Origin of the sequence: Streptomyces sp. NBRC 110611, assembly GCF_001590865.1 — a bacterium.
GTDB lineage: Bacteria > Actinomycetota > Actinomycetes > Streptomycetales > Streptomycetaceae > Streptomyces.
In genome coordinates, this window is the sequence record NZ_BBUY01000001.1 from 374,076 (window position 1) to 431,348 (window position 57,273).

Annotated in this window: 50 protein-coding genes (2 of these 50 running past the window's edge); 30 read left to right on the forward strand and 20 right to left on the reverse strand. The window is 70.0% G+C overall.

The annotated features are described in order from the left end of the window. A protein-coding gene (locus AZE13_RS01630) for an SMI1/KNR4 family protein (protein WP_066925881.1) crosses the window boundary here: on the forward strand, positions 1–678 show its 3' portion. The gene continues 192 nt to the left of window position 1, outside the view; only the last 678 of its 870 coding nucleotides appear in the window; its start codon lies off the left edge, out of view; its stop codon occupies positions 676–678. Here AZE13_RS01630 and AZE13_RS01635 read toward each other — a convergent pair. Further along, on the reverse strand, positions 675–1,625 hold the full coding sequence (locus tag AZE13_RS01635; protein ID WP_066925883.1) for a hypothetical protein: 951 nt from the start codon (positions 1,623–1,625) through the stop codon (positions 675–677). The two genes, AZE13_RS01630 and AZE13_RS01635, sit on opposite strands and share 4 nt — an antisense overlap. 79 nt (positions 1,626–1,704) lie before the next feature. Further along, entirely contained in the window at positions 1,705–2,136 is a 432-nt protein-coding gene (locus AZE13_RS01640; RefSeq protein ID WP_066925886.1) for a hypothetical protein, read from the reverse strand. 431 nt (positions 2,137–2,567) lie between these two features. On the opposite strand from AZE13_RS01640, the gene AZE13_RS01645 reads away from it, so the two are divergent. Next, complete coding sequence (locus AZE13_RS01645) at positions 2,568–4,157, forward strand: S1 family peptidase (RefSeq protein WP_107288216.1); 1,590 nt, start codon at positions 2,568–2,570, stop codon at positions 4,155–4,157. Between the two features lie 126 nt (positions 4,158–4,283). Here AZE13_RS01645 and AZE13_RS01650 read toward each other — a convergent pair whose 3' ends face one another. The 3 genes from AZE13_RS01650 to AZE13_RS01660 form a co-directional block, all read right to left on the reverse strand. Then, the gene (locus AZE13_RS01650; protein WP_066925888.1) at positions 4,284–4,943 is read right to left on the reverse strand and encodes a LysE family translocator; all 660 of its coding nucleotides are present in this window, start codon (positions 4,941–4,943) and stop codon (positions 4,284–4,286) included. 109 nt (positions 4,944–5,052) lie between these two features. Continuing rightward, complete coding sequence (locus tag AZE13_RS01655) at positions 5,053–5,658, reverse strand: DUF4232 domain-containing protein (protein ID WP_066925892.1); 606 nt, start codon at positions 5,656–5,658, stop codon at positions 5,053–5,055. 127 nt (positions 5,659–5,785) lie between these two features. Next, positions 5,786–6,544, reverse strand: coding sequence for a DUF6796 family protein (locus tag AZE13_RS01660; RefSeq protein ID WP_066925896.1), 759 nt, complete (start codon positions 6,542–6,544; stop codon positions 5,786–5,788). A gap of 231 nt (positions 6,545–6,775) precedes the next feature. Here AZE13_RS01660 and AZE13_RS01665 point away from each other — a divergent pair, with 231 nt between their 5' ends. Together AZE13_RS01665 and AZE13_RS01670 are read left to right on the forward strand one after the other, a co-directional pair. After that, positions 6,776–7,207, forward strand: coding sequence for a hypothetical protein (locus AZE13_RS01665; protein WP_066925898.1), 432 nt, complete (start codon positions 6,776–6,778; stop codon positions 7,205–7,207). Between the two features lie 100 nt (positions 7,208–7,307). Further along, positions 7,308–8,498, forward strand: a complete 1,191-nt coding sequence (locus tag AZE13_RS01670; protein ID WP_066925901.1) for a glutathionylspermidine synthase family protein — start codon at positions 7,308–7,310, stop codon at positions 8,496–8,498. 198 nt (positions 8,499–8,696) lie between these two features. On the opposite strand, the gene rocD is transcribed toward AZE13_RS01670, so the two are convergent. Next, complete coding sequence (gene rocD, locus AZE13_RS01675; RefSeq protein ID WP_398780073.1) at positions 8,697–9,995, reverse strand: ornithine--oxo-acid transaminase; 1,299 nt, start codon at positions 9,993–9,995, stop codon at positions 8,697–8,699. Between the two features lie 217 nt (positions 9,996–10,212). Here rocD and trpS point away from each other — a divergent pair, with 217 nt between their 5' ends. Beyond that, the gene (trpS, locus tag AZE13_RS01680) at positions 10,213–11,223 is read left to right on the forward strand and encodes a tryptophan--tRNA ligase (protein ID WP_079123678.1); all 1,011 of its coding nucleotides are present in this window, start codon (positions 10,213–10,215) and stop codon (positions 11,221–11,223) included. Positions 11,224–11,475: 252 nt separating this feature from the next. Next, positions 11,476–12,063 (forward strand): 2'-5' RNA ligase family protein, encoded by a 588-nt coding sequence (locus AZE13_RS01685; RefSeq protein ID WP_066925908.1) that lies wholly within the window; start codon positions 11,476–11,478, stop codon positions 12,061–12,063. Positions 12,064–12,235: 172 nt separating this feature from the next. Here AZE13_RS01685 and AZE13_RS01690 read toward each other — a convergent pair whose 3' ends face one another. Next, positions 12,236–13,108: an oxaloacetate decarboxylase gene (locus AZE13_RS01690; protein ID WP_066925911.1), complete on the reverse strand. Its 873-nt coding sequence runs from the start codon at positions 13,106–13,108 to the stop codon at positions 12,236–12,238. Positions 13,109–13,636: 528 nt separating this feature from the next. On the opposite strand from AZE13_RS01690, the gene AZE13_RS01695 reads away from it, so the two are divergent. Continuing rightward, the gene (locus tag AZE13_RS01695) at positions 13,637–14,605 is read left to right on the forward strand and encodes a YihY/virulence factor BrkB family protein (RefSeq protein ID WP_066925914.1); all 969 of its coding nucleotides are present in this window, start codon (positions 13,637–13,639) and stop codon (positions 14,603–14,605) included. 49 nt (positions 14,606–14,654) lie between these two features. On the opposite strand, the gene AZE13_RS01700 is transcribed toward AZE13_RS01695, so the two are convergent. Together AZE13_RS01700 and AZE13_RS01705 are read right to left on the reverse strand one after the other, a co-directional pair. Continuing rightward, a complete protein-coding gene (locus AZE13_RS01700) occupies positions 14,655–15,956 on the reverse strand; it encodes a D-alanyl-D-alanine carboxypeptidase family protein (protein ID WP_066927091.1) in 1,302 nt (433 codons plus the stop codon). 805 nt (positions 15,957–16,761) lie between these two features. Beyond that, complete coding sequence (locus AZE13_RS01705) at positions 16,762–17,004, reverse strand: SCO4848 family membrane protein (RefSeq protein ID WP_066925916.1); 243 nt, start codon at positions 17,002–17,004, stop codon at positions 16,762–16,764. Between the two features lie 313 nt (positions 17,005–17,317). On the opposite strand from AZE13_RS01705, the gene AZE13_RS01710 reads away from it, so the two are divergent. Both AZE13_RS01710 and AZE13_RS01715 read left to right on the forward strand, forming a co-directional pair. After that, complete coding sequence (locus AZE13_RS01710) at positions 17,318–18,199, forward strand: DNA polymerase subunit beta (protein ID WP_079123593.1); 882 nt, start codon at positions 17,318–17,320, stop codon at positions 18,197–18,199. A gap of 118 nt (positions 18,200–18,317) precedes the next feature. Beyond that, positions 18,318–18,827: an FBP domain-containing protein gene (locus AZE13_RS01715; protein WP_066925919.1), complete on the forward strand. Its 510-nt coding sequence runs from the start codon at positions 18,318–18,320 to the stop codon at positions 18,825–18,827. Positions 18,828–18,971: 144 nt separating this feature from the next. On the opposite strand, the gene AZE13_RS01720 is transcribed toward AZE13_RS01715, so the two are convergent. From AZE13_RS01720 to AZE13_RS01740, 5 genes are all read right to left on the reverse strand, one after another. Then, positions 18,972–19,748 (reverse strand): succinate dehydrogenase iron-sulfur subunit, encoded by a 777-nt coding sequence (locus AZE13_RS01720; protein WP_066925923.1) that lies wholly within the window; start codon positions 19,746–19,748, stop codon positions 18,972–18,974. Next, a complete protein-coding gene (gene sdhA / locus AZE13_RS01725) occupies positions 19,748–21,502 on the reverse strand; it encodes a succinate dehydrogenase flavoprotein subunit (protein WP_066925926.1) in 1,755 nt (584 codons plus the stop codon). The genes AZE13_RS01720 and sdhA overlap by 1 nt, the downstream gene beginning before the upstream one ends. Positions 21,503–21,522: 20 nt before the next feature. After that, on the reverse strand, positions 21,523–22,002 hold the full coding sequence (locus AZE13_RS01730; RefSeq protein ID WP_066925929.1) for a succinate dehydrogenase hydrophobic membrane anchor subunit: 480 nt from the start codon (positions 22,000–22,002) through the stop codon (positions 21,523–21,525). 6 nt (positions 22,003–22,008) lie between these two features. Then, entirely contained in the window at positions 22,009–22,389 is a 381-nt protein-coding gene (gene sdhC, locus AZE13_RS01735) for a succinate dehydrogenase, cytochrome b556 subunit (RefSeq protein WP_079123594.1), read from the reverse strand. A 265-nt stretch (positions 22,390–22,654) separates the two neighbouring features. Further along, complete coding sequence (locus AZE13_RS01740; RefSeq protein ID WP_398780075.1) at positions 22,655–23,095, reverse strand: 2-oxo-4-hydroxy-4-carboxy-5-ureidoimidazoline decarboxylase; 441 nt, start codon at positions 23,093–23,095, stop codon at positions 22,655–22,657. 648 nt (positions 23,096–23,743) lie between these two features. Between AZE13_RS01740 and AZE13_RS01745 the strand changes: the two genes are divergently transcribed. The 3 genes from AZE13_RS01745 to AZE13_RS01755 all read left to right on the forward strand — a co-directional run bounded on the left by AZE13_RS01745 (position 23,744) and on the right by AZE13_RS01755 (position 28,115). Next, entirely contained in the window at positions 23,744–25,426 is a 1,683-nt protein-coding gene (locus AZE13_RS01745) for a beta-N-acetylhexosaminidase (protein WP_066925939.1), read from the forward strand. Positions 25,427–26,013: 587 nt separating this feature from the next. Then, entirely contained in the window at positions 26,014–26,934 is a 921-nt protein-coding gene (locus tag AZE13_RS01750; RefSeq protein ID WP_066925942.1) for an RNA polymerase sigma factor, read from the forward strand. Further along, positions 26,934–28,115, forward strand: coding sequence for a hypothetical protein (locus tag AZE13_RS01755; protein WP_066925945.1), 1,182 nt, complete (start codon positions 26,934–26,936; stop codon positions 28,113–28,115). The genes AZE13_RS01750 and AZE13_RS01755 overlap by 1 nt, the downstream gene beginning before the upstream one ends. Before the next feature lie 219 nt (positions 28,116–28,334). Here the strand turns inward: AZE13_RS01755 and AZE13_RS01760 are convergent, their stop codons facing one another. Then, positions 28,335–29,198, reverse strand: coding sequence for a L,D-transpeptidase family protein (locus tag AZE13_RS01760; RefSeq protein WP_066925948.1), 864 nt, complete (start codon positions 29,196–29,198; stop codon positions 28,335–28,337). 244 nt (positions 29,199–29,442) lie between these two features. Between AZE13_RS01760 and AZE13_RS01765 the strand changes: the two genes are divergently transcribed. After that, the gene (locus tag AZE13_RS01765; protein WP_066925951.1) at positions 29,443–31,044 is read left to right on the forward strand and encodes a methylmalonyl-CoA mutase; all 1,602 of its coding nucleotides are present in this window, start codon (positions 29,443–29,445) and stop codon (positions 31,042–31,044) included. A gap of 29 nt (positions 31,045–31,073) precedes the next feature. Here the strand turns inward: AZE13_RS01765 and AZE13_RS01770 are convergent, their stop codons facing one another. After that, positions 31,074–31,775, reverse strand: coding sequence for a FadR/GntR family transcriptional regulator (locus tag AZE13_RS01770; RefSeq protein WP_066925954.1), 702 nt, complete (start codon positions 31,773–31,775; stop codon positions 31,074–31,076). Positions 31,776–32,006: 231 nt separating this feature from the next. Here AZE13_RS01770 and AZE13_RS01775 point away from each other — a divergent pair, with 231 nt between their 5' ends. Further along, on the forward strand, positions 32,007–32,561 hold the full coding sequence (locus AZE13_RS01775; protein ID WP_066927093.1) for a gluconokinase: 555 nt from the start codon (positions 32,007–32,009) through the stop codon (positions 32,559–32,561). Positions 32,562–32,643: 82 nt separating this feature from the next. Beyond that, positions 32,644–34,041, forward strand: coding sequence for a gluconate:H+ symporter (locus tag AZE13_RS01780; protein WP_066925958.1), 1,398 nt, complete (start codon positions 32,644–32,646; stop codon positions 34,039–34,041). Here AZE13_RS01780 and AZE13_RS01785 read toward each other — a convergent pair. Then, positions 34,038–35,741: an FAD-dependent monooxygenase gene (locus tag AZE13_RS01785; RefSeq protein ID WP_079123597.1), complete on the reverse strand. Its 1,704-nt coding sequence runs from the start codon at positions 35,739–35,741 to the stop codon at positions 34,038–34,040. The two genes, AZE13_RS01780 and AZE13_RS01785, sit on opposite strands and share 4 nt — an antisense overlap. A gap of 37 nt (positions 35,742–35,778) precedes the next feature. On the opposite strand from AZE13_RS01785, the gene AZE13_RS01790 reads away from it, so the two are divergent. Continuing rightward, entirely contained in the window at positions 35,779–36,462 is a 684-nt protein-coding gene (locus tag AZE13_RS01790; RefSeq protein WP_066925962.1) for a TetR/AcrR family transcriptional regulator C-terminal domain-containing protein, read from the forward strand. Between the two features lie 27 nt (positions 36,463–36,489). On the opposite strand, the gene AZE13_RS01795 is transcribed toward AZE13_RS01790, so the two are convergent. The 3 genes from AZE13_RS01795 to AZE13_RS01805 are packed head-to-tail and all read right to left on the reverse strand — an operon-like array spanning position 36,490 to position 40,168. Further along, positions 36,490–37,719, reverse strand: a complete 1,230-nt coding sequence (locus AZE13_RS01795; RefSeq protein WP_066925965.1) for an acyltransferase family protein — start codon at positions 37,717–37,719, stop codon at positions 36,490–36,492. Positions 37,720–37,769: 50 nt separating this feature from the next. Continuing rightward, a complete protein-coding gene (locus tag AZE13_RS01800; RefSeq protein ID WP_066925968.1) occupies positions 37,770–39,191 on the reverse strand; it encodes a polysialyltransferase family glycosyltransferase in 1,422 nt (473 codons plus the stop codon). Continuing rightward, positions 39,191–40,168, reverse strand: a complete 978-nt coding sequence (locus AZE13_RS01805; RefSeq protein ID WP_066925971.1) for a glycosyltransferase family 2 protein — start codon at positions 40,166–40,168, stop codon at positions 39,191–39,193. The genes AZE13_RS01800 and AZE13_RS01805 overlap by 1 nt, the downstream gene beginning before the upstream one ends. A gap of 223 nt (positions 40,169–40,391) precedes the next feature. Here AZE13_RS01805 and AZE13_RS01810 point away from each other — a divergent pair, with 223 nt between their 5' ends. The 14 genes from AZE13_RS01810 to AZE13_RS01875 all read left to right on the forward strand — a co-directional run. After that, positions 40,392–41,723, forward strand: coding sequence for a DUF6716 putative glycosyltransferase (locus AZE13_RS01810; protein WP_181690248.1), 1,332 nt, complete (start codon positions 40,392–40,394; stop codon positions 41,721–41,723). A gap of 47 nt (positions 41,724–41,770) precedes the next feature. Next, the gene (locus AZE13_RS01815; RefSeq protein WP_066925974.1) at positions 41,771–42,991 is read left to right on the forward strand and encodes an acylneuraminate cytidylyltransferase; all 1,221 of its coding nucleotides are present in this window, start codon (positions 41,771–41,773) and stop codon (positions 42,989–42,991) included. A 108-nt stretch (positions 42,992–43,099) separates the two neighbouring features. Further along, entirely contained in the window at positions 43,100–44,101 is a 1,002-nt protein-coding gene (locus AZE13_RS01820) for an N-acetylneuraminate synthase family protein (protein WP_079123599.1), read from the forward strand. Between the two features lie 142 nt (positions 44,102–44,243). Beyond that, positions 44,244–45,371: a hypothetical protein gene (locus AZE13_RS01825; protein WP_398780100.1), complete on the forward strand. Its 1,128-nt coding sequence runs from the start codon at positions 44,244–44,246 to the stop codon at positions 45,369–45,371. A gap of 162 nt (positions 45,372–45,533) precedes the next feature. Continuing rightward, positions 45,534–46,775, forward strand: a complete 1,242-nt coding sequence (locus AZE13_RS01830; RefSeq protein ID WP_066925982.1) for an amidohydrolase — start codon at positions 45,534–45,536, stop codon at positions 46,773–46,775. Between the two features lie 193 nt (positions 46,776–46,968). Then, positions 46,969–48,000: a BMP family protein gene (locus AZE13_RS01835; protein ID WP_066925985.1), complete on the forward strand. Its 1,032-nt coding sequence runs from the start codon at positions 46,969–46,971 to the stop codon at positions 47,998–48,000. A 239-nt stretch (positions 48,001–48,239) separates the two neighbouring features. After that, a complete protein-coding gene (locus tag AZE13_RS01840; protein ID WP_181690221.1) occupies positions 48,240–49,733 on the forward strand; it encodes an ABC transporter ATP-binding protein in 1,494 nt (497 codons plus the stop codon). Between the two features lie 20 nt (positions 49,734–49,753). Next, positions 49,754–50,893 carry an ABC transporter permease gene (locus AZE13_RS01845; protein WP_079123679.1) on the forward strand — a complete coding sequence of 380 codons (1,140 nt, stop codon included), beginning with the start codon at positions 49,754–49,756 and terminating at the stop codon, positions 50,891–50,893. Continuing rightward, entirely contained in the window at positions 50,890–52,170 is a 1,281-nt protein-coding gene (locus tag AZE13_RS01850) for an ABC transporter permease (protein WP_066925991.1), read from the forward strand. Before AZE13_RS01845 ends, AZE13_RS01850 begins: the two co-directional genes overlap by 4 nt. Positions 52,171–52,195: 25 nt before the next feature. Next, complete coding sequence (locus AZE13_RS01855) at positions 52,196–52,618, forward strand: cytidine deaminase (RefSeq protein WP_066925994.1); 423 nt, start codon at positions 52,196–52,198, stop codon at positions 52,616–52,618. Positions 52,619–52,785: 167 nt separating this feature from the next. Next, complete coding sequence (locus AZE13_RS01860; protein WP_066925997.1) at positions 52,786–53,958, forward strand: helix-turn-helix domain-containing protein; 1,173 nt, start codon at positions 52,786–52,788, stop codon at positions 53,956–53,958. Between the two features lie 616 nt (positions 53,959–54,574). Further along, positions 54,575–55,036, forward strand: coding sequence for a hypothetical protein (locus AZE13_RS01865; RefSeq protein WP_066926000.1), 462 nt, complete (start codon positions 54,575–54,577; stop codon positions 55,034–55,036). A 492-nt stretch (positions 55,037–55,528) separates the two neighbouring features. Then, positions 55,529–56,812, forward strand: coding sequence for a thymidine phosphorylase (locus AZE13_RS01870; RefSeq protein ID WP_066926003.1), 1,284 nt, complete (start codon positions 55,529–55,531; stop codon positions 56,810–56,812). Positions 56,813–57,092: 280 nt separating this feature from the next. After that, positions 57,093–57,273 carry the start of a TetR/AcrR family transcriptional regulator gene (locus AZE13_RS01875; protein WP_066926005.1) on the forward strand. It continues 470 nt past the right edge of the window, so only the first 181 of its 651 coding nucleotides appear in the window; its start codon is at positions 57,093–57,095; its stop codon lies beyond the right edge, outside the window.

Here is a 57,273-nt window from a genome sequence, read left to right on the forward strand (position 1 = left end):
TTCGGTGAGGACAACCCGGTCCGGCTCGACGCGAACCTCTTGGAAGATTTCGGTCCCCTGCGTGAGAGCTGGCCCGAGGAGTACCCATTCCCCTTCTTCCCGGAACCGGGCGGGCTGCTTACCTGGGCGGTGACCGACACCTCAACGCAGTTGTGCTGGCTGACCAAGGGGACACCCGAGTCCTGGCCCGTGGTGATCTGGTCACGCGACAACGAGTACGAACGATTCGACTACGGGGCTGCCGCGTTTCTCGACGGATGGACCAGCGGCCGCATCGCCTCCGAACTCCTGTGCCGCCAGTCGGACCTCACGCCCTGGTTCGATGCGGCGATCGAACGCGACCACATCTACGTCCGGCTGGATGAGGGAATCCTCCCCTACTCCGAGCGTCTACGGATCCTGCGCAGCGCACTCGCCCCGACCGCAGACCGTGGCGCTTACGAATACAACGGCAGCCGACAAGACCACTTCATCGTCACCGAAACGGGCTGGCAGCTGACGTATGAGACGGCCTGCGGGCACCAGCTCCGCGTCGCCTTCCCGCCCTCCGACAGCGAAGCGGCCCGTTGCGCAATCCTCGCCGCCATCGACCTCATGGGGTGTGGCGTACAGTCCATCGATACCATCCACGGCACCTCGTCCTGGAACCCCGCCCCGGACCCGTCAGACACGCCCTAGGGACGAAGAGGGGTGACAGGGAGGTGTGGCCGCGAGCCGACGAGTGATCTCAGCATGCCGATTCCCGCCACGACCGCGGCGAGGTGCAGCACCGCAGCGACGGTGAGGTCTTCCGGCAAGGTGACGTTGCTGGGGCGGGCCAGTGCCACGAAGAGGGTGAGGGGCAGCTTCCAGCCGCTCCACGCGAAGAGCGAACCCGACCCGAGCCAGCCGAGCGTGAGCAGGAGCCGGTGGGGCACTCGGGTGGGGCGTTGCCGGGCGAGCGTCCAGACGGCGGCGGATCCGGCAAGAGCCCAGAGGGCACCCACGCCCGTCAGCAGATGCCCGTGGATGTCCCGTTGCGCCGGGTGTGCCACGCCCAGGGTGCCGCCCATCGCCCAATAGGCCCAGGCAAGACCGACGACGGCTGCGATGGCGGAGGGCCATGGCCAGGGCACAGCGGTACGGATGCCGTCCACGGCTCGTGCGGTGAAGGCTTCCGGCCAGCGGCGCCGCAGGTAGGCCGGGAGTGCGAGGGCGAGCCCCAGCCCCATCCCGACGAAGCTGAACTGGATCAGTGCGCCTTCCCAGCCGGGCATGGCGGAGTCGTCGGCCCCGCTGTTCTTCGCAGTGCCGCGCGCAGCATCCAGGATCGTACTGAGCACGGAGTACGGCAGGATCGACACGAGGAACCCGGCTCCCGTCCAGGCGCAGAAGGCCACCAGCCACCCCGGTATCCGCATGCCCCAGCTCCGTACCAGGGCGAGCGAAAGGACGACACCGGTCCCCGCCATGCCGATGGTGACGGTATTGAGGAGGACCCAGCTGCCCAGCTCGAAGCCCTCTCCGATCGGTGTCAGGCCCACCAGCGAGCCGATGACCCACGACACCTTGATCAGCAAATAAGGCGACAACGCCAGCGCCGCCCCGTAGCCCGCACACCGTCCCACCCGGTCCCAGCGTTCCACCCGGATCCCCCTTCCTCGGCAGGTCAGGAACGCCAGCCTCGAGCATCACCTGCTCGGGTACGTCCGCCACGGGGAGCATTCACCTCCGCCGGACGGCGGAGCGCCGCCTTTGACGAGGCGAGCGCGGCCAAGGTGATTGATGACGCCGTGTCAGGGCGGCGGCAATCGCCATCGCCAAGGTGGTGCCGACGGCGGTCCAGAACACGAGCTTGGCGTTCGGCCCATTGACCGTCCGCAACTCCCCGTCTGCGTGCAGGCAGAACGAGTCCGGCGGGAAATACTGCGACACAGGAGCGCTGCGCGTGCCGTGGCAGGGCGACGTTTCGGGGAACAGGCTCAGCTGCGCGCGCTGCGAGAGGCCCCCGCCGACGAACACGGTCAGCCACCCGGCCAGCAGGAACACGATCAGCACCCAGTGAGGGACCCTCGCTCGCCGTCCCAGCAGCCAGACCAGGGAGGTTGGCATGACGAAGACGACAAACACAGCGAGCAGCAAGATCAGAGCCTTCATGATTCTTTGACCATACCGATCAAAGATCTGCCGGACAGGCCATCGGTTCTCTCTGTGGCTGCTCGGCGTGCTCGGCGTTCTCGGTGCGCTGGCTGCGCTCGGTTTGCGTCGGCCGCCAATCGACGTGGCACCAGGCGAAAAAGTTGTAAAGCCTGGGGTCACGTTTCCAAGACGTTATCGAGCGAGGGTCATTAATGCGCTGTGCGGCATTGATGTTAAGGTCCTTAATCGTTGTTTATGCAGTTGATCCTGTATGGCGCCAATTGTCAGCGCATGCCGCTTGGAAGGAATCTTCGGTGCCGCTTCGTGCAGGCAAGACACCGCTTTCGGGTGTCGTTCTGTGCTGCCAAGGCTCTCACCCCTTCCAGCCTCCCGGCCTGGCGGTTCCCACGCAACACCCAGAAACGCAGAGAAGAAAAGGAAAACATCACGTGCCCCGTATACGTCCCCGCACCGCGTGGATGACCGGAGTCCTGACGACAGCCGTCGCTGCCGGCCTGCTCACGGCGGTTCCGGCACAGGCCGTTGTCGGTGACCCGGCCGACGGCCAGCTGTACGCATTCACCGCGAAGCTCAACATCGGCGACGGCAAGCGCAGCTGCACCGGCGCCTTGGTCGAGCAGCAGTGGGTGCTCACCGCCGCCAGTTGCTTCGCCGACGACCCCGCGCAGGGGCACAGCATCGCGGGCGGTGCGCCGAAGCTGAAGACGACGGCGACCGTCGGCCGCCCGAACCTCGCGAAGCCGACCGGTAGCGTGGTGAAGGTCGTCGAGCTCGTCCCGCGCGAGGACCGCGACCTCGTCATGGCCAAGCTCGAAAAGCCGGTCATGGGCGTCACTCCGGTCAATGTCAGCTCTGCCGCACCCGCCAAGGGCGAAGAGCTGCGCGTCACCGGCTACGGCCGCACCAAGGACGAGTGGGTGCCCGGCCTTCTGCACACTGCCCGCTTCACCGTCGACACCGTGAACGCCACCACGCTCGGTCTCTCGGGCCGGGCCCCCGGCGCGGCCATCTGCAAGGGCGACACGGGCGGGCCGGCGTTCCGGGAGCGCGGCGGCCGGTTCGAGCTGGTCGGCGTCAACAGTCGCTCCATGCAAGGCGGCTGCTTCGGCAATGAGGACGAGACCCGCACGGACGCCGTCGACAGCCGCGTGGACGACGTCGCCAACTGGGTCGACCTGGTCTCCGCCCGCACGCTCCTGCCTCGCAAGAACTGGGGTGACGCCGTGCATCTGGCGTCGGGCTACTTCACCAGCGACCCGGCCGACGGCAAGCGCCGCATGGATCTGTTCGTAGCCTGGAAGGACGGCTCCGCCAGCCTCTTCCGCGGTGCCGACCACGACGACCCGAAGTACCCGTTCTCCGCGGAGTACCAGCTCGAGGGCCCGGGCAGCTACTGGACGAGGGCACGTGCCGTCACCGCCGGCCGCTACACCGACAGCGGCCGTGACGGCCTCACCGTTCGCTGGTCCACCGGCAAGCTCTCGACGTACACCCATGTCGACGAGTTCGGGTTCCACGACGAGAAGACCCTCGCCTCCAGCGACTCGTGGAAGAACGCCCGTCTGATCACGTCCGGCCGCTTCACCGACAACCCCCTTCGGGACGACCTGTTGGTCCTGTGGGAGGACGGCTCCACGTCCATGTACATCGACACCGGTGTCAACGGCGTCCGCAAGGAGAGCCAGTTGACCTGGGCGGACAAGGGCTGGAAGAACGCCGCACAGATCAGCGCGGGCGAGTTCACCGGCAAGAAGACCGCTGACCTCATGATCCGCTGGAAGGACGGCCAGACCCAGGTCTTCCCGGGCGTCGACCCCTCCGGTTACCACAACGGCCGGGTCGGGATCACCAAGATCGGCTCGCACTGGAAGAACGCCTCGCAGATCACGGTTGGCTCCTTCACCAAGCCCAACGGCCGTCTCAACGACATCATGGTTCGCTGGAACACCACTGATCTCAGCTACCACCCCGGTATCGACAACAAGGGCACGCACGGCGAAGTGCAGCTCGTGGGTTGATCCGTCGCCGTCGCCGTTGCCGTCGCCTGAAACGGCGAGGGCACGGTCGGCGTCGGCGACTCCTGGGCGCGGGTGACAGGTCCCATTACTGCGGAGACGTTCCTTGGTGGGGGAGGGCGGTGGCTCTCAGTCGCCGAGTGCGAGTCGGATGCCGAAGGCGCCGATGACCGTGCCGGTGATCCGGTCGAGTAGTCGCCGGGCGGCAGCGCGTCGCAGGTGGTTGCGGAGTACTCGGGCGAAGGCGATCAGTGCGCAGGACCAGAGCACGGCCAGTACGACGTGGACCGACGCGAGGAGTACGCCCATGGCGAGTTGGGACGCGCCGGGCGGGATGAACTGCGGCAGGACGGCGACGTAGAAGGCGCCCATTTTGGGGTTGAGCAGGTTGGTCACCGCGCCCTGGCGCCAGCCGCCGCGCAGCGTGTCCGGGGCGCTGCCTGTCCGGAGCCGGCCGGTTTCGTCGTCGACGTCTGCTTCCTCTGGAGCGGCCGGGCGGCGGCGGGCGGACCAGATCATCCGGGCGCCCATCCACACCAGGTAGGCGGCGCCCGCCCACCGGACGATCGCGTAGGCGAGGTGGGAAGCGGTCAACAGGGCGGTGATGCCCAGGGAGGTGAGCAGGCCCCAGGCCAGGGTTCCGGACTGGATGCCGAGGACCACACCCCAGGCACGACGGCGGTGGCCGAGTGCCGCAGTACGCAATATGAGGGCGGTGTCCAGGCCGGGTGTGAGGGTGAGGAGTCCTACGACCACGGCGAACCCGCACAGGGCGGAAAGGTCGGTCATGGCAGGTGAATCTACGGCCGTGAAGTGAAGAACTGCCAGTTTTTTGCCCGGAATCGGGCACGGGGGGTGTGGTGTGGTGTGTGCCGGGCCGGCTGCTCCTGGCTGGTTGTTACTCGGCGACCTCCTTGGGCGGGCTCATCCAGATGGTGTCCCCGCAGATGTTCATCTGGGCAGGCTTGCCCGCTTCGTCCCGGGCCGTTATCGGCTGGCCGTCACCGCGGTCGTGCGGTGCGGTGACCCAGGCCGTGTCGTTGCTGATCAGGCAGCCATGGGACGCGTTGGGGCCGTTGGGGCCGTTGGGGTTGTTGAGGGCGTTGCGGTCGTTGGGGGCGTGGGGCCGCGGGGGGCGGCTGTCGGAGTCCTTGTAGCGCAGCGGGGTGGTCAGTGTGCCGCCGCGTGGCAGGTCGATGGGTGCGGGCCGGCCGCGGCCCTTCGCGTCGGAAGAGGGGCCCTTGCCGATACGGACCTCGAGGCGCGGGAAGCCGCGGAAGGCGCAGGGTTCCGGCCCCTTGTTGGCGATGGACAGCGTCGCGTCGCGGTGCGTGCTGTGCGGCTTCTTCTTCAGCAGGGTGAGCTTCCAGCTCAGGCCCTTCGTCGTACAGGCCGCGTGCAGCGGCATCATCCGGGGCGAGCCGCCGCAGCCGACCAGTGCCAGACCGAGGGTGACGGTCAAAGTGAGCGCGGCCGTCGCCGCGACAAGTGAACGCCGACGCACGAATTCCCCTGTTCGTTCCGTATAGGGCTTTCTGAAGCTTCCTGAAGCTTCCTGTCGATGAGGAAGGGATTCGAGCGTCTGGGGTTGCCTCTGTTGTCGCAGTGATCGGATCCGTGTTCGTGGCCTATCAGTTGCTGTGTCGGTCGCTGTGCCGGTTGCTGCGGCGGTGGGCGTTCCACAGGGTGAGGGTGGTCAGGGTGAAGAACAGGAGGTTGGCGAGGCTGAGTTGGGCTCCCTGGAGGGGGACTCCCGCCGGCCCTGGAATGCCCTTGGCGAGGAGCTGGCCGATGAGGATGCAGACGAGGGGAGTGGCGGCGCCCATCCAGCGGGGGAAGGAAGTGGTGCCGCGCAGGATGGCGACGGCCATCCAGAGGGAGGCGGTGAGCCAGCAGGCCAGGAGAAGTGCGTAGGGGATGAAGAGGACGGTGGCGAAGTCGCCGGGGAGGGCGGTGAGGGGGGTGAGGGGGGTATGAGCGGGGGAGCCGGCGCCGGAGTCGTGGATGGCTTTGGCGGCCTGGCCCCAGTAGTAGAAGGAGCCGTGGACGAAGGGAGCGAGCACGAAGCCGGTGGCCAGGAGGAGGAACGGGGGGAGGGAGAGGAGGCGGCGGGCCGGGCGCAGGCCGCGGTAGAGGTGCCAGCAGGCGGCGAGGTAGAGCGGGCCGGTCAGCACGCCGAGCAGGGCGCCCCAGGCCAGGCGGGTGGTGGAGGCGGGCAGCATCGCGGCGAGGGAGTCGCCGGTGATGCCGTCGTAGGCGCCCAGGATCGGGTAGCGGTCCGGGGAGGCCATGGGCTTGCCCAGTAGGAGGATGTCGCCGACGAGCCAGGCGATGGAAGCCAGGATTCCGCAGATGCCCGCGAGGCGTGCCGTGCGTGCCGTGCGTGTCATGTGTCCCCCGTGGCATGCGAGGTGATGTTAGTTAGGTGACCCTAAGTTAACTGATCTTGAGGGGGTGAGGAAGGGGGAGGGGGCATCCTCTTGCGGCACCGAGCCGACTTACGGGGACGAGTCGGAAACGGGACAGGGCCGTGTCCGGGGCGCGGAGGGCGGGTCTCTAGGCTGGCCCGGCTCACACAGCTCCATCCTTGAGCAGATGTCCGTCTACGGGGGAAGTAAGAGATGTCCGAAAAGGCACGGCGACGGCTGCGGTCCAGCACGGTGATTCTGGGCAGCATGGGCGCCCTGGCCGCCGCCCTGACGTCCTGCGGTTCCGAGCCCGACAAGCGATGCGTCGACCGCAACAGCTACGACGCCGTCAAGGGCTATCGCGTCGTGGACTCCGCGAAGTGTTCGGCGCGCGGCAATTCGTCCTCCGGCGCCGGCGGTACGAACGGCGGTACCGGCGGTTACGGCAAGAACGGCCGCGGGAGCGGAACGGGCAAGCGGGCCATGGATGCCCAGTGGTATTACGACCCGAGCAGCAAGGGCGGCGCGTACGCCGACGCCGGGACCTTCAGCAAGGCCACCGCCGTCAACCGCGGCGGCTTCGGCTGTTCGGGCTCGGGCTCGGGCAAGGGCTCGGGCGGTTCGCACGGCCGGATCGGCGGCTGAGCGAGCGGACGGACGGGCCGGCGGGCGAGGTGCGGCAAAGCAAGGCAAAGCAAAGCAAGGCAAAGCAAGGAACGCGCGAGCGGCAAGGCAGAGCACGGTTATGGAACGGCACACCATCGAGCCCCGCCCCGGCTGGCAACAGACCGTCGAGGCGCAGGGGCTGATCTACCCCCTCACCCGGTACCCCGACGACTCCCTCCGCCCCTACTGGGACGAGAGCGCGTACTACTCCTTCACCCTCCCCGAGGTCGAGGCCCTGGAGGAGGTCGTCGAGGAGCTGCACGGTATGTGCCTGGCCGCGGCCGCGCACATCGTCGAGCAGGACCGTTTCGCCGACCTCGGCATCGACGACCCCCGGCTGGCCGGACTGGTCGCCGAGTCCTGGCGCCGACGCGACGAACTCCCCTCCCTCTACGGGCGGTTCGACCTGCACTACGACGGCACCGGGCCGGCCAAGATGCTGGAGTACAACGCCGATACGCCGACCTCGTTGGTCGAGGCCGCCAGCCCGCAGTGGTTCTGGCTGGAGGAGCGCTTCCCCGGCGCCGACCAGTGGAACTCGCTGCATGAGCGGCTGGTGGCGGCCTGGCGGCGGCAGGCGGCGCTGCTGCCGCCCGGCGCGCCGCTGCACTTCGCGCACTCCTCGGGCGATGAGCTCGGTGAGGACCTCATGACCGTGGCCTATCTCGAGGAGACGGCGCGGCAGGCGGGCCTGGAGACGGTGGCGATTCCGGTGGAGGAGATCGGCTGGGACCGCCTGGCGGGCCGCTTCGTCGATCAGCGGCTGCGCTTCATACGGTCCTGCTTCAAGCTCTACCCGTGGGAGTGGCTGGCCACGGACGACTTCGGCCCGTACGTCCTGGACACGCTCGACAACGGCGGTGGTACCGGCTCCACCCTCTGGATCGAACCCGCCTGGAAGATGCTGCTCTCCAACAAGGCGCTGCTGGCGGTCCTCTGGGAGCTGTATCCGGGACATCCGAACCTGCTGCCCGCCTACCTCGACGGCCCGCGCGAGCTGGCGCATACCGGTGGTTACGCGGCCAAGCCGCTGCTCGGGCGGGAGGGGGCGGGGGTGACGCTGCACGAGCCGGGGGCCGAGCCGGTACTGCGCGATCCCGGCGATCCCTGCTGCTACCAGGAGCTGGCGCCGCTGCCGGACTTCGACGGCAACCGTGTGGTGCTCGGCGCCTGGGTCGTCGAGGACGAGGCGGCGGGGCTGGGCATCCGCGAGTCGGCGGGGCCGGTCACGGACGAGTACGCACGCTTCCTGCCGCATGTGATCCGCTGAGGCGCAGGGGCCCGGAGGCGCGGGAAACCGGGGGTGTGGCCATGCTGCTCGGATCCGGCCGTTGTCCGGCCCGGCCGTCGCTCATGGCGCAACGAGCGGCCAGGGCCTTTCTCGCCCGCCGGCCGCCCGCTGCACGCTGCGGCCCCCTGTGATGCCGTTACGCCTCCGAGGCTCCACGCCTCCCGACCTCCCGTACGTCTATGCCTCCGCCACGTCCCATACATCCAATACGTCCCGGATCCGGGCCAGCCCCCAGTCCAGGTCCTCCTTGCTGATCATCAGTGGCGGGGCGATCCGGATCGTCGCGCCGTGGGTGTCCTTCACGAGCACGCCGCGCGTCATCAGCCTCTCGGACACCGCCCGCCCGGTGCCGCGGGACGGGTTGACGTCCACCCCCGCCCACAGTCCGCGGCCGCGCACCTCGTCCACCGCGCCGCCGCCCACCAGCAGCCCCAGCTCGCGGTGCAGATGCTCGCCCAACTCCGCCGCCCGCTGCTGGAATTCGCCGGTCCGCAGCATCGCGATGACCTCCAGGGCCACGGCGCAGGCGAGCGGATTGCCGCCGAAGGTCGAGCCGTGCTCGCCGGGCGCGAAGACGCCCAGGACCTCGCGGGAGGAGACCACCGCCGACACCGGCACCACGCCGCCGCCCAGCGCTTTGCCCAGTACGTACATGTCGGGCACCACGCCCTCGTGCTCGCAGGCGAAGGTCCGGCCCGTACGCCCCAGGCCGGACTGGATCTCGTCGGCGATGAACAGCACGTTCCGGCGGCGGGTCAGCTCCCGCACACCCGCCAGATAGCCCGGCGGAGGCACCAGCACACCCGCCTCGCCCTGGATCGGCTCGAGGAGGACGGCGACCGTGTCGGCGTCGACGGCCGCCTCCACCGCGGTCAGGTCCCCGTACGGGACGATCTCGAAGCCGGGGGTGTACGGGCCGAAGTCGGCGCGGGCCTCGGGGTCGGTGGAGAAGGAGATGATGGTGGTCGTGCGGCCGTGGAAGTTGTTGTCGGCGACGATGATCTTCGCTCGGCCGTCCGGGACGCCCTTGACCCGGTAGCCCCACTTACGGGCCGTCTTGATCGCCGTCTCGACCGCCTCGGCGCCGGTGTTCATGGGCAGTACCAGCTCCATCCCGCACAGCTCGGCCAGCTGTGCGCAGAAGTCGCCGAACCGGTCGTGGTGGAAGGCGCGCGAGGTGAGGGTGACCCGTTCCAGCTGGGCCTTGGCGGCGTCGAGCAGGCGGCGGTTGCCGTGCCCGAAGTTCAGTGCGGAGTATCCGGCGAGCATGTCCAGGTAGCGCCGGCCCTCCGTGTCCGTCATCCAGGCGCCCTCGGCCGTGGCCACCACCAGGGGGAGTGGGCGGTAGTTGTGCGCGCTGTGCGCTTCGGCGGCGGCGATGGCGCTGATGGCGGTGATGGGGGCGATGCCGCGTTGTCCGGACGTCGTCACCGTGACTCCGTTTCGGTAGCCGGTGTGGGGTGAGGGGTGAGGCATGTGGGAGTGATGCCGGGGTGATGCCGGGGTGTATGTGGCATATGCCCCGAAATGTCTCTTCATAGTGCCGCCATGGCGCCGCGCATGCGAGGCGTTCGGAAGCGGTGGCCCGCGGGCACCTGTTCCCCGGTAATGCAGGGCACCTGAGAGAATGCTGAGCATGGCCTCCGATCGCCCGCCCGTCGCCCACCACCGCCCCAAGGGGAATGGCTCCGCCATGCAGCGTCCGCCTCGTGTGCTCTCCGGTATTCAGCCCACCGCCGGCTCCTTCCACCTCGGCAACTACCTCGGCGCAGTCCGCCAGTGGGTGGCGCTGCAGGAGTCCCACGACGCCTTTTACATGGTCGTCGACCTGCATGCGATCACCGTCCCGCAGGACCCGGCCGAGCTGCGCCGCAACACCCGGATCGCGGCCGCCCAGCTGCTGGCCGCCGGCCTCGACCCGGAGCGCTGCACGCTCTTCGTGCAGAGCCATGTGCCCGAGCACGCCCAGCTCGCCTGGGTGATGAACTGCGTCACCGGCTTCGGTGAGGCGTCCCGGATGACGCAGTTCAAGGACAAGTCGGCCAAGCAGGGCGCGGACCGCACGACGGTCGGCCTCTTCACGTACCCCGTCCTGATGGTCGCCGACATCCTCCTCTACCAGGCCGATCAGGTCCCGGTCGGTGAGGACCAGCGCCAGCACCTGGAGCTGACCCGCGATCTCGCGGACCGCTTCAACACCCGCTACGGCGGCACCTTCACGCTCCCCAGCGCGTACATCGTCAAGGAAACGGCCAAGATCTTCGATCTTCAGGACCCGTCGATCAAGATGAGCAAGTCGGCGTCGTCCCCGAAGGGCCTCGTCGACCTGCTCGACGACCCCAAGGTCACCGCCAAGAAGATCAAGAGCGCGGTGACCGACACCGACACCGTGATCCGCTTCGACCGTGAGGCCAAGCCCGGCGTCAGCAACCTCCTCAGCATCCTCTCCACCCTCACCGGCACCTCCATCCCGGACCTGGAGAAGTCCTACGAGGGCAAGATGTACGGGGCGCTCAAGGGCGACCTCGCCGAGGTGATGGTCGACTTCGTCACACCGTTCCGGGACCGTACGCGGGAGTTCCTGGACGACCCCGAGACGCTGGACGCGATCCTGGCCAAGGGAGCCGAGAAAGCGCGTGCGGTCGCCGCCGAAACCCTCGCCACCACGTATGACCGGCTCGGACTCCTGCCGGCCAAGCACTGACCGGACCGTCCGCGCGGTCCGCCCCGGGCGGGCCCTTACGAGCCTGCCGGGAAGGGCCTGCCGGGAAGAGCTTCTCGGGATCGTAAGGGCCCGTACGAGGGTCCGGGGCCGGGTGCACTCCCCGTAGAGCGAGCGCACCCGGCACACTAAGAGCGTGCATGAGCGCGCCCGCACCGCCGCACAGCCCAGAACAGCCCGCACAGACATCAGCCGTCAGGCGTCAGGCATCAGTCGCTCAGGAGGGAGAACGCCGTGGGGACCGTAACGCTGGGCGTTTCGATCGCGGTCCCGGAGCCGTTCGGCAGCTTCCTCCAGCGGAAGCGCGAGAGCTTCGGGGACCCGGCCGCGCACGGCATCCCCACGCACATCACCCTCCTCCCGCCCACGGAGGTCGACGCGGACGCCCTCCCCGCCATCGAACGCCATCTGGCCGGGGTCGCGGCCGTCTCCCGCCCCTTCCCCCTCCGCCTGGAAGGCACCGACACCTTCCGCCCGCTCTCCCCGGTCGTCTTCGTCAAGGTCACCGAGGGCGAGGCGGGCTGCACCGCTCTCCAGGCCCGGGTCCGCGCGGCCTCCGGCCCGTGCGCCCGCGAGCTCCAGTTTCCCTACCACCCGCACGTCACCATCGCGCACGGCATTCCCGAAGCCGCCATGGACCGTGCCCAGGCCGACCTCGGCGACTTCACCGCCACCTGGACGATCGGCGGTTTCGCCCTCTACGAACAGGGCCCCGACGCGGTCTGGCGCCTCGACCGCGAATACCCCTTCGCCGCCCCGTCCCCGGCCGCCGTTCCGCGTCAGCCCGCCGACCTGACCCGCCCACCGGCACCGTTCCGCTGACCTCACACTGACTCCACGCTGACTCCACACCGACGTCGCACCGACTGCGCGTCGACCCTGCCCGGGTACCCCACACCGACGGGAGGGGAGACCCGGAGGCCGAGGCCTGGTCCACCCGGACCGCAGGGAACGCGCCCGAGCCTCCCCATCGACCGCTTCCGCCGTACGGGTATCAGTCGATGCCCGCGATGGCCGGGAGCTCCGCTTCGCGGTGGTGTCTGCTGATGTTCCTCTCCAGCAGGGCGAGGCATTCGGCGACGCCCACGCTGTCCGGGGTGTGCTCGGGCAGCCGCCCGTCCGCCTTCCTGAGCTCGGCCAGCGCCTGGTCGATGGCTGTCTGGGCGGCGAACAGGCAGGGGGTGCTGTAGATCGCGACGTGCACGCCCAGCTCGTTCAGCTCCGACAGCGACAGCCGCGGCGACTTCCCTCCCGCGATCTGGTTGAACAGCAGTGGCTTGTCGCCGATGACCGCCCGCACCTTGCGAATCCAGTCGACGCTGCGGACGCCGTCCACGAGGATCACATCCGCGTCCGTCGCGGCCAGCGCCTTGGCGCGGCGCAGGATCTCGGCCTCTTCCGTGGCGTCGGTACGGGCCACGACGAGGAGGTCCTGTCGGCTCTCCAGCACCATCTCCAGCTTGTTCAGGTACTCGTCCAGCGGCAGCACCTGCTTGCCGTCGACGTGCCCGCAGCGGCGGGGCCGCTTCTGGTCCTCCAGGATCACCCCGGAGGCGCCGATCGCCTCCAGGTGCTGTACGACATGGCACGCCGTCTCCTCGTCGACGTAGCCGTCGTCGATGTCCACGAGCAGGTGCTGGCGCGGGAACGCCAGACGCAGCCGCTGGACGAAGGCGACGAGGTCGGGCCAGGCGATGAACCCGATGTCCGGCAGGCCGTAGTGGGACGCGGCGAAGCCGAAGCCGGAGACGAACAGGCCGTCGTGGTACCGGGCCGCGATGGAGGCGGAGAACATGTCGAAGACGCCGATCAGCGGCGTGGTGCCGTCGTCCAGGACGGCCTTGCGTAGCCGGTTGGGGTGGTTCACGAGTACCCTCCAGGGGTTGGTCCGTTGGTTCGCGTGTGCTGTCTCCTGCCGACCTCCGCCGCCAAGCTCCGGTCGGCAGCTGTGCCATGACGCACCATGGGCCGATGAGCCGGGGGCCGCCGCCGACGAGTGGCACTTCACCTGCGGCGGGTCCCCGGACCGGCTCTCAACCCTGTGACATGCCCCTACGCATATGCCGGCAAGCAACTGACATCACTGGCTGCGCAGTTACGGGCACGCTCTGTGGAAGATAGGCCAAGGGCTGTTCATGGGACAATAATGAAAAGGTAAAGTGCCCCTGTTGGGAGGTGCTTTTCCGTCGTCTTGCGAAGTCCCCCGCCCGCGTCGGCCGCCCTTCCGAAGAGGCACTCCGCCCCCACCGGTCACTCGAAAGCGCCCCCGAAACCTCCCTCTTGAGACGACATCACCTCGCCCCCTCTTGACAGCCGCCGCGGGTGCCGATCCGTCGTCGAGGTAATCGGAAGCTAGAGTTCCGGATTGATCGCGGTATCTGCTGAGGGGAGCGCCATGGACTGGTTGCGGAGGCTGCCGGTGGTCGGACCGGCCGTCGGCCGGCTGATGGGCACTCACGCCTGGCGGGCCTACGAGCGCATGCTCCGCGTCAAGTGGACCAGGCTGGCCGCGGCCATCACCTTCACCAGTTTCGTCGCGCTCTTTCCGCTCCTCACCGTTGGCGTCGCGATCGGCGCCACGCTGCTGAGCGACCGTCAGCTGCGGGAGCTGGAGAGCACGATCGCCCAGCAGTTCCCCGGCATCTCGGCCCAGCTCGACATCACCGCGCTGGTCGAGAACGCCACCACGGTGGGACTGGTCGCCGGCGCCGTACTGCTGTTCACCGGCATCGGCTGGGTCGATTCGCTGCGCGACTGTCTGCGTGCCGTATGGGAGAAGGACGACGAGGACATCAACTTCTTCCTCGGCAAGCTCCGCGACGGCGGCCTGCTGCTGGGGCTCGGCGGTGTCGCCCTGCTCTCGCTCGGCTGTTCCGTCTTCGCCACGGCGGCGGTGGACCGGGCAGTGGACGCGATCGGGCTGTCCGAGCAGGGCGCCGGGGCCCTGCTGCTCAGGGCCGCCGGCTTCTGCATCGCCGTTCTCGCGGACTTCCTGCTGCTCGCCTACATCCTGACCAAGCTCCCCGGCGCGCACCCGCCGCACCGCGCCGTGGTGATCGCCGGACTCCTCGGCGCGGTCGGCTTCGAACTGCTGAAACTGCTGCTCAGCGGCTATCTCCAGGGCGTCGCCGCGCGCAGTATGTACGGCGCCTTCGGCACCCCGATCGCCCTGCTGCTGTGGATCAACTTCACCGCGAAGCTGCTGGTGTACTGCGCCTCGTGGACGGCCACGGCGGGCGAGCGGGACGCGGTGGATGAGGGAGAGGGAGACGAAGCGGACGGCGCGGCGGACAGGAAGGAGGGGGGCGAAGCGGACGGCGCGGGGGACGGCGAGGAGGGGGGCCGGGCAGAACCACGGCCGTGACGCCGGGACGGGGCGTGGCCCCTGCCGCCGGTGTCACGGTCGTCCCGGATCACTCTCCGGAAGAGCGCCCCCGTCCCTGCCCTCGTCCTTGCCCGCGTCCCCGCCCCTTGCCGCGCATGCGCTCCGGCAGCGGCCGCCGACGGTGTACGACCAGCCCCACGGCGCCGACCAGCGCCAGCGCGCCACCGGCGATCCCCACCGACATCCACGTACCGTTCGACCCGGCGCCGTCCAGCGCCGCCTGGGTGTTCTCGTGGGCGCCCTTCCCCCCGGGCCCCTCGGCGCCGGTACCGTCGTCCTCGCTGCGCGGCCCGACGAGCCGGCCCACCGGGTCCACCTTGCCGGCCGCGGCGAAGCCCCAGTCGAGGAGCCTGGCGGCCTCCCGGTAGGCCTCGTTGTGCTCCTTCTTCTCCGGGTTCATGACCGTGACCAGCAGTTTGCGGTCACCGCGCTGGGCGACACCGGTGAAGGTGGCCCCGGCGTTCGTCGTCGAGCCGTTCTTCACGCCCGCGATCCCCGGGTACGGCTTGACGTCGTAATCGCCGCTGAGCAGCCGGTTGGTGTTCTGGATCCCGAACGTCCCGCGCTTGCCGTCCTTGCCCTTGTCACCGGGGAACTGCGCGTTCACCGTCGAGCAGTACTCGCGGAAGTCGGCGTTCCGCAGCCCCGACCGGGCGAACAGGCTCAGGTCGTACGCGCTGGAGACCTGCCCCGGGGCGTCGTAGCCGTCCGGGGTGACGACATGCGTGTCGCCCGCGTTCAGCTCGTCGGCGTGTTGCTGCATCTGCTTGACGGTGGCCTCGACTCCGCCGTTCATCGAGGCGAGCGTGTGCACCGCGTCGTTCCCGGACCGCAGGAAGACGCCCAGCCACAGGTCGTGCACGCTATAGGGGAGGTTCTCCTTTATCCCGACCATGCTGCTGCCCTCGCCCATCCCCACCAGATCGCCGGGCTTGACGGTGTACTTCTGGTCCTTCGGGAACTTCGGCAGCAGCGTGTCCGCGAACAGCATCTTCAGCGTACTGGCCGGCGCGAGCTGCCAATGCGCGTTCTTGGCGGCCAGCACCTTGCCGGAGTCGGCGTCCGAGACGATCCATGAACGGGCGGTCAGGGCCTTCGGTCCCGGCAGCTGCGGCGCCCCGGGCTGCGGCGCCACCTGGACGCCGGGCGTGCCCAGCCGCTCCCCGCCGATCCGCGACATCTTGGCCGGCGGCTTGGCCGGCGGCGCGGGAGCCTTGGGGTCGTCGGCGTACGCGGTGCCGGCCAGCAGCGGGGACGCCAGCAGCCCGGCGGCGGCCAGCGCGGCGGCGGTACGGAGGGACGTACGTGGAGTACAGAAGGTCGTCGGCACGTCGCTGAACGTACCCTTCTTTGGCCGCGACGCCGCCAGCACACCACGGAAGAGTGCCCCTCCCGACCGCCGTATGGAGCCGCGGAGCTGGTTCATCTGGATCACCTTTCGCAAACAACTCACCGTCACAGCAGCAGGGACTCGGTGAAAGAGCAGGTCAGAGCACATGTCACCGTCCATGTCGTGGCCCGGAAGCGCGCGTACGGGCACACAGCTACAAAGACGTTGGCCGGTCCGGTGGGGATCCCAAAGCTGCCCGTCCGGGATGTGAATCACTCATGGACGCCGTACGCGCCGGCGCGGTTGACGTCGCAGTCGCAGATGCACACGTGGATCACATGTGCACACAGATCACATGCGCACATGGATCACGGATCACGTGTGCACGTGGACGGGCGATCTCAGTATTCACTTCTCACTTGCTGGGGGCGAAAGAGGTTGGGCAGGTCCGCACCGCCACATTGATTGATGGAACCCAGGAGGGGAAACTCGGCGAAGTTGCCGGTGACTGTTCCGCTACCACGGGCAGGGTGGCCTGTGTTGTGCGCGCCCGTGTTCTTGTGGGCGCATGCGTTGTGCGCGGCTGGGGAGAGAAACTCGATAACGCCACCGGCGGACGCGGGGGCCGCCGTCACGATTCCCGCTCCGATGGCTGCCAGTCCGAATCCGAGTCCGAGTGCGGTGATGGTACGACGTGTGGACATGCCCCAGGAACGCCGGGCCGAGCGCCCCGGTCACGTCCGCTCACTCCGTTGACTCAGTCGGCTCCGCCCTATCGATGCCCTGTCGACGTCCTATCGGTGCCCTATTGGCGCCCCCGGCGGAGTGCCCGAAGGCCCCGGAAACCGATCACGCCAATGGCAGTCCCCAGGATGAACGAGGTGATGGCCAACGCGAGGTGGACCCAGAAGTAGGCGGTAGGGCTCCCGTGATCGAAGGCCAGCCCGCTGGCGTCCTTGAACAGATTCTTGACGAAGGTCACCCACACCACCCACGACCAAGCGCCGAAGGCGAGGAGGAACCAGGAGACCGGGCGGCTGAGCTTCATGGGGTGTGTCCTCTGCTGCGGGGGAGCCCTTGCCCCGCCAGTATCCGGCTGCCGGCCACGTGATCCGTCATCGGGGTGCCGGCCGGTTGCGTGTGCACATCACTTTCTCCCAGAGCTGCCTGCAAAAAATTCTGGCGATGGCCGGCACGCACTCCGTAGAATCCCGCTCATGGGCGTCTTTTCCTGAGTGACGGACATGGTCCGCAGCAATAGGCCCGGCGAGTTCCGGGCTTCGTCAGCGTGCCTGCCTGCACGTTGACCGGTTCACCTGCCTACTCGCTCACTCGCTCACTCAGGAGACGGTGATCACGCCATGTCTTTTCGTTCCCATGCTCCTCGCCCCGCGTCCGCTCCCGCAGCTTCGGCCCGGTCCGCCTGTCCCGCGCTGGACGATCGCATCGCGCGGTTGCGGCAGCTTGCCCAGGCCGACCCCCGCCTGGAAGGCGTTCTGCTGTACGGGTCCTGGACACTGGGCGAGGCCGATGCGCACTCCGACATCGAGGCCTATCTGTACGTCCGCGACGAGCACGTCGAAGACTTCGACGGGCGCGCCTTCCTGCGCCAGCTCGCGCCGCTTGAGCTCGCGTACACCAATATGTACGGCATCCTCGCCGTCGTCTTCGACGATCTGATGCGCGGTGAGTTCCACCTCACCGCCGCCGGCGCCGGCATCGACGAAGTCCCCACCTGGGAGGGGATGGTGCACCTGCCCCGCCCCGAGGACGCCGTCCTGCTGGACCGGACCGGCCGCCTGACCCGGGCCGCCCGGCAGCTGGCCCGCTTCCGGCCGCCCGAGCCGGTTACCACCGCTCAGCAGCTCATCGACGAACTGGCCAACTGGACGCTGATGCTCGCCCACGTCCTGGCCCGTGGCGAAGTCGCCCGCGCCCACGCGCTGCTGCACACCGTCATCGCCCCTCAGCAGCTCCAGCTCTGCCGGCTCCTGCGGCACAGCACCGCCCACTGGCTGACCCCCAGCCGGGCACTGGAGAACGACCTCCCGGCCGCCGACCGCGAGCGTTACACCGGCACCACCGCCGCCGCGCGGGCCGAAGACGTGCGTACCGCAGCGCGCAACAGCTGGCGCTGGAGCCGGGATCTGGCCGCCGAAGCAGGTGAGTGCTGGCCTCTCCACGTGCCGTGCGACCTGCATGAGCGGATCAGCGGTCTGCTGGACGGTAAGGGCATCGAATAGCCCGGCGAGAGCCCGGCGACAGCGCGGGGACAGCGTGTCGGCCGTCGATGGTGCGGCACGCTCTGCCCTCGGGAAAATGACATGACGGAGCCGCCCCGCCGCGATAGCTTCGGCGCTTATGGACCCCGTCGGTGAAAAAGAAATACGCGCCTCCTTTGTGAATTGCTCGAAGGGAGAGGCGAGCAGAATCAATCTCCCGGCCGGGCTGGCCGGACTTCCTTGGGAAGACCTCGACTTCCTGGGGTGGCGGGATCCGGGGGCGCCGGACCGGAGTTATCTGGTGGCGCCGCGTGGCGAGGGGCTGATCGGGGTGACGCTGCGGGTGCCGCAGGGCGTACGGCGGAGTTTCACCAAGACGACGGTGTGCTCGGTGTGTACGACCGGACATCCGGGGTCCGGTGTCACTCTGCTCGCGGCGCGCCGGGCCGGGCCCGCGGGACGGCAGGGGAACACCGTGGGCACGTACCTCTGTGCCGACCTCGCCTGTTCCCTCTACGTCCGGGGACGCAAGAAGTCCCAGCTGGCCTCTCCCCGGTACGAGGAGGCGCTGACGCTGGAGGAGCGGATCGCGCGCACCGTGCGGAATCTGGATGCTTTTCTGGAGAAGGTGCTGGCGGGGGAGAAGTAGTAACGGGGCCGGTCGCGGTCCCGAGCCCGGCTCGGCACGTAACAGGGCCCGGCCACCGGTGCGTTGACCGGTGGCCGGGCCCCTCTTACGTGTCCTACGTGCCTCTTGACGTACGAGAAGCGCCCCGGACGTACTGGAGACGTACTAGAAACGCCGTGTGATGAGCGCCCGCTTCACTTCCTGAATCGCCTTGGTGACCTCGATACCGCGCGGGCAGGCGTCCGTGCAGTTGAACGTCGTCCGGCAGCGCCAGACGCCGTCCTTGTCGTTGAGGATCTCCAGGCGCTGCTCACCGGCCTCGTCACGCGAGTCGAAGATGAAGCGGTGCGCGTTGACGATCGCCGCCGGGCCGAAGTACTGGCCGTCGTTCCAGAACACCGGGCACGAGGTGGTGCAGGCCGCGCAGAGGATGCACTTCGTCGTGTCGTCGAAGCGCTCGCGGTCCTCGGAGGACTGCAGGCGCTCGCGGGTCGGCTCGTTGCCCGTCGTGATCAGGAAGGGCATCACATCGCGGTAGGCCTGGAAGAAGGGCTCCATGTCGACGACAAGGTCCTTCAGCACGGTCAGGCCCTTTATGGCCTCGACCGTGATCGGCTTCTCCGGGTTGATGTCCTTGATCAGCGTCTTGCAGGCCAGGCGGTTCTTGCCGTTGATCCGCATGGCGTCCGAGCCGCAGATGCCGTGGGCGCAGGAGCGGCGGAAGGTCAGCGAGCCGTCCTGGTCCCACTTGATCTTGTGGAGGGCGTCCAGGACGCGCTCCTTGGGATCGATCTCCAGCTGGAAGTCCTGCCAGCCGGCCTCGTCGGAGACCTCCGGGTTGAACCGTCGGATCCGGAAGGTGACCGTGATGTACGGGGAGTCGGCGAAGCCGGGCTCGGGCTTGTCGGCCTCGGCGGCCTTGTCCAGGGTCGGGGTAGCCATCAGTACTTACGCTCCATCGGCTGGTAGCGGGTCTGCACGACCGGCTTGTAGTCGAGGCGGATCGACTCGGCGCCGTCTGCGCCCACCTCGCGGTACGCCATGGTGTGCCGCATGAAGTTGACGTCGTCGCGGTTGGGGTAGTCCTCGCGGTAGTGACCGCCGCGGGACTCCTTGCGGGCCAGCGCGGAGACCGCCATGACCTCGGCCAGGTCGAGCAGGTTGCCCAGCTCGATGGCCTCCAGCAGGTCGGTGTTGAACCGCTTGCCCTTGTCCTGGATGGACACGTTCCGGTAGCGCTCGCGCAGCTCGCCGATCTTCTCGACCGCGGTCTTGATCGTCTGCTCGGTGCGGAACACCATGACATTGGCGTCCATGGTCTCCTGCAGCTCCTTGCGGATCTCGGTGACCCGCTCACCGCCGGTGGCGTTGCGCAGCCGCTCGACCTGGTCGACGACGAGCTTCTCCGGGTCCTCGGGCAGCTCGACGAAGTCGGCCGTGGCCGCGTACTCCGCCGCCGCGATACCGGCCCGGCGGCCGAAGACGTTGATGTCGAGGAGGGAGTTGGTGCCGAGGCGGTTGGCGCCGTGCACCGACACACACGCGACCTCGCCGGCGGCGTACAGACCGGGCACGACGGTGGTGTTGTCCGCCAGTACCTCACCCTCGACGTTGGTCGGGATGCCGCCCATGGCGTAGTGCGCGGTCGGCTGGATCGGGATCGGGTCGGTGTACGGCTCGATGCCCAGGTACGTCCGCGCGAACTCGGTGATGTCCGGGAGCTTGGCGTCCAGCTGCTCCGGCGGCAGGTGGGTGAGGTCCAGGTAGACGTGGTCGCCCTCGGGGCCGCAGCCACGGCCCTCGCGGATCTCCGTGTAGATGGAGCGGGAGACGACGTCACGGGACGCCAGGTCCTTCATGACCGGCGCGTACTTCTCCATGAAGCGCTCGCCGTCCTTGTTGCGGAGGATGCCGCCCTCACCACGGGCGCCCTCCGTCAGCAGGATGCCCATCCGCCAGATGCCGGTCGGGTGGAACTGGAAGAACTCCATGTCCTCCAGCGGCAGCCCGCGGCGGTACACGGCAGCCTGGCCGTCACCGGTCAGGGTGTGCGCGTTGGACGTCACCTTGAAGAACTTGCCGGTGCCGCCGGACGCGTAGATGACGGCCTTCGCCTGGAAGACGTGGATCTCGCCGGTCGCCAGCTCGTAGGCGACGACACCGGCGGACTTCTTGACGCCGTCGACCTCGGTGATCAGCTGGTCCAGGACGTAGAACTCGTTGAAGAACTCCACGCCCTCCTTGACGCAGTTCTGGTACAGCGTCTGGAGGATCATGTGGCCGGTGCGGTCGGCCGCGTAGCAGGAGCGGCGCACCGGCGCCTCACCGTGGTTGCGGCTGTGACCGCCGAAGCGGCGCTGGTCGATCGTGCCGTCCGGGGTGCGGTTGAACGGCAGGCCCATCTTCTCCAGGTCGAGGACCGAGTCGATGGCCTCCTTCGCGAGGATCTCGGCGGCGTCCTGGTCGACCAGGTAGTCGCCGCCCTTGATCGTGTCGAAGGTGTGCCACTCCCAGTTGTCCTCCTCGACGTTCGCGAGGGCGGCGGCCATACCGCCCTGGGCGGCGCCGGTGTGGGAGCGGGTCGGGTAGAGCTTGGTCAGGACCGCGGTGCGGCTGCGCTTGGTCGCCTCGATGGCGGCGCGCATGCCCGCGCCGCCGGCGCCGACGATGACGGTGTCGTACTTGTGGATCTTCATGGTTCCAGTCAGCCCCGGCTTCAGGAGATGTTCGGGTCGAAGGTGAAGATCACCAGCGTGCCCAGAAGGACGGTGAACACCGTCGCGGTGTACAGCAGCATCTTCAGCCAGAAGCGGGTGTTGTCCCGCTCCGCGTAGTCGTTGATGACGGTACGCAGGCCGTTGGCGCCGTGCAGCATGGCCAGCCACAGCATGAGCAGGTCCCAGACCTGCCAGAACGGCGAGGCCCAGCGGCCGGCCACGAAGGCGAAGCCGATCTTGGAGACGCCGCCGTCGAGGACCAGCTGGATCAGCAGGTGGCCCAGGACCAGGACGACCAGGACGATGCCGGACAGCCGCATGAACAGCCAGGCCTGCATCTCGAAGTTGCCGCGGGACGCCCGGCCGGTCTTCCTGGTGCGCTTGCGCGGCGCTTCGATGACCGGCGCCGGGTTGTCGACGTCGTAGAGCCGGACCTGCTCCGGCGCGGCGGCGGCTGCGGAGGTGGTTTCAGCGGACATCTTGCGTCAGCTCCCGAACAGCGTGCGCAGGGTGTGCTGCAGCACGGGGTAGAAGGCACCGGCCATCAGCACGACCCAGACACCGACAACGGTCCACAGCATCTGCTTCTGGTACTTCGGTCCCTTGGACCAGAAGTCCACGGCGACGACCCGGAGGCCGTTGAGCGCGTGGAAGAGGATGGCGGCCACCAGGCCGTACTCCATCACGTTGACGATCGGCGTCTTATAGGTCGCGACGACGTTGTCGTACGCCTCCGGGGAGACGCGTACGAGTGCGGTGTCGAGGACGTGGACGAACAGGAAGAAGAAGATGAGGACGCCGGTGACTCGGTGAGCCACCCAGGACCACATGCCTTCCCGGCCGCGGTACAGCGTTCCAGCCGGCACGGAAGAACCCTCCGGGAGCGGGGACTAGGGCCTGCCGGCTTCGGTGTCGGTCGGGCCCGGCCGGGTACGGTCCACCGGCCGGTCGTCATCGTATCGACGAGTTGTCGGTTCCTCGCGCGGGGGTCCTTAGGTGTGATCAAACAGGCACCAACGGGCTATCTCACGGGCGTGAAACGCGGCTTTTACCGGCGGATGCCGCGATACTCGAGGATTCGCGGCGGCTGGGCGCAGGCGCCGGGGGGAGGAGGGAGGAGGGGGAGAGGGCTCAGGGGGTCGCGGCGGTGGTGATCCGGGTGATCCGGGTGAGCCGGCCGCGGGCCAGGCGGCGCAGCTCCTCCGCGGTGACCGCCCGCTCCTCGCCCGGCGCATGGCCCAGTCGGGTGCGGATGCCGCACAGGACCTGGTCGAGCAGCTCGTCCTCGCGGTAGCCGTCCAGGCACATCACAAACGTGTGGTGGAAGCGCCGCCGGTACTCGGCGTGCGCGGCGCGCAGCGCCGTACGGGCGGCGAGGGCGCCGGGCCCGCGGGCCGCGCCCGCCGGCGGCCCGGTCGGGGACTCCCCGGCGAGCGCCTCCTCGAGCTCGGGCGGCGTGAGGTCGTAGCAGGCCTCGTCGGCGGCGGCGAGCAGGGACTCCGGGTCCGGGTAGGGGCGGTGCGCGGCGACCCGCTCGGCCCAGTGGCGGCTGGCGCAGCAGCCGAGCAGCACGGCCAGTGCCTCGTCGGAGGCGAGCGCGTTGAAGCGGTCCAGGCCGAGCGCCTCGGGGCGGGGCCGGAGCGGGGCGGTGCCGCGGAGCTGCGGAGGTATGCCCCGCCGGGCGGACTGCGGGCGGGGCAGCGTTGTCGGCCGGGCGGCCGGGGTATCGCCGGACAGCGTGGGCTCCTCGGACGAATCGAACGAATGTAACGGGGTCTTCTCGACTGGATCTTTTCGACGGGTGCGGGGCGGGCGGCTGACGGAAGCTGGGGGAAGCGGACCGCGGCGGACCGAGGCGGATCGAAGAGGACTGAGTCGGACTGAGGGGGACTGAGTCGGACCGAAACGGACTGGGGCGGGATTGCGGGATTGCGGGGCTGCGGGGCTGAAGGCGACCGGCGCCGGGACGTGTGACGGAGCGGCGGAAGTGAGGGTGTGGCGGTGGGTGGAGTGTGTGGCACGGCACCCCGGCGGTATCCGGCGGTTCCACGAGGCCCTGGGAGAGGGGTGACGAAGAGAGACGCCACGCTAACGACGCCTGTCGATCACTGTCCGACCGATGCGCGAATTTCACCCGGATGAGAGAGCTTTCGCGCGTTCAGTGGACAACCTGCTCCGCACACCTGGCAATGCTTCGCCCCGAAAAGTGAGGATTGCACGATGTCGAATCCGATCCGGCAGCCGCGCGCCGCACTGCCGGCTGTGGCGCTCACCGGCGCGCTGCTGCTCGCCGGCTGCTCCGATTCCGCGGAAACCGAGCCGCCCGGCAGCACCAGCGCCAAGGTGAACCCGTCCGCCCAGGCCGCTCCGACCTGGGCGCCGGTGAGCGGAACTCCGCAGGTCATCCCCGCCGTACGCGAGTTCCGGAAGGCCGAGGGCCGCGGCTGGCGCCCGTCGAAAGGGGCCCGCGTGGTGGTCCCCGCCGGGAAGGAGAGCAACGTTGCCGACGAAGCGCAACTGATGGCCCATGATCTGGGTGGGCTGGCGGTCGTCTATGGGGACGAGACCGTCCGTCCCGGCGACATCGAAGTGAAGCTGTCGGGCAAGAACGGAACGGGCGCGAACAGCACCACCGCGAACAACGTTCCCGTCCGGAGTGCCGCCGACGAGGCCTACACCCTCACCGCCCGCGGCACCCGGCTCACTCTCATGGCCCCCACCGACGCGGGAATTTTCTACGGCACCCGTACCGTCAAACAGGCCGTACGCGCCGCCGGCGGCCTCCCCGAGGGCACCATCGAGGACCGGCCGGACCGCCCGCAGCGCGGACTGTCGCTGGACAACGCCCGCAAGCCGTTCACCCAGGACTGGATCGAGGCGCGGCTGCGGGAGATCGCCGACCTCAAGCTCAACCAGTTCCAGCTGCACTTCTCCGACGACCAGGGCTTCCGCATCCAGAGCGACACCCACCCCCAGATCGTCTCCGCGGACCACCTCACCAAGGCCCAGGTCCGGCAGATCGTCCAGCTCGCGCGGAGTCTGCACATCTCCGTCGTCCCGGAACTCGACTCGCCCGGTCACCTGGGCGCCGTGCTGGACCACTTCCCCGAGCTGCAGCTGCGCAACGCCTCGGGCCGGACGATCCGCGGCGCGATCGACATCTCGAACCCCGAGGCGGGGCCGCTGATCGACTCGCTGCTCAAGGAGATGAGCGACCTGTTCACCAACCCCAAGGGTGCTCCTGCCTACTGGCACCTGGGCGGTGACGAGTACCAGGCGCTGATGTCGTCGTCCCCGTCGGCGTCGTACCCGCAGCTCGCCCGCGCCGCGCGGGAGAAGTACGGGCCCGACGGCACCATCGAGGACCTGGCGACCGGCTGGCTCAACGACCGCCAGAAGACCGTCGAGGCGCAGGGCAAGAACCGGGTCGAGGCCTGGAACGACGGGTTCTTCGCGGACACGGCGGTGAGCGCCGACAAGAACCGGACGGTCGACTACTGGACCGGCAAGGAGCTGGGCCAGCGCGACCCCGCACAGTTCCTGCGCGAGGGCCGCACCGTCCTGAACGTCAACGACGAGTACCTCTACTACGTCCTTGGTGAGCCCAACCAGTTCACCTACCCGACCGGCCGGCGGATCTACGAGAGCTGGACCCCGCGGGTGCTCCGCGGCACCCGGCCGGTGGCGGTGCCCACGAGCACGACCGGCCCGGACCGGATCCCCGGGGCGCGGTTCGCGATCTGGTGCGACCGCGCGCAGGCGCAGACCGCGCAGCAGGTCGCGGCCGGCATCCGGCTGCCGCTGGCGGCGCTGGCGCAGAAGACCTGGGACCCGCGGACGCCCGGCCTGTCCTGGACGGACTTCAGCTCCTTGGCCAACCGGGTGACGACGGCGGCCCAATGATCAGGCCCCACAGCACCGGACCGCGCTCCATGGCGCCGGATCGGGCGTGACTCACGCCGGCACGACGTGGTCACGCGGCTGGTCATGGCGTTGGTCATGTGGCTGGCCATGCCGTTGGTCATGCGGTTGGTCACGGAGCCCGACAGCGCACGGCAAAACCACAGGTCAGAGACGTGAGGAGAGAGGAGGACGGCCGGGGCCGCCACCCCCCACAGGAGAGGCCCCGGCCGTCTTCGCGAAGGGCCGTGACGGCCCCCTATCCGGTACAGCGTCGGACGGCCCGAAAGCGTCACAGGGGGAGCGGGCCGGGACTTCCGGATGGTTCCGTACGGTCGCGCCGGGCCTGCTGCGCGCCGCCCGGTGCCCGGCCCGGGTTCGGCGCGGGGACCGGTACGGGTTACGGTCTCCGGGAGCAGCCGGGTTACCGGGGGTCTCTACCATGTGTTCCCGGTCCGCCGTGGCCGGCGGTGGCCGGTAGCGAGCGAAGCCGAACGGATCGATGAAGCTGAGCGAACCGTGATGCCGAGTGGATCAACAAAGCGGTAAGGACCGGGCGGCGGACATTCCAGGTGCGACAGGATGGACCCGTGCGAGGGGACGACATTCAGCCGGACGACCGCCGGTTGACGGTGGCCGTGCAGGCGGCACAGGACGGTGACGAGGCGGCGTTCCGCACTGTCTACCGTGCCGTACATCCCCGACTTCTCGGATATGTGCGGACGTTGGTGGGCGAAGCGGACGTTGAGGATGTCGCCTCCGAGACCTGGCTACAGATAACCCGCGACCTTGGGCGCTTCAACGGCGACGCCGACCGCTTCCGCGGCTGGGCCGCCCGTATTGCCCGCAACCGAGCCCTCGACCACATACGGATGCGCGGCCGGCGCCCGGTGATCGGCGGCGACGAGAGCGAACTGGCCGACACCCCCGGCGCGTCCGACACCGCGGGCGAGGCGCTGGAGGCTCTCGGTACCGGCCGTGCCATGCGGCTGATAGCCAGGCTGCCGCAGGACCAGGCCGAGGCCGTGGTGCTGCGGGTGGTGGTCGGACTGGACGCCAAGAGCACCGCGGAGGTACTCGGCAAACGGCCGGGAGCGGTGCGCACCGCCGCGCACCGTGGACTGCGTCGGCTCGCCGAGCTGATCGGTGACGGGCCGGACGGCGGTGGCGTCGGCGGCGGCGGACCGGTCGGCACTGACGCGAGCGGCCCCGCGACGGGGGCCGGCGGCAGAGGCACGGGTGCCGACAGCAGGGCGGCCGGTGCCGGTGCGAGTGCAGGTGCCGATGCGGGTGCAGGTGCGAGCGCAGGCGTGGGGCGCGGGGCTGGAGCCGGTGACGGTGCGGATGGCGCCGTCGAGGGCGCGCCAGGCCCGTCCGCGCGGGCTCCGGGCAAGGGCGGCGGAACGTTGAGCGGGATGCCCATGCAGGACCGAAGACGCCGCAACGGCGTGGCGGAATCGTACGTACCAGGTGTGACGGAAACGGCCGCACGAACGCAGAAGGACATGTGATGGCCGACGACCGGTACAACTGGCTCGACAAGGAAACCGCGGAGCAGCTGCTGCGCGGTGAACCGGTCAGTGCCCGGCACGGCCACGGCGACGGCGACGGCGCACACGAGCTCGAACAACTGCTGGAGGCCGCCGCCGCAGTCGGCGCCGGACTGTCCGAGGCCGCTCCGCTTCCCGGGGAAGAGGCCGCGGTCGCCGCTTTCCACCGTGCCGCCCACCGGGGCGCAGGGGTGACGGCGCGGGGCCGGGCCGCCGACGGTCCGCTGACGACCGTGCACACCACCGGCAGCGCCGAGCGCCCCCGGTTCGGCCGCCCCTTCCGTCGTGGCATCGCCGTCGCCCTCGCCGTCTGCGCCATCGGCGGCGTCGCCGTGGCGGCGGGCACCGGTGTTCTGCCCGCGCCCTTCCGGGGTGGCGACGCGCCCGAACCGGACTCCAGCGCCTCCGCCGCCGAGACCCCCGGCACGCTCGGCACCCGCCCGCCCGGCGCGGAGACCGAGGGGTCGACGGCGCCGGCTCCGGGCGCCACACGCGGTGGCGGGACCGGCGCGCCCACCGACACCCCGGCGCCCGGCGGCCCCGGCGCGACCCAGGGCCCCGGCACGGGCACGCCCGGCGACGGGAAGGGGCGGGGCGGCAACCACGACGGTGACCGTGACGGGGACCGCGGGGACAAGAGCGGGGACCAGGACCAGGACAAGGGCGGGGACGGTGGGCCCGGCCACCGCGACAACGACAAGAAGAACCTTCTGCTCGACCTCTGCCGGAGCTATGAGTCCGGCAAACGGGGCGAAATGGGGAGCGAGCTGCTGCGCCGCCTCGAAAGCAAGGCCGGCGGCGCGGAGAAGGTGCACGGCTTCTGCCATGCGTACCTGGCGCGCCAGCAGAACAGCGGCGGCTCGGATGACAACGATGGCGCCGGCGGCCGCGGTGGCGCGAGCAGCACGAGTGGTGCGAGCGGCGCGAGTGGCGAGAACGGGAGCTCCGGTGGCTCCGGCGGTGGCCAGGAGAACGGATCGGCGCCCCGGTCGCTCGGTGTCGGCTACCTCACCGTCACCCCGACCCCAGCCTCCGAGCCACCCGCCCCGGCCCCCGAGCCACCCACCTCGTCCACCCCGTCCACGCCTTCTGCGCTGTCCAATCCGTCCAATCCCTCCACTCCGTCCGTGCCACTCGCCTGACTTCTCGCCAGGACGCCCCGGCCCGGTACGCCATCCACCAGCGTGGTGTGACGTTTTTCGACCCCGTGACGCAGTAAGGAATGAAGCCGACTGGTCATCGGCTGCGCGAGAAGCCGGGGTTTCCCCCCCGTACCTCGGCTCAGCGCATCTGGCGCGGGCGGGGCACGTTCCCCCGGCCCTGCCCGCGCCGCCCTTCTAGGGGATCTGTTCGAACGCCCCCTAGTGGTAGACGACCACCTTGGTGCCCTGCCGTACCGCGCCGAAAAGGGCGGCGATCTTCGCCTTGTCCCGTACGTTCACGCAGCCGTGTGAGGCACCGGTGTAGCCGCGTGCGGCGAAGTCCGCGGAGTAGTGGACGGCCTGGCCGCCGCTGAAGAACATCGCGTACGGCATGGCCGTGTGGTAGATCGTCGAGACATGGTGGCGGCTCTTGAACGTGACGGCGAAAGTGCCTTCGCGGGTGGGGGTGTACTGGGAGCCGAAGCGGACGTCCATCGCCGAGATGATCCGCCCGTCGACGATCCAGGCAAGGGTATTGCTCCGCTTGCTGATGCAGATCACCCGGCCCCGCAGGCAGCGCGGATCGGCCGCGCCGACCGGCCGGCTGGTCCGCGGACGGAGCTCCGCCGGCGACGGCCGGTGCGTACGGGCGAGCAGCGTACGCCAGGCCTCGGGCTGCACGGCGCCCGTACGGGGCAGACCCTGCCGCTGCTGGAAGGCGCGGACCGCCGCGGTGGTGACCGACGCGTAATTGCCCGTCGGGACGTGGTCGAAGAGGCCCAGCTGGGCCAGCCGGGCCTGGAGTTCGCGGACCCGCGCGCCCTGTGAGCCGTACGCCATCACCGGCTCGGGGGCGGGCGGCGGCTCGGGGCGGGCGGCCTGCTCGGCGGGGGAGGGGCTGGGCGGTGTGCGAGGGCCGAGCGGCGGGGGAGCGGGGGCGGTGGGGCCGGTGGGGGCGTACCGTACGCTCCCGCCGGCCGGGGTGCCGCCCGTCTTCGTGACCGTCACCGGACGGCAGCCCACCGCGAGCGCCGCCACCAGCACCACGGCCGCCGCGGTACGTCTTCCGTTGCTCCGCTTCATGCGCTGCTCCCGGATCTCAGCGATCCCGACCGGCCATCGGGATGCTGCCCAGCGCTGCGGCGTGGCGAACCTGCGGGCATGCTGTCACCACGGAGTAGAACGGGCATGCTTGAACTAAAGGCCAAAAAGGGCGGAAAACGGATAGCGGGCAGCGGGCAGCGGGCAGCGGAAGCGTAGAGCTGAGCGGGACAGCGGACAGCGGGACAGCGGGATAGCGCGTCAGGTCAATGGGAGGCGTACGTCCATGGTGCAGGAATCGGGCGGCGGTGTGCGGCGCAACGAGAGCGGCCTGCCGATCGAGCCGGTCTACGGCCCGGAGGCGCTGGTCGGCTGGGATCCCGCGAGCCGGCTGGGCGCCCCCGGCAGTTACCCCTTCACCCGCGGCATCTATCCGTCGATGTACACCGGCCGGCCCTGGACCATGCGGCAGTACGCCGGCTTCGGCACCGCCCGTGAGTCCAACGCCCGCTACCGGCAGCTGATCGCGCACGGCACCACGGGCCTGTCGGTCGCCTTCGACCTGCCGACGCAGATGGGCCATGACTCGGACACCCCGCTCGCCTCCGGCGAGGTCGGCAAGGTAGGGGTGGCCATCGACTCCGTCGAGGACATGCGGGTGCTGTTCGGCGGGATTCCGCTGGACCGGGTGTCGACGTCGATGACGATCAACGCCCCGGCGGCACTGCTGCTGCTCCTCTACCAACTCGTCGGCGAGGAGGAGGGGGTGAGCCCGGGCCGGCTCAACGGCACGATTCAGAACGATGTCCTGAAGGAGTACATCGCACGCGGTACGTACATCTTCCCGCCGCAGCCCTCGCTCCGCCTGACCGCCGACATCTTCCAGTACTGCCGGGCCGGGATTCCCCGGTGGAACACCATCTCGATCTCCGGATACCACATGGCGGAGGCCGGCGCCTCACCCGCGCAGGAGGTCGCCTTCACCCTCGCCAACGGCATGGCGTACGTCCGCACCGCGATCGCCGCCGGGATGGACGTGGACGACTTCGCGCCGCGGCTCTCGTTCTTCTTCGTGGCCCGTACGACACTGCTTGAGGAAATCGCCAAATTCCGTGCGGCGCGCCGGATTTGGGCCCGGGTGATGCGGGACGAATTCGGCGCCCGGAACCCCAAGTCGCAGATGCTGCGCTTCCACACCCAGACCGCCGGAGTGCAGCTCACCGCCCAGCAGCCGGAGGTGAACCTCGCCCGGGTCACGATCCAGGGCCTGGCCGCGGTCCTCGGCGGCACCCAGTCCCTCCACACCAACTCCTTCGACGAGGCCATCGCGTTGCCCACGGACAAGGCGGCCCGGCTCGCGCTGCGTACCCAGCAGGTGCTCGCGTACGAGACCGATGTGACCGCCACCGTCGATCCGTTCGCCGGCTCCTACGCCGTCGAGTCGATGACCGACCAGCTGGAGGAGGCTGCGGTCACGCTGATGCGACGGGTCGAGGACCTGGGCGGCGCGGTGGCCGCGATCGAACGGGGCTTCCAGAAGGACGAGATCGAGCGCAACGCGTATCGCATCGCTCAGGAAACGGACGCCGGCGAACGGGTGGTGGTCGGCGTCAACCGCTTCCAGCTGGACGAGGAGGAGCCGTACACCCCGCTGAGGGTCGACCCGGCGATCGAGGCCCAGCAGGTCGAGCGCCTCGCGGTCTTGCGGGCCCGCCGCAGCCGGCGCGCCGTCACCGCGGCCCTCGACGACCTTCGCAAGGCCGCGGAGGGGACGGACAACGTCCTTCCCCCGATGCGGGAGGCGCTGCGCGCGCGGGCGACGGTGGGCGAGGTGTGCGACGCGTTGCGGAACGTCTGGGGGACGTATGTCCCTACGGATGCGTTCTGACGGGCACGGTCGCTATGGGCGCTGCTGGACTACGGCGCCAGGACGTCCAGTTCTGCCATCGCGCCCGTCGTGATCTGCCGCGTCAGCTCTTCCGCTCGCTCCGCGTCCCCGGTCCGTACCGCCTCCGCGACCTGGACGTGGAGGGTGACCGCGGCGGGGTCGGGGTCGGGGAACATCACCTGGTGCTGGGTACGGCCGGTCAGGACGGCGGCGACCACATCGCCGAGGCGGGCGAACATCTCGTTGCCGGACGCGGTCAGTACCACCCGGTGGAAGGCGGTGTCATGGACGAGGTAGGCGTCGAGCTGCTGGCCGCGTGAGGTGGCGACCATGCCCATCGCGTGCTCGGTGAGTTCGGCGCACTGGGCGGGGGTGGCGTGCTGGGCGGCGAGGCCCGCGGCGACCGGCTCGACGGCCGAGCGGAGGACCGTGAGCGAGCGCAGCTGGCGGGGGCGGTCGCGGCCGGCCAGCCGCCAGGCGATCACGCGCGGGTCGTAGACGTTCCACTCCTCGGTGGGGCGGACGGTCACCCCCACCCGGCGCCGGGAGGCGACCAGCCGCATGGATTCCAGTACCCGGATCGCCTCGCGGATGACCGTGCGCGAGACGTCGAAGCGCTGCTCCAGCTCGTCCGTACGCAGGATCGTGCCCGGAGGGTAGTCACCCGCCGTGATCGCGGGTCCGAGGGACTCCAGCACGCGGGCATGCAGTCCCTTCCCCTCGTTTGCCATGGGGCAAGCCTACGTTCCCGGGGCTTGACCAATTAAGTATGACGTTTGAGTCACAGAGGCTTGAATACGTCATACCTAATGGGTTTCAGTGGGTGGCGCACGGGGTCGACGAAGACAGCGAGGTACCACCGGATGAGCTCCCCCGAAGCCACCCCTGAAGCCACTCCCGAAGCGGCTCCTGACGTCAGCGCCGACGTCGTTACTGACGTCATTACTGACGTCGTCGTGGTGATGGGCGTGGCCGGCACCGGCAAGACCACCATCGGTCCGCTGGTGGCCGCCGAACTGGGCGTTCCGTACGCCGAGGGGGACGACTTCCATCCGGCGGCGAACATCGCCAAGATGTCGGCCGGTACGCCGCTGGACGACGACGACCGTGGGCCGTGGCTGGACGCGATCGGTGCCTGGGCGCACGGCCGGTCCGGGCGGGGCGGGGTCGTCAGCAGCTCCGCGCTCAAGCGGGTCTACCGCGACCGGCTGCGGGCCGCCGCCCTCGGCAGCACCCTCGGCAGGACTTCCGGCAGCACCCCCGGCACTCCCGGCGCCCCGGGGCTGGTCTTTCTGCATCTGACCGGCGACCGGGCGTTGATCGAGGCGCGGATGGCCGGGCGCAAGGGCCACTTCATGCCGACCGCGCTGCTGGACTCGCAGTTCGCCACGCTCGAACCGCTGGGGCGTGATGAGGCGGGCGTCGCGGTGGACGTCTCCGGGACACCGGAGGAGATCGCCGGGCGGGCGGTGGCCGCACTCCGAGCGCGGACCGCTCCGGTCCCCGTAGGCCTGTAGGCCTGTAGGCCCGTAGCGCACCACCCGACCACCCCTCTTCCCCTCCCCTCCCTCACCCTCCCCTCCACGTAAGGGAATCGCCGTGACACATCTCAGCGTCGAGATGCTCGCAGCGGATGCGACCGGGCCCATCACCTCGGCCGGTCACGCACAGCTGGGCATCGCCGTCCTGGCCGGTATAGCCGTCATCGTCCTGCTCATCACCCGGTTCAAACTGCACGCCTTTCTGTCGCTGATCATCGGCTCGCTGGTGCTCGGCGCGGTGGCCGGGGCGCCGCTCGACAAGGCCATCGCCAGCTTCTCGTCCGGTCTGGGCGCGACGGTCGCGGGCACGGGCGTACTGATCGCGCTCGGCGCCGTCCTCGGGAAGCTGCTCGCCGACTCCGGTGGCGCCGACCAGATCGTCGATACGATCCTGGCGAGGGCAGGGGGCCGGGTCATGCCCTGGGCGATGGTGCTGATCGCCGGGGTCGTCGGGCTGCCGATCTTCTTCGAGGTCGGGATCGTCTTGCTGATCCCGGTGGTGCTGCTGGTCGTCAAGCGCGGCGGCTTCTCACTGATGCGGATCGGCATCCCGGCGCTGGCCGGACTCTCCGTGATGCACGGGCTGATCCCGCCGCACCCCGGGCCGCTGGCGGCGATCGACGCGGTCGGGGCGAACCTCGGTGTGACGCTGGCGCTCGGTGTGGTCGTCGCGATCCCGACCGGGATCATCGCGGGTCCGGTCTTCTCCCGATACGCGGCCCGGTGGGTCGATGTCCGCCCGCCCGAGCGGCTGGTGCCGGAGCGCGCTTCGGACGAGCTGGAGAAGCGGCCGGGCTTCGGGATCACCGTCGCCACGGTGCTGCTGCCGGTGGCGATGATGCTGACCAAGGCGCTGGCGGACATCGTCGTCGACGACCCGGGGCACACCGTCCGGAAGGTCTTCGACGTCGTCGGCTCGCCGCTGATCGCGCTGCTGACCGCCGTCGTCGTCGGGATGTTCACGCTCGGCCGGTCGGCCGGCTTCACCCGCGGCCGGATCGCCGCCACCGTCGAGAAGTCGCTCGCGCCGATCGCCGGTGTGCTGCTGATCGTCGGCGCCGGCGGCGGCTTCAAGCAGACACTGGTGGATGCCGGCGTCGGCCAGATGATCCTGGACCTCTCCAAGGGGTGGCAGATCTCCGCGCTGCTGCTCGCCTGGCTGATCGCGGTCGCCATCCGGCTCGCGACCGGCTCCGCGACGGTGGCCACCATCTCCGCCGCCGGACTGGTCGCCCCGCTCGCCGCGGAGATGAGCACCACCCATGGCGCGCTGCTGGTACTGGCGATCGGCTGCGGTTCCCTCTTCTTCAGCCATGTCAACGACGCCGGCTTCTGGATGGTCAAGGAGTACTTCGGCATGAACGTCGGCCAGACGCTGAAGAGCTGGTCGGTGATGGAGACGCTGATCTCGGTCGTGGGGATCGTCTGCGTCCTGCTGCTGTCCCTGGTTCTCTAGCGCCTGTTCCTCGGTTCCGCAGTGTTCCAGTGCCGCACGTCTCCAGTGCCGTGCTTGTCCAGTGCCGTGCTTGTCCAGTGCCGCGCTGCCGCGCCGGCGGATGTTCCGAGGTACGTCGACAGAGCGGCAGCCACCTGCTCCGTCGCGCCTGTCGCCGGTGCGGCCATCGCGACATAACCGTCCGGGCGGACCAGGAGGACGGCGGAGCCGGGGCCGTAGGCGTCGCGGAGGTGGCCGTCGGTGTCGATCAGGTCGGGGGACGGGCCGCCGACGCGGACGAGGCGCAGCAGGTCCGGGTCGGTGGTGTGGATGTCGGTGCCCGTCTCGGCTTCGGCTTCGGCGTCGGTGCCGTGCAGGACGAGCAGGGTGAAGTGCGGGCCCCGGAAGGCGTCGAAGAGCCGGGTGGGCTTGCCGTCGGCGGTGTGGCAGGGGGCGTCGGGGGCCCGGTCGCCGGCCCGTAGGGCGCCCTCGGGCAGCTCGTCCGTACGCAGCTCCCTGGTCAGCGGGCTGTCGGGGTAGCCGATGTCGAGCTGGTGCAGATCCCGGCCGCGACGCATGGAGCCGGAGTGGTGCAGCCGGGTACTGGTGTCCAGGATGCGCCGGGCGATCGGACGGCGCTCCGCCTCGTAGCTGTCGAGGAGGGCGTCGGGGGCGCCGTACCGCAGCACCTGGCCGAGTTTCCAGCCGAGGTTGTAGGCGTCCTGGACGCTGGTGTTCAGGCCCTGTCCGCCGGCCGGGGAGTGGATATGGGCCGCGTCGCCCGCGAGGAAGACCCGGCCGACGCGGAAGCGGTCGGCCATCCCGGCCTTGGGGCGGAAGACGGAGGACCAGACGACCTCCCGGATCTGCTCGGGGGTGAGGTGTGTGTGGGAGGAGAGGAGGGCGCGGACGGCTTCGGGTGAGATGTCCGGCTCGTCCGAGGGTGCCGCGACCATGCACTGGAAGAGGTCGGTGTGGGCCAGCGGGAGCATGGCGGCGAAGGTACGGGCGGAGTCGCTGCCTGGCCGCCACATGTGCCAGTGGTCGCGGTCGAGGCCGTCCACCCGGGCGTCGGCCAGGACCACGGCGCCCTGCTGCAGCGCCGTGCCGTTCATGCCGACGCCGAGTCCCTTGCGTACGGTGCTGCGCCCGCCGTCCGCGGCGACCAGATAGCGCGCCTCGATGGTGCACGCGCTGCCGTCGGCGCGGGCGAGACGGACTCGTACGGTGTCCGCGTCCTGGTCGAACGAGGTGAGTTCGGCGCCGAAGAGGACGCTGCCGCCCAGCTCCCGCAGACGCTCGTGGAGCAGTTCCAGGTTGCGCCACTGGGGGACCATCAGGGCACTGGCGTACGGCGTGGACGGGGTCGGGGCGACCTGCTCGATCATCTGCCGGGAGGAGACGATCCGGCCGTCCTCCCAGAGGGCCATCTCCGGGTAGGACCCGCCGTTCGCCCGTATGACGTCCAGCACGCCGAGGTCGTCGTAGACCTCCTGGGTGCGTGGCTGAAGGCCGGTGCCGCGGGCGCCCGGGGACAGGCGGTCCTGCCGTTCGACGATCAGGGCGCGCACCCCGCGCCGGGCGAGGTCGATGCCGAGGGCGAGGCCGGTGGGGCCTGCACCGGCGATCAGTACGTCGACGGTCGTGGGGCGTGCGTCGATGGCCGTGGGGAGTGCGTCGGCGGCCGTGGGGCGTGCGTCCTTAACGTTGTTAAATCCCATACCTTGAGCATCGGCTTAACGGTGTTAAGTTGTCAACATGGTTTCGCGTATCGACCGGGCACGGGTAGTGGACGCCGCCCTGGAACTGCTCAACGAGGTGGGGCTCGACGGCCTCACCCTGCGCCGTATCGCCCAGCGGCTGAACGTCCAGGCCCCCGCGCTGTACTGGCACTTCGCGAACAAGCAGGAGCTGCTGGACGAGATGGCCACCGAGATGTTCCGGCGGATGACCATGCCCCTGCTGGCCCAGGGCCCCGACGGGCCGGGCTACGGCGCGACCTGGCAGGAGGCCGTGTTCAGCAGCTGCCGGGCGGTCCGCCGGGAGCTGCTCCGGTACCGCGACGGCGGCAAGGTCTTCAGTGGTACGCGGATGACCGACGACAGCCATATGCTGCCGCTCAACAGCTATCTGAGCCTGTTCGCCGAGGCGGGCTTCTCGCCGGGCGAGGCGGCGCGGGCGTGGTGGACCGCGTACAACTTCACCGTCGGCCTGGTGATCGAGGAGCAGTCGGTCTACCCGGAGCCCGGGGACCCGGAGAGCCGGGGGCCGGAGAGCCGGGACCCGGCGTACGACCTGGACGCGCGCGAACGGACGTTCGGCGAGCGATATCCCCTCGCGGCACAGGCGGGCCGGGAGACGTTCGGCGACCTCGACCGCAGCTTCGAGAGCGGACTCCGCATCATCGTGGCCGGTATCGAGGCGACGAAGGGCATGGCGTAGCCGCCCTTTCGCTCCGCCTCGGGCCGGTCACCCCTCGCCCCGTTGTACCGCTTGCACGGGTAATACGGGTTGTACGGGTTGGGCGGGACGGGGCCCGGGGCGGGGATCGATGGCCCGCTTGAGCAGGGGTGACAGGGGGCGTTCGACGCAGCGGTGCAGTAGCCAGGCCAGGAGGAGCATCAGGGCCACGGTGAGGAGCAGGGTCGCGTATGAGGGCAGGGCGAGGGTGCGGTGCAGGGCGCGGATCACGACCCAGCCCAGGTGTTCGTGGACGAGGTAGAAGGGGTACGTCAGGGCGCCGGCGAGGGTGAGCCAGCGCCAGTCGGCCCGGCGCAGGACCGGGCCGCCCAGGGCGACGAGGGCGACCAGGGCGAAGCCGAGGGTGACGACGGCGATGATGACGGACGCCGAGCGGTAGGAGAAGGCGTCGGCGGAGGGGGCGTGCCAGAGGCCGGCGACCGCGTAGTGCTGCCCGAGCAGCCAGCTGACCAGGACTATCGCCCAGGCGATCGGGTCGCGGGCGCCGTAGCGGTGCAGGAGGTAGAGGCCGATGCCGCCGATGAAGAACGGGGCGTACTGCGGCATGAGAACGGTGTCCAGGACGGGGTGGTGGGCCTGCTGGGCCACGGCGGCGGCCAGGGTCCAGCCGGCGCAGAAGAGGACGACGCGGGTACGGGTGGCGCCCGGGAGGACGACGCAGAGCGCGAAGAGGGCGTAGAACCGCATCTCGGCCCAGAGGGTCCAGCAGACGCCGAGGACGCGGTGCGCGCCGAGCGGTTGCTGGAGCATGGTGAGGTTCGTCAGGACCTCACTGGGCGGGAGTGCCTTCTGGGCGACCCAGGGGAGCGCGAAGACGGCGGTGATGAGGAGGACGGCGGCCCAGTAGGCGGGGTAGAGGCGGGAGATGCGGGAGGCGATGAAGCCTCGGAGTGTGCGGCCCCAGCCGCTGAGACAGATGACGAAGCCGCTGATGGCGAAGAAGATCTGGACGCCCAGGCAGCCGTAGGCGAAGAGCGGGGCTGTGGTGGGGAATTGGTCGGCGGGCGAGGTGCCCCAGGACTGGGATATCTCGCCGCCGCGGCCGGCGTAGTGGTACCCGGCGACCATCAGGGCGGCGAGCAGGCGCAGGCCGTCGAGGGCGCGCAGCCGCGACGAACCGCCGCGGCTGCCGCGCCCCCGTATGACCTCCTTCGGGCCGCCCGGGACCGGGCCCGGCGCGACCGCCGGCGCGCCGGCCGTCCGTGGAGGAGTGGTCATCCGAACGCGACCTGGAGGAGCGGTCATCCGAGCGTGACCCGGGGGAGTGGTCATCCGAACGTGACCCGCTTCTTCAGCCGCCGCTGTATCGCGCGTGCCCGGCGGGCGACCCTGCGGACGGCGGCGTTGCGCGGGAGGAAGGACAGCTGGGAGGGGATCGCGCCGGGGAGGGCCAGGGCGGTCAGCCGGCGGCGTTTGAAGTAGCGCCGGGTGGACGCGTCGAGGTGGGTGGCCAGATAGCGCTCGGCGGCCGGGCGGAGCCGGGGGTGGAGCTGGTGCTGCATGGCGTAGCCGACCGCGGTGATGAGGCCCTGCACATCGGCGGCGCCGGCAACGGCGGTTGGCCGCTCGTCGGTGTCGTCGAGGTCGGGCACCAGGGCGTCCACGAGGGTGACCGGGACGCGGTTGCTGTTCTGGTACGGCGTCAGGCGCTCCAGCAGCAGCGCGGTGCCGGTGCGCGCGGTCGGCAGGCCGTAGAGGGTGGACGCGGTCAGCAGCGCGGTGGAGAAGCAGCCGACGACCAGGGCGGGGCGCATCCGCTGGTAGAGCACTTCGGCGAGGACCGGGGTGTCCAGCACGGTCAGGGTGATGTCCAGCTTGCCGGCCTCCCGTTCCAGCAGCCGCGACCAGCGGGCCGGTGCGGACGGGTGCGGTTTGAAGACGATCTCGCGGTGGCCGCGCTCCACGGCGCCGCGCACCATCCGTACGTGCAGCTCTTCCTCCTCCTCGGCGGTGAGGATGCCGAGCGCTGACAGGTACTGGCCGAGCAGGAGGGCGGCGCCACCAGGAAGACGGCCGGGCAGGCGATCGGGCTCGCGGCCGGGCTGACGGCCGGGCAGGTGGAAGGCCTCCAGAACGGCCGACTCGTCGACCGCGTCGGCGATTTCGGCGAGGACCTTGGTGAAGGCGTCGGCCGGTACGGCGTGCTGCTCGACCGCGAATTCGGTGAGGAGGAGGGGCGCCAGGCCGGGAACCAGCTCCAGGTACAGCAGGCGGTTGATACGGGTGCCGATCAGGGGGTCGAGCTTGTTGCGGGTGGGGCCGTAGCTCATCAGGCCGTCGGCGTAGACGTCGATCGGTGCGTCGGGGAAGAGCCGGGCGATCGCCTGGGCCGGGTTGACCTGGATGGACTCCAGGACCAGGTGGATGTGGTCGTCGCCGAGGCCCCAGAGGAGGCGGAGGTGGCGTTCCCAGAGGGGGACGTCGTCGGAGCGGGGCGACCAGCCGCCGGGGTGGAAGGGGCGGATCGTCTCGTTCCAGGACAGGACGCGGTCGAAGCGGCCGCGGAGCCGGTCGAAGCCGGGCATGGTGTCCAGTGACGCGGTGGTCTCCGGGGTCGCGGCGCTGTTGCAGACCAGCAGCAGCCGGCGGTCCGCCGGCGCGAAGTGGTCGGCGTCGAGCGCGGCGGCGAGCGTTGCCGCGCCGTAGAGCGTGGACGCCACGAAGATCTGGGTACGCGGGCGGGCGGGCATCAGGCGGCGACCTCCGCCGGGGAGAGGCGACGGCGCAGCCGCCGCAGCCGGGACGCGCGCTGCACATCCATCGAATCGAGGGCTTCTTTCAGCACGTCCTGTGGCATGCGTTTCAGTGCCGCGGCGCTCATCGCGCGCAATTTACGGGCGATCGGCGGCTCGAACCGTTCGATCGAGCCGAGCTGGTGGGACATGATCGCGCAATAGGTGCGGACCGCTTTGGGCAGCAGCATTTCCGCCTCGCGGTCCCGTGCCGTCTCCTCGATCACCTGGTCGAAAGCGCGCAGGAAATCCAGCTGCCGGACATCGCCGATCTGGGTGAGTGAGGACGCCACCCCCCGCCGGTAGAAAACGCCGAGCAGTCCGACGATCGCCATGGATTTCGCCTCGCGGTGCAGCCGCCAGATCCAGGGGCGGTCCTCCGCGGTGCGCAGTCCGTCCCGGAAATGCAGCAGGCCGTCGTCGAGCAGCCGCCGGTGGTACATGCCCGCCCAGGCGTAGGCGTAGTCGACCGGGGTGGAGCGGTCGGCCGGCAGGATGACCTCGCGGGGGTCCAGGACCACCCCGCGGCGGCCGTGCGGGACGCGGTGGACGGCGCGGGCGCGGGCGGTGCACTGGACGTGGTCGGTGCGGATGAAGTCGCATCCCAACTCCTCGATAGCGGAGAGGAGTTGGGGGAAGTAGTCGGGGGCGAGCCAGTCGTCGCCGTCCAGGAAGGTGAGGTACTCGCCGCGGGCCGCGTTCAGGCCGGCGTTGCGGGCGGTGGCCAGACCGCCGTTCTGTTCGTGCCGCAGCACTCGTGCGCCCGGCAGCTCGCGCTCGGCGCGGGCGAGGATCTCCGGGGTCTCGTCGCGCGAGCAGTCGTCGACGAGCAGGAATTCAAAGTCGTCACGGGCGTTCGCCGCGAGGCTTTTCAGGGTGTCGGGCGCATATGTCTGCACGTTGTAAAACGGCACGATGACGGAGAGCTTGACCACTCGGGTGACGTTAGATGCGGAGCCGTCATTCGTCTTTACGCGGCGCGGACGCCGGGGTGAACGACGAATGTCGGAATGGTGAACCAGGGTGATGGGCGGTCCGGTTCGCTGTTCGTCGGCGCGCTGTTCACCCTTTGTTGCGGCCCAGTTGGCCCGGTAAAAGGAATGCCTTCCTAGCGTCTTCGACGTGCCATCCGTGACGACTTCACCGCCGCGAGTCGCTGTGCTCGCCGACTCGGATACCCGCTGGAAATGGGGCGCTTTGACAGCGTACCGGATCCAACCGGACAGCCGGCTCGACGGCTATCTGCTCCGCGGCCGCGCCACCCCCACGGTCCGTCAGCTCGACGAGGTCGGCGCCCGGGCGGAATCGGTGCGCGAGATCAGGGGCGTCGCCTTTCTTGATCTGATGAAACGCAGCGTACGGAAGATCGACCGTACCCAGCACGACGTCGTGGTGCTGGCCTGCGTGGGCGGTGCGGTACAGGCCATGCTGCACGGCCTGGCCCGCGCCTGGCACGGGGCGGACCGCCGCCCCGTCGTCGTCACCGGCTACGTCGGTGTCGTCTACGAGAAACTCGCGGACGGGCTGCTGTTGCGGCACGGCGCGGATGTCGTCCTCGCCAACTCCCGGTACGACGCCGAGCGGTTCCGCGCGGTCTACCGCGGGGTCGGCGCCGACGACGGCAGCGTCGTCGAATGCGCCCTGCCGTTCCTGGGAGGAGCGGCCTACACCGGCCAACGCGACCCCTGCACCGTAGTGTTCGCCGCCCAGCCGTCCGTTCCGGACAATCGTACGGATCGAACATACCTGCTGCGCCGGGCGGTTGAGCACGCCCGCAGGCACCCCGACCGCCAGGTACTGGTCAAGCTCCGCAGCAAACCGGGCGAGCACACCACGCACATCGAGGAACTGCCCTACCAGAGGCTCGCGGCCAGGATCCCCGGCGGACTGCCCGCCAACTGCCGCCTGGTGTACGGCAACATGGGCGAGGTCCTGGACCGCACCGACCTGCTGGTGACGGTCAGCTCCACGGCCGCGCTGGAGTCGCTGCACCGCGGCATCCCGACCGCCGTCCTCACCGACCTCGGCGTCCGCGAGGTCCTCGGCAACCACCACTTCCTCGGCTCCGGCTGCCTGGCCTCCTGGGACGAGCTGGACGCCGGACACCGCCCGGAGCCCGACCGGGAGTGGCTGGCCCGGCAGGGCGTGGCCCCGGTGCTGGGGGCACCTCCCGGACGAAGTCTGGGGGAGTACGAGCAGGCCTTCGACGCGGCCCGCGCCCGGGTCACCGAACTGCGCGCGGCCGACCGCCTGCCGCCGCTCAGCCCGTACTACACACCCCGCACCGCCCCCGGCTACCTCCCCGGCATCCTCGCCCGGCACGGCCTGGACCCGCGCGGCGAGCCGCTCCCCGGCTACGCCGACCTCCCCGAGGAGTCCGGCGGACTGCGCCGGGTCGCCCGCGAGACGGTCCGCGAGGCTGCCCGCGGCGCCTACCGGCACGGCGTCCAGCGCGTCGCCCCGGCCATCCGCCGCTGGGGGCAGCTGTGAACCCCGGTCCCGCCGCTGTGAACCCCGGTCCCACCAAGGAGCCCGTCATGCCACCCACTGTCGTGGCCGTCATACCCGCCCGCGGCGGCTCGAAGGGCGTACCCGCCAAGAACCTCGCCGCCGTCGGGGGCGTACCGCTCATCGCCCGCGCGGTCCACGAGTGCCGTGCCGCCCGTCTGGTCACCGATGTCGTGGTCTCCACCGACGACGCCGGTATCGCGGCCGCCGCCCGCGGTGCCGGAGCCGTCGTGGTGCGCCGCCCCGGCGACCTCGCGGGCGACACCGCCACCAGCGAGGCCGCGGTGCTGCACGCCATGGACGCGTACGAGGCCGAGCAGGGCAGCACGGTCGACGCGGTGCTGCTGGTCCAGTGCACCAGCCCGTTCCTGGTCCGTGCGGACATCGACGGGGTGGCCGCCGCGGTCGTCGAGGGAGGCGCGGACAGCGCGCTGACCGTGGCGCCGTTCCACGGCTTCGTGTGGCGGGACCCCGAGCCGGAGACGGCGGGTACCGACGGCGGCTTCGGCGTCAACCACGACAAATCCGTCCGGCCACGCCGCCAGGACCGCCCCCAGGACCTGCTGGAGACCGGTGCCGCCTACGCCATGGACGCGGCCGGCTTCCGTACCAGCGGCCACCGCTTCTTCGGCCGTACCGAACTCGTCCGCACCGACCCGGCCCGGGTGCTGGAGATCGACGATCCGCACGACCTCCACCGCGCCCGGGCGCTCGCGCCGCTGCTGGACGCCGCCCCCGGCGGCCACGGCGGCACCCCCGCGCGCCCCGGCAGCCTCCCCACGCTGGACGATGTCGACGCCGTGGTCATGGACTTCGACGGCACCCAGACCGACGACCGGGTGCTGATCGACGCCGATGGGCGGGAGACCGTCGCGGTCCACCGCGGCGACGGCCTCGGCATCGCCGCGCTGCGCAAGGCGGAGCTGAAGCTGCTGATCCTGTCCACCGAGACCAACCCGGTCGTCGCCGCCCGGGCCCGCAAGCTGCGGGTGCCCGTCCTGCACGGCATCGACCGCAAGGACCTCGCCCTCAAACAGTGGTGCGAGGAGACCGGAACCGCGCCCGAGCGGGTGCTCTACGTCGGCAACGACGTCAACGACCTGCCCTGCTTCGGCCTCGTCGGCTGGCCTGTGGCGGTCGCCGGGGCGCACGACGTGGTGCGCGGCGCGGCCCGCGCGGTCACCGCGACCCCCGGAGGCGGCGGCGCCCTCCGCGAGATCGCCGCCTGGCTCCTGGGCCCGTCCCTCTGATCCCACCCCTCTGATCCTTCCCCTTCCCCGACCCCACCCCCTCCCGTCCCGCCTCCCCCAAAAACAGCACCCCTGCACCCCGCATACCCACACGAAGGAACCCTCCCCATGAGCAGCACCTCCCGCCTCCGCAAGCTCGGTGACCGCGAGGCCGGCCCCGGCCGCCCCGTCTACGTCACCGGTGAGATCGGCATCAACCACAACGGCGACCTGGAGAACGCCTTCGCGCTGATCGACGCCGCGGCCGACGCCGGCTGTGACGCGGTGAAGTTCCAGAAGCGGACCCCGGAGATCTGCACCCCGCGCGACCAGTGGGACGTCGAGCGCGACACCCCCTGGGGCCGGATGACCTACATCGACTACCGCCACCGCGTGGAGTTCGACGAGGACGGCTACCGCGCCATCGACGAGTACTGCCGCAAGCGCGGCATCGCGTGGTTCGCCTCCCCGTGGGACGTCGAGTCCGTCGCCTTCCTGGAGAAGTTCGACGTGCCCTGCTACAAGGTCGCCTCCGCCTCCCTCACCGACGACGAACTGCTGCGCGCGATGCGGGCCACCGGCCGTACGGTCATCCTCTCGACCGGTATGTCGACCCCGAAGCAGATCCGGCACGCCGTCGAGGTCCTGGGCAGCGAGAACATCCTGCTGTGCCACGCCACCAGCACCTACCCGGCCAAGGCCGAGGAGCTCAACCTGCGCATGATCAACACGCTGCGGGAGGAGTACCCGAACGTCCCGATCGGCTACAGCGGCCACGAGACCGGCCTGCAGACCACTGTTGCCGCGGTCGCCCTGGGCGCTACCTTCATCGAACGCCATATCACCCTCGACCGCGCCATGTGGGGCTCCGATCAGGCGGCCTCCGTCGAGCCCGGCGGCCTGACCCGGCTGGTCCGCGACATCCGCATCATCGAGGAGTCCCTCGGTGACGGCGTCAAGAAGGTCTACGCCAGCGAGCTCGGCCCGATGAAGAAGCTGCGCCGGGTCGCCGGTGCGGTCGCCGAGGCGGAAGCCGCACAGGACGCGGAAACCGCCCGGGGCGCGCATGCCGTACAGGACGCGCATGCCGTACAGGGGGCGGACGCCGAGCGTCAGCCGGCCGCCGTCTGACGAGCCCCGGCAACCCCGGCAGCCCCGGCAGCCCCGGCAGACAGGAGTCCGCCTCGTGAGCTCACCAGAAGGGACCCGCGCCGAAGGCGCCGAGGTCCCGCCCCGGGGGACGGCGGGTGCTCCCGCCCGCCGTCTCCCGGGGGTGCCCCGGCAGCGCGACCGGACCGGACCCGCCGGCGACGGCACGAGCCCCGGCCCGGCGGACACCGGCACCGGCACCCGCACCCTCGCCTTCGTCGAGAGCCCCGCACAACTGCTCAACGTCCTCGAATGGGCGCACTCCGCCGACGCCGCCGCCCTGACCGTGGTCGTCCTCGCCCCGCACGACCCGATGACCCGCGGCCAGCTGCGCCGGATGGCCGAACTCGCCCGCGACGAAGGCCATACGGTGCGCTGGGAGGAGGCCCGCGGCGGCCCGACCGCCCCCCTGCGCACCATCGGCGGGCTCACCCCGCTGCTGCGCCGGGCCCGCCGGGTCGTCATCGGCGACCCGTTCTCCCGCTACGTCCAGCTGCTGCTCACCCTCACCGCGGCGCGCGATCTGGTCGTGGTCGACGACGGCACCGCCACCATGGAGTTCGTCTCCCAACTCGCCCGTGGGGAACGGCTGGTGCGCTGGCACCGGCACGGCAGCGGGCGCGGGCCGCGCGACCTGGTGTTCGCGCCGTTCGCGGCCACCACCCGGCGCCGGCTCACCCCGCCGCCCGAGGGCGGCCGGCGCAGCGTCGGCCTGTTCAGCTCGATGCCGGTGGACGACGCCCCGGAGGGCATCCGGGTCACCGCCAACGAGTTCGCCTGGACCCGCCGCCGCTTCGGCCCGCCCCGCGTCATGGAGGCCGCCGATATCGTCGGCACCTCGCTCGTCGAGACCGGAGTCGTGGCCCCCGACCGCTATCTGGCGGCGGTCGGCACCCTGGCCCGTACGCATGGCGCCGCCCGCTACTTCGCGCACCGCCGGGAGAGCACCGAGAAGCTGCGCCGGCTGGCGAGCGAGACCGGCCTGGAGGTCGTACGGCCCGATCTGCCCCTCGAACTGATCGCCCGGCGCGGCCCCGTCGGACGGCTGATCGTCAGCTTTCCGTCCACCGTCGTGCACACCCTGCCGCTCGCCCTGCGGGGTACGGAGGTGAGGGTCGCGGTCTGTGACATCGACCCCCGGTGGCTCACGGCCCATGCCTCGCCGCGCGCCCAGGGCTTCCTTGACGGGGTCACCGGCACCGCGCGTGACGTGCAACGACTGCCGTTCGTCCAGCGGATGGCCGCCGGCTGAGCCCCGGCGGGAGCCCGCGGCGAAGCCATAGTTCATACCCTTCCCATAAACCGTCCATGCGCCGAGCGGCCTAGATTTTCTTCCCCTGAGGGGCTGAACTTTTGTAGTTCGAGGGACAGTTGCCCCGTAGACACCCGTAACCTTCAACAGGTGAACCAACTGATGTCCCTTGATACCGCCGACGCCGACGCCCCTGCCGACACCGCCGGAGGGGCCGCCCTTCCCGGCACCGTTCCCGAGGCGTTGTGCGCCGAACTCATCGCCTTCCGCCGTGACTTGCACCGGCACCCCGAGCTCGGCAACCAGGAGTTCCGGACCACGGCGGCGATCAAGGAGCGCCTCGAGCGGGCCGGTCTGCGGCCCCGCGTCCTGGGCACCGGCACGGGCCTGATGTGCGACATCGGTACGGGCGCCGACGACAGCGGCCGAGACATCCCGTTTCTGGCGCTGCGGGCGGACATCGACGCGCTGCCCATCCCGGACACCAAGACCGTCGACTACGCCTCCACGGTCCCCGGCCGCGCCCACGCCTGCGGCCATGACGTCCACACCACCGTCGTCCTCGGTGCCGGTCTGGTTCTGGCCGAGCTGGCCAGGGCCGGCGTGCTGCCCCGCCCGGTGCGGCTGGTCTTCCAGCCCGCGGAGGAGGTGCTGCCCGGCGGTGCGGCCGACGCCGTGGAGTTCGGGGTGCTCGACGGGGTCGGCCGGATCCTCGCCGTGCACTGCGACCCTCGGGTGGACGCCGGCCGGATCGGGCTGCGCACGGGAGCGATCACCTCGGCCTGTGACCGGCTGGAGGTCGAGCTGGACGGGCCCGGCGGGCACACCGCCCGCCCGCACCTGACCACCGACATGGTCACCGCGGCCGCCCGGGTCGCCGTCGACGTGCCGGCGGTGATCTCCCGCCGGGTCGATGCCCGGGCCGGGCTGTCGGTCACCTGGGGCCGGATGGTGTCCGGACATGCCTGCAATGTCATCCCTCAGCACGCCGAGCTGTCCGGTACCGTCCGGTGTCTTGATCTCGACGCTTGGCGCGCGGCGCCGGATATGGTGCACGCTGCCATCGACGAGGTCGCCGTGCTGCACGGCGCCAAGCCGCAGATCCACTACGTACGGGGCGTCCCCCCGGTGGTCAACGAGGCCGTCAGCGTCCAGCTGCTGCGGGACGCCATGGTCGCCCGGCGCGGTGTCCGCAGCGTCGAGGGCACCGAGCAGTCCCTCGGCGGCGAGGACTTCTCCTGGTATCTGGAGCACGTCCCGGGGGCCATGGCCCGGCTGGGCGTCCGCCCGCCCGGTGAGCTCAGCCGGCACGACCTCCACCGCGGTGACTTCGACGTCGACGAGCGGGCGATCCAGGTCGGCGTGGAGCTGTTCACCGCCGCCGCACTGCTGGCCCCGAACTAGGGCATATCAGCACAAGCCTCGATATCGCGGCCGTCATTGCTCCGGCAGTGGCGGCCGTGGTGTTGCGTCCAGGTGCCCTACGCCTCGAATCGATAACGTCCACGCCATGGAGGGTTTTGCGCCAGGTCTACGCGCGTTAATCTCCCGACAAAGCCAGCGCCGAGGGAGGCGCTTAGAGCGAAGGGAAGGCCCCGTGCGTCGGGTCACCAGGATTGTCGCCGCGGCCGCCGCCACCGCGTGTCTCGCCCTCACCGCCACCGCGTGCGGTCAGAGCTTCGCCGAGGCCAACCGCGCGAAGCACGCGGGGGTCGGGCTGGCCTTCGACATCGGCGGCCGGGACGACCACTCGTTCAACGAAGCGGCCGCCCGTGGTATCGAGCAGGCCCACGAGCGGCTGGGCGTCAAGGCCAAGATGCTGACCGCCAAGAACGGCGAGACCGAGGCGGACCGCGAGCAGCGGCTCACCTCCTTCGCCGAGGCCGGCTACAACCCGGTCATCGGTGTCGGCTTCGCCTACAGCCAGGCGGTGCAGAACGTCGCCAAGGACTTCCCCGACACCACCTTCGGTGTCGTGGACGCCGTACCGGAGGGCAAGAACGTCGACGCGATGGTCTTCGCCGAGCACGAGGGCTCCTACCTGGCCGGGGTCGCGGCGGCGCTGAAGAGCAAGAGCCACAAGGTGGGCTTCATCGGCGGGGTGAACAACGCGCTGATCCAGAAGTTCCAGGCCGGCTTCGAGCAGGGCGTCCGGGACACCGACCCGAAGGCCCAGATCACCTCCCAGTACCTCTACCCCAACAACGACAAGGGCTTCAACGACCCGGCCGCGGCCAAGGCCAAGGCCAGCGGCATGCTCGACCGCGGCGTCGACGTGATCTACACGGCGGCCGGCCAGTCCGGCGCCGGTTCCATCGAGGCGATCGGCAAGCACAAGGGCGCCTGGGCCATCGGGGTGGACTCCGACCAGTACCAGCAGCCGGGTCTGGCCCGCTACAAGGACCACATCCTGACCTCGGTGGTGAAGAACGTCGATGTGGCCGTCTTCGACCTGATCAAGAGCGTCGAGCAAGGCAAGCCGCTGACCGGCATCCACGCGTACGACACCAAGCACGGCGGTGTCTCGCTCGCCACCTCGGGCGGATTCATCAAGGACATCGCGCCGCAGATCGACGAGGCCCGGAAGAAGATCATCGAGGGCCGGGTGAAGGTCAAGGAGACGCCGTAACCCCCGGGAGAGCTCCCCGCTCCTCCCCGCTTCCTGCTCTTCCCCTCCCCCTTCTCCCGCTTCCGCCCGTCCCCTTCTGCCTGCCCCGCCCCCGCTCCGCCCCGCCCCGCCTCTGTCTTCGAACTCCTTCACCCCGAGGGGAGTGCGTCATCAACGCAGCATCCACGAGCAGCAGCCCGGCCGCCCCGGACGCCCCTGCTGTAGAACTCCGCGGAATCACCAAAAGGTTCCCCGGTGTCGTGGCCAACCACGACATCCACCTCACCGTGCGCCGCGGCACCGTCCACGCCCTGTGCGGCGAGAACGGCGCCGGCAAGTCCACCCTGATGAAGATCCTCTACGGTATGCAGAAGCCGGACGAGGGCACCATCGAGCTGGACGGCGAGCAGGTCACCCTGCACACCCCCGGCGACGCCATCGCCCGCGGCATCGGCATGGTGCACCAGCACTTCATGCTCGCCGACAACCTCACCGTCCTGGAGAACACCGTCCTCGGCGCGGAGAAGCTGCACGGCATCGGCGCCGGCGCCCGCGCGAAGATCAAGGAGATCTCGGACGCGTACGGGCTGAGCATCCGGCCGGACGTGCTGGTCGAGGACCTCGGCGTCGCCGACCGCCAGCGGGTGGAGATCCTCAAGGTCCTCTACCGCGGCGCCCGCACCCTGATCCTCGACGAGCCGACCGCCGTGCTGGTCCCGCAGGAGGTCGACGCGCTCTTCGACAACCTGCGCGAGCTCAAGTCCGAGGGCCTGACCGTCATCTTCATCTCGCACAAGCTGGGCGAGGTGCTCTCGGTCGCCGACGACATCACCGTCATCCGGCGCGGCACCACCGTCGGCTCGGTCGTCCCCGGTGAGACCACCCCAAAGCAGCTCGCCGAGCTGATGGTCGGCAGCGAGCTGCCGTCCCCCGAGACCCGGGAGTCGACCGTCACGGACGTGGAGATGCTGCGCGTCAGCGATCTCCACCTCTCCGCGACCGACTCCGACGGAGTGGTCCGCACCGTCCTGGACGGCATCTCCTTCACCATCCGCAAGGGCGAGGTGCTGGGCGTCGCCGGTGTCGAGGGCAACGGCCAGGCCGAGCTCGTCGAGGCGGTCATGGGCACCCGAACCCCCGACGGCGGCAGCATCACCCTGGACGGCGGGGACCTCTCCGGCGCCTCCACCCGTGCCCGGCGCGAGGGCGGTATCGGCTACATCCCCGAGGACCGCCACCGCCACGGCCTGCTGCTGGACGCCCCCCTGTGGGAGAACCGTATCCTCGGCCACGTCACCGAGCGCCCCAACAGCAAGGGCAGGCTCCTCGACCTGGCCGGTGCCCGCAAGGACACCGAGCGCATCGTCGAGCAGTACGACGTCCGCACCCCCGGCATCGAGGTCACCGCGGCCTCGCTCTCCGGCGGCAACCAGCAGAAGCTCATCGTCGGCCGGGAGATGAGCCACCACCCCAAGCTGCTGATCGCCGCCCACCCCACCCGCGGCGTCGACGTCGGCGCACAGGCGCAGATCTGGGAGCAGATCCGCGAAGCGCGCCGGGAGGGCCTGGCGGTGCTGCTGATCTCCGCCGACCTGGACGAGCTGATCGGGCTCTCCGACACGCTGCGGGTGATGTACCGCGGCCGCCTGGTCGCCGACGCCGACCCCACCACCATCACCCCGGAGGAGTTGGGCTCCGCCATGACCGGTGCCGCCCGTGGCCACCTCACCCACGAAGGCGGTGACCAGCAGTGAAGACGCTCGACCGCAACACGGTGAAGGCGCTCGACAAGAACAAGGTGATCCTGGCGGTCGCCGCGCCCGCGCTGGCCGTCGCCGCCGCCGTCGTGATCTCGTCCCTGGTCTTCCTGGCGTCGGGTGAGAACCCGCTCCGGGCGTACTGGATCATGGTCGACTACGGTCACTACAGCGACAGCCAGGTCTGGATCATCAACAAGGCGGTGCCGTACTACCTTTCGGCGCTGGCGGTGGCCATCGGCTTCCGGATGAACCTCTTCAACATCGGCGTCGACGGCCAGTACCGCCTCGCGGCCTTCGCCGCGGCGGCGGTCGGCGGCGCCATCGCCCTGCCCGGCGCGCTCCAGATCATCCTCCTCATCGCCATCGCGATGCTGGTCGGCGCCGTTTGGTCCGGTATCGCCGGTCTGCTCAAGACCACCCGCGGCGTCAGCGAAGTGATCACCACGATCATGCTGAACGCGATCGCCGCCTCGGTCATCGGCTACTTCCTGCAGGACGGCCGCCTCGCCATCAAGGACGGCAACCTCCTGCACACCCCCTTCCTCCCCGAATCCAGCCACTTCTTCTCTTTCCCCACCCACCCCAAGCCGGTCTACGGCTTCGTGGTGATCGCGGTCCTCGCCGGCGCGCTGTACTGGTTCCTGCTCAACCGCACCCGCTTCGGCTTCGACCTGCGCGCCGTCGGCGCCTCCGAGCCGGCCGCCGAGGCCAGCGGCGTCAGCGTCAAGCGCATGATCGTCATCTCCATGCTCCTGTCCGGCGCCGCGGCAGGCCTGGTCGGCATGCCCACCCTCCTCAACGAATCCTTCAACTACGGCACGGACTTCCCGGCCGGTATCGGCTTCACCGGAATCGCCATCGCCCTGCTCGGCCGCAACCACCCGGTCGGCATGGCGCTGGGCGCCCTGCTGTGGGCCTTCCTCGACCGCACCGGCGGCCGGCTCGAATTCGAGGGCTACGCCCAGGAGATCGTCGGCGTCATCCAGGGCGTCATCGTCCTGTGCGTGGTCATCGCCTACGAGGTCGTCCGCCGCTACGGGCAGCGCCTCCAGCAGCGGAAGGTCGGCGAGGAACTGGCCGCCCTGGCCCGCACGAAGAACGCCGATCCCGCCGATAACTCTGACAAGCGCGACAACCCGGAGGTGTCGGCGTGAGTGCGGACCTCAAGACCGCGACCAAGATCGTGGTCCCCGGAGAGACCGGCCGACGCCGGCTCACCTACCCCTGGATCCTGCTGATCATCGCCGCCGGCCTGCTCGCGGTCGCCGCCCTCCGGGCCCTCACCGGCGCCGAAGACCTCACCTCCACCGGCCAGTTCGGCGCCGCGCTGAGCGCCGCCGTGCCGATCGGCCTGGCGGGTCTGGGCGGCCTGTGGTCGGAGCGGGCCGGCGTGGTCAACATCGGCCTCGAAGGCATGATGATGCTCGGCTCGTTCGCGGCCGGCTGGATCGGCTGGCAGCACGGCCCCTGGGCCGCCGCCCTCGCCGGCATCATCGGCGGCGCCCTCGGCGGCCTCATCCACGCCCTGGCCACCGTCACCTTCGGCGTCGACCACATCGTCTCCGGTGTCGCGGTCAACATCCTGGCGCTGGGCGCGACCCAGTACCTGGCCACCCTCTGGTTCGGCCAGGAAGGCAGCGCGGCCATGAAGGCCGGCGGCAACGACAAACAGTCCCCGCCCATGCCCGACATGCCCACGTTCACGATCCCCGGCCTGTCGGACTGGCTGCACTCCATTGCCGGCCACCACTGGTTCCTCATCTCCGACCTGGCCGGCATCCTCGGCGCCGCGGTCACCAACGTCTCCTGGCTGACCCTGCTGACCGTGGCCCTCTTCATCGGCACCTTCTACGTGCTCTGGCGCTCCTCCTTCGGCCTCCGCCTCCGCTCCTGCGGCGAGGCCCCGATCTCCGCCGAGTCCCTGGGCGTCAACGTCTACTCGTACAAGTACGCGGCGGTTGTGATCTCCGGAGCCCTCGCCGGCCTCGGCGGCGCCTTCCTCTCCATCGGCGTGCACTTCTACCAGGACGGCCAGACCGGCGGCCGCGGCTACATCGGCCTGGCCACCATGATCTTCGGCAACTGGCGCCCCGGCGGCGTCGCGATGGGCGCCGGCCTCTTCGGCTTCATGGACGCCATGCAGCTCCGCAGCGGCGGCCCGACCGTCCACGCCCTGCTCCTCGGCCTGGCGGCCCTGCTGGCCGTCATCGCCCTGCTCCGCCTGCGCGCCGCCAAGCGCACCCAGGCAGCCCTGTCGGCGACCGCCGCGGCCGCCCTCCTACTCTGGTACTTCCTGGCCGACACCGTCCCCCTCGAACTGGTCGAGGCCAGCCCGTATATCGCGACCCTGCTGGTCCTCGCCCTCTTCTCGCAACGGCTCCGGCCACCGAAGGCGAACGGCCGGCCCTACCGCCGAGGACAGGGAACATGACGACTTACCGCCGAGGACAGGGCACATGACACCACCGGTGCACTCCACACCACCACCGGTTCCGGTCGACTGGACGGCCCTGCGCGCGCAGGCCCGGGACGCGATGTCCCGGGCCTACGCCCCGTACTCCGGCTACCCCGTCGGCGCCGCCGCCCTCGTGGACGACGGCCGCACCGTCACCGGCTGCAACGTCGAGAACGCCTCCTACGGCCTCGGCCTCTGCGCCGAATGCGGCCTGGTGTCGGCATTGTTCGCCGGCGGCGGCGGCCGCCTCACCGCCTTCACCTGCGTCGACGGCACGGGCGAACTCCTCGTCCCCTGCGGCCGCTGCCGCCAACTCCTCCACGAACACGGCGGCCCGGACCTCTTGGTGGACACCCAGTCCGGCATCCGCCCTCTGTCGGAACTGCTGCCGGACGCATTCGGGCCGGGACATCTGACGGGCTGAGGGGTGGGCTTACGCACCTGATGGGCTGAGGTGAGCCCGCGCACCTGATGACGGGCTGACGGACCGGGTGGAGCCGCCACCCACCCCCGCCACCCACCCCCGCCACCCACCGCTGTTGGGGCTTCCGACGCTTCGGGAGATGGGATACCTGGGCGTACGCTCGCTGTATGAGCACTGCTGCGGGGCAGAGGGTTAAGGAAGTCCGCAAGCGCCGAGGGCTGACTCAGACTGAGTTGGCGAAGGCGTCAGGCGTGTCGATCTCGGCCATTCGCAAGCTTGAACAGGGCGAACGAGAGACGGCGCGACTGGAAACGTTGCGTAAGCTCGCCCAGGCGCTGAGGGTGCCCACCATGCGGCTCGCTGGGGAGCCGAACGAAGAGGACGCCAGCGCTGACACGGTGGACCGCTGGAGGGCCGTTCGTGAGGCCCTGGAACATTCCCCGATAGCTCTGGGGATGGACGACGAGCCCCCGACCGCCAGTGGCGTACGTGCGGCACTGCGCGAAACAGAGCCGTTGTTCTCAGGTGATCATTTCGCAGCGCTATCCGTGATGCTCCCGGCTTTGCTCCGGGACGCCGACGCGCTGGGGTCCGAGGGGCGGAGCGTCCGCGTAAGGCTCTTGCAGCTTGCAGGGTGGCTTATGGTCCAGACCCGGCAGTTCACGGCCGCCGAGACGGCCCTGGAACGCGCCCTCGACGATGCGGCTGACCGGATGGAAGGTGCGGCCACGGCCAACACTTTGTGCTGGCTACGGCTGCGCCAGGGTGAGTTGAGCAAGGCATACGACCTGGCCGTTAAGTGGGCGGACGAGACAGAGCCGCGTATGTCCCGCGCGACCCCCGCTGAGCTGGCGACGTGGGGGTGGTTGTTGCTGCGAGCATCCGCTGCTGCCGTCCGGAACTCACAGCCCGGAGAGGCTGAAGACGCCCTGAAGCTTGCCTCGGCGGCAGCCGTTGCACTGGGGAGGGAGCACACCCCGGATGGTGACTTCCTGCGCACCTTCGGGCCGACGACAGTCAAGCTCAAGGCTGCGGAGAACGCCGGCGTGATCGACCGGCCCGACATGGTCCTCCGTCTCGCCGGGCGAATCCCGTTCTCCAGCCTCAAGCCGACCAGTAACAACCGCAATCGTCACTTGCTGGACGTGGCTGACGCGTACGTCAAGACCGGCAACTATGCCGATGCATTCGGGAAGCTGGAACAGATCCATGCTGATAGCCGGGAGTGGCTACCGAATCAGCGCTACGCCCGCGACATTCTCCGTCGGTTGATCGACAGGCGGCGGACGTTGACAGCGGAGATGCGGGCAATGGCCGACGTGGTGGGCCTGCCGCTGTAGCGACTGTGGCACTTCCTCCGGATAGGTATCCGAAGTGCCACAGACAGCGAGAGAGCACCGTTCCTAGCGTGTTCGCCAATAGTCCAACGCGAGAGGACGGCGAACACCGTGAGCGAACCCACCAAATACAGCACGCGTCCTGTGGTCCTTCCGGGCGCCGTGGATGCCTGGCTCCTGGAAGGAACCCCCGCTCCTGGCTGCAAGGTGTGCGCCGCACTGTCTGTTCAGCGCACCGAGGCGCGTGCCCGGAATGACTGGGCCGCCGCATGCGCTGCTGCCAGGGAGATCCGGAACCACGGGCATGGACACGGCGGGGCGGCACAGTGAACGCCCCTGCACCGGGAGCTACCAGTGAAGGGGTACCAACCACCGAGAGGGCTGGTGGTCGCAGTATGCCGGGCGGCTGGACGCGAGTTCTGGCGTGGTGTCGATCCCCAAGGAGGCCAAGCTGCTGTCGTGTCCGATTCCGTGTCGCGTGTGCGTCGAGCGCCACAGGACGCTCAACCGCCCTTAAGACGCGCTACAGATCCCCGTCCCGGCCGGAATCCCTGGTCGGACAACACGGCCGGGACGGTCCGGCCTCCGCAGCGAGGTATCCCTCACCGATTGGAGCACCATGGGCAAGTCTGCACGATCCTTACTGAGCACTGTCGAGTTCGAGGCGGTGCGGACAACAATCAAGACAAACAACCCCGGTATGCACGACGACACCGCGGACGGGATCCTGTGGGACGCGCTGGCCTTCGTCGCCACGTGCGCGCAGTTCCCGAAAGCCAGGCTCGTGCCGTCTCGCGCCGTAGACGAAGGCTGGCACGCGCTCATCCTCAACACCGAAATCTACGCCGCTTTGTGTGACCGCCTTGGGGCCTTCATCCACCACCGCCCGGAAGAACCGGACCCGACTCGATTCAACCCCACCACGATCATTCGCACCACTGCACTGATCGAGGAGGCCGGTTACTCCGTCGATGTGGACCTGTGGGGCCAGCCCGACGATGCGCTGATCTCGGTTGCGGCTTCCTGCCAGCACTCGGACGATCGCGGCCCGATCGTGCCTATCCCCAAGCCAAAGGGCTAGCCTGCCAAGCACTGGCGAAGGGAGAACCGTGGAGTGGATCCACCCGGACTACGCGGACCTCGTCGCGACCATGAGGACCGCTGAGGCCACAATCGGAAGTGAGGAAGGCCCGCCGCTTCGGGGCTTTATCGTCGGCGATCCGGCACCCGAGCACGACTGAGCATGCCCCGAGGCGCCCGCCCGTGCGCTTCCCCGGCAGCACATCGGCGGCCCGCACTCCTCCAGGCGGCGGGCCGCTGGCGTGTCCGGCGCCGGTTACTCGGTCCAGAGACGGCCGCCGCCGTTGAGGCCACGGGCCTCAGCCGGGACTTGGGGCAGTGTCTGTGCTCGCCAGCGCAGTCGGCGGCGGCGAACCACCACGGCCGACCCAGGCGAACGGCCGCCGCCCTGGGGGCGGTGTGTCCCGCCCCCCCCGAGCCCGTGCCTGGCACTGTCTGGCACCCAGGTGTCTATGCGTGTAGAACGGACCTACCCGTTCGAAAGGAATGTCCGATGTCCATGGACGCCATCTCCGTCATCCGTACCAAGCGCGACCGCGGCGAGCTGACCCCCGAGCAGATCGACTGGGTCATCGACGCGTACACCCGCGGCGAGGTCGCCCACGAACAGATGTCGTCCCTGGCGATGGCGATCTTCCTCAACGGTATGAACCGCAAGGAGATCGCCCGCTGGACCGCCGCCATGATCGCCTCCGGCGAGCGCATGGACTTCTCCTCCCTCACCCGCCCCACCGCCGACAAGCACTCCACCGGCGGCGTGGGCGACAAGATCACCCTCCCCCTGGCCCCCCTCGTCGCCGCCTGCGGCGCCGCCGTACCCCAGCTCTCCGGCCGCGGCCTCGGCCACACCGGCGGCACCCTCGACAAGCTCGAATCCATCCCCGGCTGGCGCGCCCTGCTGTCGAATGACGAGATGCTGGACGTCCTCGACTCCGTCGGCTCCGTGATCTGCGCCGCCGGCGACGGCCTCGCCCCCGCCGACAAGAAGCTCTACGCGCTCCGCGACGTCACGGGGACGGTCGAATCCATTCCCCTCATCGCCTCGTCCATCATGTCCAAGAAGATCGCCGAGGGCACCGGCTCCCTCGTCCTGGACGTCAAGGTCGGCACCGGCGCCTTCATGAAGAACCTCGACGACGCCCGCGAACTCGCCGCCACCATGGTCGAGCTGGGCACCGACCACGGCGTGACCACCCGCGCCCTGCTCACCGACATGTCCACCCCCCTCGGCCTGACCGCCGGCAATGCCCTGGAGGTCCGCGAATCCGTCGAGGTCCTTGCCGGCGGCGGCCCCCGGGACGTCGTCGACCTGACCCTCGCCCTGGCCCACGAGATGCTCGACGCCGCCGGCCTGCCCGACGCCGACCCCGCCAAGGCCCTCGCCGACGGCTCCGCCATGGACCACTGGCGCCGCATGATCACCGCCCAGGGCGGCGACCCGGACGCCCCTCTCCCGGTGTCCCGCGAACAGCACGTGATCACCGCCGGCCAGACCGGCATCCTCACCACCCTGGACGCCTACGCCATCGGCCTCTCCGCCTGGCGCCTCGGCGCGGGCCGCGCCCGCAAGGAGGACCCGGTCCAGGCCGCCGCCGGCATCGAACTCCACGCCAAGCCCGGCGACCCGGTCACCGCCGGCCAGCCCCTCCTCACCCTCCACACCGACACCCCCGAGAAGATCCCGTACGCGGTCGAGGCCCTCGACGACGGCATCGCCATCGCCCCGCACGGCACGGCCTTCACCCCCCGCCCGGTGGTCCTGGAGCGCATCGGCTGACGCGGAGCCGGGGCGCCCGAGGCCTCCGGGCAGGGTGCCCCGCCGCCCGCTCGCCTGCCCATACGACGAGGTCCCCGCGTTCACGGGGCCTCTCACTGTGAACTTCCACGAGGGCCCGGCTCTCTCCCCCCGGAGAGAGCCGGACCCAGCCGTGTCTTGTTCTGTGCCCCCTCGCTGGACTGGGTCTGTCCGCCTGCCTTAAATTTTGGCCGATCGGTCAAAAAATGGTCCGGCTGGCCAGGAATTCGCCTGTCCGGACCCGGGAGAGGTTGTACGGAACGTGGCACAGCAGCAGTCGGAGCGCTCGTTCATCGAGAAGGCGCGACGTGCCCAGATCGTCGATGCTGCCGTCGAGACTCTCGCGGCATGGGGGTTCGCGAGGGCCTCGCTGGCGCGCATCGCCGAGCGGGCCGGGATCAGCAAAGGGGTGATCTCGTATCACTTCGCAGGCAAGAATGAGC

What these genes read in the sequence shown, in the direction of transcription:
- AZE13_RS01640 (WP_066925886.1), bottom strand. Translation starts at nt 2,136, where the DNA reads ATGAAGGCTCTGATCTTGCTGCTCGCTGTGTTTGTCGTCTTCGTCATG.
- AZE13_RS01650 (WP_066925888.1), bottom strand. Translation starts at nt 4,943, where the DNA reads ATGACCGACCTTTCCGCCCTGTGCGGGTTCGCCGTGGTCGTAGGACTC.
- AZE13_RS01660 (WP_066925896.1), bottom strand. Translation starts at nt 6,544, where the DNA reads ATGACACGCACGGCACGCACGGCACGCCTCGCGGGCATCTGCGGAATC.
- AZE13_RS01665 (WP_066925898.1), top strand. Translation starts at nt 6,776, where the DNA reads ATGTCCGAAAAGGCACGGCGACGGCTGCGGTCCAGCACGGTGATTCTG.
- AZE13_RS01670 (WP_066925901.1), top strand. Translation starts at nt 7,308, where the DNA reads ATGGAACGGCACACCATCGAGCCCCGCCCCGGCTGGCAACAGACCGTC.
- rocD (WP_398780073.1), bottom strand. Translation starts at nt 9,995, where the DNA reads ATGCCTCACCCCTCACCCCACACCGGCTACCGAAACGGAGTCACGGTG.
- trpS (WP_079123678.1), top strand. Translation starts at nt 10,213, where the DNA reads ATGCAGCGTCCGCCTCGTGTGCTCTCCGGTATTCAGCCCACCGCCGGC.
- AZE13_RS01695 (WP_066925914.1), top strand. Translation starts at nt 13,637, where the DNA reads ATGGACTGGTTGCGGAGGCTGCCGGTGGTCGGACCGGCCGTCGGCCGG.
- AZE13_RS01705 (WP_066925916.1), bottom strand. Translation starts at nt 17,004, where the DNA reads ATGAAGCTCAGCCGCCCGGTCTCCTGGTTCCTCCTCGCCTTCGGCGCT.
- AZE13_RS01710 (WP_079123593.1), top strand. Translation starts at nt 17,318, where the DNA reads ATGTCTTTTCGTTCCCATGCTCCTCGCCCCGCGTCCGCTCCCGCAGCT.
- AZE13_RS01715 (WP_066925919.1), top strand. Translation starts at nt 18,318, where the DNA reads ATGGACCCCGTCGGTGAAAAAGAAATACGCGCCTCCTTTGTGAATTGC.
- AZE13_RS01720 (WP_066925923.1), bottom strand. Translation starts at nt 19,748, where the DNA reads ATGGCTACCCCGACCCTGGACAAGGCCGCCGAGGCCGACAAGCCCGAG.
- sdhA (WP_066925926.1), bottom strand. Translation starts at nt 21,502, where the DNA reads ATGAAGATCCACAAGTACGACACCGTCATCGTCGGCGCCGGCGGCGCG.
- AZE13_RS01730 (WP_066925929.1), bottom strand. Translation starts at nt 22,002, where the DNA reads ATGTCCGCTGAAACCACCTCCGCAGCCGCCGCCGCGCCGGAGCAGGTC.
- AZE13_RS01745 (WP_066925939.1), top strand. Translation starts at nt 23,744, where the DNA reads ATGTCGAATCCGATCCGGCAGCCGCGCGCCGCACTGCCGGCTGTGGCG.
- AZE13_RS01755 (WP_066925945.1), top strand. Translation starts at nt 26,934, where the DNA reads ATGGCCGACGACCGGTACAACTGGCTCGACAAGGAAACCGCGGAGCAG.
- AZE13_RS01760 (WP_066925948.1), bottom strand. Translation starts at nt 29,198, where the DNA reads ATGAAGCGGAGCAACGGAAGACGTACCGCGGCGGCCGTGGTGCTGGTG.
- AZE13_RS01765 (WP_066925951.1), top strand. Translation starts at nt 29,443, where the DNA reads ATGGTGCAGGAATCGGGCGGCGGTGTGCGGCGCAACGAGAGCGGCCTG.
- AZE13_RS01770 (WP_066925954.1), bottom strand. Translation starts at nt 31,775, where the DNA reads ATGGCAAACGAGGGGAAGGGACTGCATGCCCGCGTGCTGGAGTCCCTC.
- AZE13_RS01775 (WP_066927093.1), top strand. Translation starts at nt 32,007, where the DNA reads ATGGGCGTGGCCGGCACCGGCAAGACCACCATCGGTCCGCTGGTGGCC.
- AZE13_RS01785 (WP_079123597.1), bottom strand. Translation starts at nt 35,741, where the DNA reads ATGGGATTTAACAACGTTAAGGACGCACGCCCCACGGCCGCCGACGCA.
- AZE13_RS01790 (WP_066925962.1), top strand. Translation starts at nt 35,779, where the DNA reads ATGGTTTCGCGTATCGACCGGGCACGGGTAGTGGACGCCGCCCTGGAA.
- AZE13_RS01795 (WP_066925965.1), bottom strand. Translation starts at nt 37,719, where the DNA reads ATGACCACTCCTCCACGGACGGCCGGCGCGCCGGCGGTCGCGCCGGGC.
- AZE13_RS01800 (WP_066925968.1), bottom strand. Translation starts at nt 39,191, where the DNA reads ATGCCCGCCCGCCCGCGTACCCAGATCTTCGTGGCGTCCACGCTCTAC.
- AZE13_RS01815 (WP_066925974.1), top strand. Translation starts at nt 41,771, where the DNA reads ATGCCACCCACTGTCGTGGCCGTCATACCCGCCCGCGGCGGCTCGAAG.
- AZE13_RS01820 (WP_079123599.1), top strand. Translation starts at nt 43,100, where the DNA reads ATGAGCAGCACCTCCCGCCTCCGCAAGCTCGGTGACCGCGAGGCCGGC.
- AZE13_RS01830 (WP_066925982.1), top strand. Translation starts at nt 45,534, where the DNA reads ATGTCCCTTGATACCGCCGACGCCGACGCCCCTGCCGACACCGCCGGA.
- AZE13_RS01855 (WP_066925994.1), top strand. Translation starts at nt 52,196, where the DNA reads ATGACACCACCGGTGCACTCCACACCACCACCGGTTCCGGTCGACTGG.
- AZE13_RS01860 (WP_066925997.1), top strand. Translation starts at nt 52,786, where the DNA reads ATGAGCACTGCTGCGGGGCAGAGGGTTAAGGAAGTCCGCAAGCGCCGA.
- AZE13_RS01865 (WP_066926000.1), top strand. Translation starts at nt 54,575, where the DNA reads ATGGGCAAGTCTGCACGATCCTTACTGAGCACTGTCGAGTTCGAGGCG.
- AZE13_RS01870 (WP_066926003.1), top strand. Translation starts at nt 55,529, where the DNA reads ATGTCCATGGACGCCATCTCCGTCATCCGTACCAAGCGCGACCGCGGC.